This is a genomic window from Actinoplanes sp. NPDC023714, from assembly GCF_040639855.1.
Taxonomy (GTDB): domain Bacteria; phylum Actinomycetota; class Actinomycetes; order Mycobacteriales; family Micromonosporaceae; genus Actinoplanes.
Genome location: NZ_JBFAAR010000010.1, coordinates 109,285 through 163,800, shown reverse-complemented (window position 1 = coordinate 163,800; position 54,516 = coordinate 109,285). Strand labels below are relative to the sequence as shown.

The following is a 54,516-nucleotide window of genomic DNA, read 5'->3' as shown; positions in this document are numbered from 1 at the left end:
GGGTGGGGACCGCATCCGCGACCACATCGGCGCGAGCCTCACCCGGCGACGCGGTCCTGGATCAGGTCGCGGACCGTGCGGGGCTCCCGGCCGAGCAGCTTCGCCAGCGCCGGATCCGACTCGGCGAAATCGCCGCGCCGGGCCGCCTGGAAGAAGCCGAGGAGCACCCGGGCGACGCCCTCCGGGGTGCCCCGCTCGATCTGCGCGGCGACCCACTCCTCGTCGCCGATCACGATTCGGCGGACCTCCCGGCCGGTGACGTCGGAGGCGATCCACGCGATGTCGTCGAACGTCACGGCGGCGCTCGCGGTCAGCGTGAGCGGTCCCTCGAAGGCCTCGTCGCCGGCCTGATCGCCCGTGTCGTCGCCAGCCTCGTTGCCGGTCTCACCGCCGGCCTTGTCGCTGGTCTGGTCGCCGGCCTTGTCGCTGGTCTGGTCGCTGGTCTGGTCGCTGGTTTTGGTGCCAGTCTTGTTGCGGGTCTCGTCGCAGGTCTCGTTGGCGGCGAGGATCACGGCGGCCGCCTCCGCGGCGTCGGCGCGGTCGGTCCAGGAGACCGGGCCGTCGGCGGGTGCGGCGATCACGCCGGTCTCCTGCCACGGGCCGAGCAGCCAGTCGAGGCTGTGCGCGTAGAAGCCGTTGCGCAGCGAGGTCCACGCCACCCCGCTGTCGGTGAGCGCGGCCTCGGCGGCGGCGTGGTGCGGCGCGGCCGCGAACGGGCTGGACGGGTCGGCGTTCTGGTGGCTGGTGTAGAGGATCCGGCGGGCACCGGCCCGCACCGCGATCGCGATCGCGGTGCGGTGCAGGGTGTCCTGGTCGGCGGCGAAGTCGTTCGAGGACACCAGCAACACCTGGTCGGCGCCCTCGAACGAGTCGAGCAGGGCGGCCGGGTCCTCGTAAGACCCGCGCCGCACCCGGACGCCCCGATCGGCGAAGTGCTGCGCCTTGGCGGGGTCGCGGACGCTCACGCCGATGCGGTGAGGGGAGACGCGGCCGAGCAGGTGCTCGACGGTGGCGCCGTTGAGCGCGCCGGTCGCGCCGGTGACGACGATCATGGTTGCCTCCTGTTATCGGCGGTACGCGAAACACGTTAGCACGGGAATCCGTACCGATAACAAGGTTTTGGTATCGTCGTTAACGTGGATGGCACAGAGAGCACGCGGACCCGCGACGGCGTGCGGGCGCGCCTGGTCGAGATCGCGGCGGGCCTGCTCGCCGAGGGTGGCCCGGCCGCGGTGACGACGCGCTCGGTGGCGCAGGCGGCGGGCGTGCAGGCGCCGACGATCTACCGGCACTTCGGCGACAAGCTGGGCTTGCTCGACGCGGTGGTCGTGCATGGGTACGAGACCTACACCGGCCGCAAACACGTCGACCCGGACGGCGACCCCGTCACCGGCCTGCGGGACGGTTGGGACCTGCACGTCGGGTTCGGGCTGGCGAACCCGGCCCTGTTCCGCCTCATGCACGCGGCCCTGCCGTCCGACGGGGGCAACGCCGCGGCCGAGGCGGGCGGGCGGGTGCTGTGGCAGCGCGTCCACCGGGTCGCCGCGGCGGGCCGGCTGCGGGTGAGCGAGCGGCGGGCCGTCGACCTGATCCGGTCGGCCGGTTCCGGCGTGGTGCTCACCCTCATCGACACGCCCGAGCCCGACCGCGACCCCGGCCTCGCCGACGCCGCCTGGGACGCCCTGGCCGCCGCGATCCTCACCGATCCGGTCACGTCACCGGCCGGCCCGGTCGCCGCGGCGGTCACCCTGCGGGCCGCGTTGCCCGAGCTCACGGCGTTCAGCGCGGCCGAACGCGAGCTGCTCGGCGAGTGGCTGGACCGCCTCGCGCGCTGAATTTTGTCGTACCCCCGTGGTGGACTCTCGGGCATGGGGATGGAGTTGATCGGTCATCGGCTGTCCGGCGCGGATCTGCAGGCGCTGCTGGACGACCCGTCCACCGTGGAGAAGATCCTCTACGGCGAGCTGGACGACGACGACGCGGAGATGCCCGAGCCCGAGCTCGATCTCGACAAGTCGTGGCACGCCGTCCACTTCCTGCTGACCGGCACGGCCTGGGGCATCGGCGACGACCCGGCCGGCGCGGCGGTCCTGGGCGGCATGGAGATCGGCGAGGACGGTGGCTACGGCCCACCGCGCTACCTCGTCCCCGACGACGTCCGGGCGGTGTCCGCCGCCCTGGACCGGCTCGGCGACGACACGCTGCGCGCCCGCTTCGACCCGGCAGCCCTGGACGCCGCCGACATCTACCCGGCCGGCTGGTCCGGCACCGACGTCGAGGGCCTGCTGGTCCATCTGGCCGAGCTGCGCGCTTTCTACCGGGCAGCCGCCGGGAACGGGGAGGGGGTGCTGCTGGCCCTTTGCTGACGTGCGGACCTGCGAGCCGCGGCCGACTCACCCGAGCCTGCCGGGCGCCTCGGGTGGGTCAGGTGAGGAGCTGGGCCAGGCGGGCTGCTCCGATGTTGCCGCCGGAGAGGATGACGCCTATCCGGGGTGGTGTCGCGTCGGGACGGGTGGGCGGAGTGAGCCGGCCCGAGAGGAGAGCGGCCAGACCTGAGGCGCCGCTGGGTTCGAGGACCAGCTTGAGGCGGTCCACGGCGAACTTCAGGGCGTCGCGGAGGTGGTCGTCGGTCACCAGGATCACGTCGTCGACGAGGTGTTTGTTGATGGAGAAGGTCAGTTCGCCGGGGATGGGGGCCGCCTGTCCGTCGGCGATCGTGCGGGGTACGGGTATGCGGATGCGCTCGCCCGCCTCCAGGGAGCGTTTCGTGTCGTCGCCTGCCTCCGGTTCGACGCCGATCACGCGGATGCCGGGCTGGACGCCCTTGGCCGCGGTGGCGCTGCCGGCGATCAGGCCGCCGCCGCCCACCGGTACGACCAGGGCGTCGAGCTCACCTGCCTCGTCGAGCAGTTCGAGGGTGGCCGTTCCCTGGCCGGCTATGACGTGCGGGTGGTCGTAGGGCGGGATCAGCGCCAGCCCGCGCTCGGCCGCGAGGGCGAGGCCGATCTCCTCGCGGTTCCCGGTGTACCGGTCGTAGGTGATGACCTCGGCGCCGTAACCGCGGACCGCGTCCATCTTGGAGACCGGCGTGTCCTCGGGCATCACGATGACGGCGCTGCTGCCGAGTTCGCGGGCGGCCAGGGCGACCGCCTGCGCGTGATTGCCGGACGAGTAGGTCACGATGCCGCGTGCGAGCTGCGCGGGGGAGAGGAGGGAGATCGCGTTGTAGGCGCCGCGGAACTTGAACGCCCCGATCCGCTGCAGGTTCTCCGCCTTCAGGACGACCCGGGCGCCGGTCAGGGCGTCGAGGGTGCGGGAGCGGATCACCGGCGTACGGTGGGCGATCCCCTCGATGCGCGCGGCCGCGTCCATGACGTCCCGTAACGACACCGTCACCATGCTTTGATCGTACGAAAGGCTCGGCGCTCCGGCAGGGTGAGCTGCACCCACCGTGGGGGCGTTCAGCTGGAGCCGCGGACGCGCAGAGTCGTGGGTAGGCGGCCCAGTAGCGGGGATGAAGGGTCCAGCAGGTGGTGGACTGCCGCGGCGGCCTCTTCCTCGACCGGCATGTAGACGGACGAGAGGTCGGCTGCTTCGGCCAGGGTGCTGCCGTCGAAGCCTACGACCGCTACGTCGTCGGGGACTCGGCGGCCGGATTCGCGCAGGGCCTGGAGGACGCCCATGGCGGTGACGTCGCAGGCGGCGAAGACGGCGTCGAGGCGGGGCTCGCGGGCCAGCAACTCCCAGGCGGCCGCGTAGGCGCGGGTACGAGTGAAGTCGCCGTTCACCGAGGCCACGGGTGCGGTCACGCCGTACAGGAAGCCTGCCCTGCGCTCCTCGGCGCACGGGGTCGGCGGGCCGAACACGGCGCCGATCCGGGTACGGCCGCCGGCGATCAGGTGGCGGGCCGCCTGGAGTCCGCCGTCGTAGTTGTCCGGGGCTACGTAGGAGACGCCCGGCGCCGACCGGCCCAGCGAGACCGTCCGGGACCGGCCGCCGGCCGGGGCGTCCGGCATGTTGATCAGCAGGCGGCCGAACGGCGGGTCGGTGTCGTGGCGGGGTGGTGCGGGGACGCGGCGTACCGAGAGGGCGATGCCGGATTCGCCGAGAGCTCGCAGCGCGCCGGTCAGGACCCGGCCGTAGAACGGCTTGGCGCTGAGCGCGTCCGGATCCGGGTCGACGATCAGGATCTCGATCCGGTCCTGCCCGCTCCGGCAGCTCCGGTCAGGGCGGTTCCATTCGCTCCGGTCCCGCCCGGAGTGGTTGTGGTCGCTACGGTCCTGCTCGCGCCGGTCCTGCGAGGGACGGTCCTGCTCGCGCCGGGCCTGCGAGGGGCGGTCCTGCGAGGGACGGTCCTGCTCTGCGCCGTCCCGGTCGCTGCTGTCCTGCACGGGGGCCCTGCCCGTGGCGAGGGCACGGGCCACCGCATGGGGTTCGAAACCCAGGCGGGCCGCCACCCGTCTCACGTGGTCGCGGGTTTCCGCCGAACTGCCGTAGACGCCGTTGATGGCCCGCGAAGCCGTGGCCCGCGACACCCCGGCCACGCGCGCCACGTCCGCGAGAGTCGGCCGTCGCTTCTCCATGGACGCGACGGTAATCGATGACGGTCACATCGCCGGCAGGGTGGGCGGGTGTCAGTGCGGACTGGTGCGGACCTCCGGGGCCGGGAGGCCGTCGAACCAGGAGGCCTCCCGGACGGCGTCGAGGATGCGGCGGCGGCCTGCGGGGTCCTGGCGGTCGATGAAGAGGATGCCGTCGAGGTGGTCGGTCTCGTGCTGCATGCACCGGGAGAGGATGCCGTCGCCGACCACCTGCACCGGGTCGCCGTGTTTCGTGTAGCCCTTGGCGAGGACGTTCATGCGCCGGCGGGTGTCGAGGTAGATGCCGGGGATCGAGAGGCATCCCTCGTACCCGTCCTGGATCTCCTCGTCCGGGAACTCCAGGACCGGGTTGACCAGGTGATCGAGTTTCCTGTCGTTGCCGGGCAGCTCGGGCGCGATCGCGAAGACGCGCAGGCTCACGCCGATCTGCGGTGCGGCGAGGCCGGCGCCCCGGCTCTCCGCGAGTGTCTCGTTGAGATCCTTCACCAGGCGGTGCAGCTCGGCGTCGAAATCGGTCACCGCGGCCGCGGCCTGGCGCAGCACCGGGTCGCCGACCTTTCGGATGTCCAGCACAGTCATGGATCAAGTCTCCCTCGCTCCGGCCCTGTCGCGCGACCGGGCAGGCCATGCGCGGTGGGCTTCCGGCGTACCCGGGAAAAAGCGCAAGCGGCGCGGGAAGCGCGCCCCCTAGGGTCGGCGCATGGAGGTCAGATCGGCGCGGGTGGATGACGCGGAGGCGCTCGCCGAGGTGCAGACGCGCAGCTCGCGGGAGGCCTATCGGGGGATCATGCCGGCGGAGCACCTCGATCGGATGGATGTGGCGCGGCGCCGGCGGGTGTGGCGGGACCTGATCGAGAACGACGAGGCGCCGGCCGGGACGCTCGTGCTGGAGGATGCGGGCGAGGGTGTGGTCGGGTTCGTCAACGTGGCGGCCGGTGACGGGCTCGGGGAGATCCGGGCCGTGTACGTGGTGCCGGAGCTCTGGGGCCGGGGCGGTGGACGGCTGCTGATGGCGGCCGGGCTGGAACGGCTGGCGGAGGCCGGGTATCGGGACGTGGTCCTGTGGGTGCTGGAAAAGAACGCGCGGGCCCGGCGCTTCTATGAGTCGGCCGGTTGGCGGGCCGACGGGACGTCCCGGACGGACGAGTCGCGAGGTGTCGCTCTGGTCACGATCCGCTATCGGCTGCGAATCTGAGTTTACGCTGCTCGGCATGTCACATCGATCGACGGGTTTCGCTGTCGTCGCGGTGATCTACGCGGTGGCCGGGCTGGTGGGGTGGACGATCGGCTTTTCGTACCCATTAATCACGTTTTATGCGGATATAGGTGCCACGATCGTCGTCTTCGTGGCGAGCATGATCGTGGGGAATGCCAGCGTCTACGACCCCTATTGGAGCGTCGCGCCCGCCGTGATCACCATGGCGTGGCTGGGCGATGCCGGGGCGCGACAGATCGCCGTGCTGGTGCTCATGCTGGCCTGGGCGATCCGGCTCACCGCGAACTGGGCCATGTCGTGGCGGGGCCTCGGCCACGAGGACTGGCGGTACACCCGGCTGCGCGGGCAACGGGTGCCGTTCTGGCTGGTCAACCTCGTGGGGATCCAGCTCGTGCCGACGCTCGTCGTCTTCGCTGCGCTGCTCCCGGTCTGGCCCGCCATGACGGTGACCGGCCGGCCGTGGAACTGGCTCGACGTCGTCGCCGTCGTGGTCACGGCCGGGGCCGTCGTCCTCGAGGCGACCGCGGACCGGCAGATGCACCGCTTCACGCGGGAGCCGGCGAACCGGGGGCGGATCATCGATCGGGGGCTGTGGCGGCACTCGCGGCACCCCAACTACCTCGGCGAGATCATGTTCTGGTGGGGGATGTGGCTGTTCGGGCTGGCCGCCGCACCCGGCTGGTGGTGGACGGTGGCTGGGCCGATCGCGGTGGTGCTGCTTTTCCGGTACGTCAGTATTCCGATGATGGATCGGCGGTCGCTGGAGCGGCGTCCCGGATATGCCGAGCACATGCGCCGGGTTCCGGCGCTGCTGCCGGTTCCGTTCTCGTCGTGAGTTTTTCGGTCTAGGTTCCTAGGATGCCTGCCTGCCTCTGCCGCGGGGTCGCCTTCTCGTGCGGGTTCCTTCTCGTGCGGGTTCCTTCTCGTGCGGGTTCCTTCTCCTGCGGGTTCCTTCTCCTGCGGGCTTCCTTCTCCTGCGGGTGACAAGGTGGGCCGGGAAGCGGGCTGCTGTGGCAACGTGGCTCGATGCTTCTGGGTGGGCGTTATGAGCTGCGAGGGCTGATCGGCCGCGGCGGCAGTGCCGAGGTGTGGCGGGGGTTCGATCGTCGGCTGGGGAGGGTCGTCGCCGTCAAGGTGCTGCGCCAGGGCGAGCCGGAACGGTTCGAGCGCGAGGCCCGTACCGTGGCGAAGCTGGCACATCCGGCCATCGTGGCCGTTCACGACGCCGGGGCCGATCAGGGGTTGCTCTACCTCGTCATGGAACTCGTCGACGGGGCCAGCCTCGCCGAGCGTCTCGAGTACGGGGCACTGGAGATCGCCGAAGCCGCCCGGATCGCGATCCAGGTGTGCGCCGCCCTGGAGGTGGCCGCGGCGGCCGGCGTGGTGCACCGGGACGTGAAGCCCGGCAACATCCTGCTGACCGGGGACGGCGGGGTGAAGGTCTGCGACTTCGGGCTGGCCCGGGCGGCGGGCACGGCCGGGAGCCGGGGGATGAGCGGGACCAGCGGATACATGGCGCCGGAACAGGTGGCCGGGGGCGCCGTCGATGTGCGGACCGATTTGTACGGGCTGGGCTGCGTCCTCTACGCGATGGTGGCCGGGTGTCCGCCGTTCAGCGGAGACAGTCCGTGGCAGCACCTCGAGGAGACGCCGGTGCCGGTTGGCGAGCTCCGGGTCGGTGTGCCTGTAGCTCTCGATCTGCTGATCCGGGGGCTGCTCGCGCGGTATCCGGCGGATCGGCCGTCGACGCCGGGAGAGGTTCGGGCCGTCTTGCAGGCGGCGGAGGTGTCGGGAATTTCGGAAATATCCGGCGAGGGAAGGGAGGCGGCGGCGGGAACGGCGGCGGCGGGAGTGGTGACGTGGCGGAGGCTGTCGCGGCTGCGGCCTGTTCTCGTGGCCCTGAGTTCGGCGGGTGTGGTGGCGGCAGGCTGCGCTTTCGTCATGGCGGAAGGGCCGGGGGATACCGGATCGGGGAGGAACGGGACTCGGGGAGCCGGGCCTCAGGCCGCGCCCGCGGTGAGCAGCCCGGTCCTGCCGTCCGCGTCGCCCGCCGTCTCGCCCGTCGTCTCGCCCGTCGTCTCACCTGTCTTCTCGCCGAGCAGCCGGACGACGCCGGTCGCTGAGCGGGTTCCGCCGGCCGCTGGCAGGACGCCGGAGGTTGAGGAGACGACGCCTTCCGGCTGCCGCCCGGGACGCGACCAGCACGCCGGCGACGATGCCAAGCCCGGCCGGAAAGGGTGTGCCGGCTCCGCCGCCTCGGCGCGGGAGGGGCGGCGCGGTGGGGAATGAACCCACACAGGACCGCGCGACGGCGTAGGGGTCAGGCCGGTTGCTTCCGGCGTACCGAAGAAGGGGTTTTCTGGCCCAGAAGGATGCCGCCGAAAACCAGGAGCAGGCCGAGGATCTGGCGCGGGGACAGGATCTCGCCGGCGATGAGGACGCCGAGCAGGACGCCGGTGGCCGGGTTGAGGAGGCCGATCAGGCCGACCGTGCCGGCGTCGAGGTGGCGGAGGCCGGTGAACCAGGCGGCGAAGGCGAGGGCCGTGGCGATGATCGTGACATAGGCGAAAGCGGTCAGCTCGGTGCCGGTGAGCCTGGGAGGGGCGCCCTCGATCGTGACGGCGGCGGCCACCAGCATGAGGCCGCCGGCGATGAGCTGCCAGGAGGTCAGTGAGAAGACGTCGACGCCGGCGCTCCACTTCTTCGCCAGGATGTAGCCGAACGACGACATCACCATGGCGGCGACCGAGGCCAGGACGCCGTGGGCGTTCACGGACACCGGGCCGGTCAGCAGCATGAGGCAGACCCCCGCGATGCCGGTGGCGGCGCCGGCCAGGTGCAGCGCCTGCGGGCGTTCGGCGAGGGCCATCCAGGCGAAGAGCATGAGTACGACCGGAGAAGTCGCCATGATCGTCGAAGCGATGCTGGTGGGGAGGGTCTGCGCGGCCAGGTAGACGAGGGCGAAGAACGCGCCCATGTTGAGCGTGCCGAGGACCAGCGACCGCCACCACCAGACGCCGGTCGGCATCCGGCGCCGGACCAGGAGCAGCAGCAGGCCCGCCGGGAGCGCCCGGATGGCGGCGCCGTAGAGCGGGTAGCCGGCCGGAAGCCACCGCTGGGTGACGTAGTACGTGGTGCCCCACGCGATCGGCGCGACGGCGGTGATCAGTACCCAGCGCAATCTAGCTTCCATGGAAGCTAATATAGCTTCCTCGGAAGATATATGCTGACCTGGTGACCGAAGACCATGTCGCCCGGATCCAGCAGGAGTGGGCCCGCGAACGACCCGACGTCGACGTGACGCCGCAGGGCGTGATCGGGCGGCTGCACCGCCTCAGCGCGCACCTGACCGAGCAGCTCTGCGTGGTCTACCGGCGGTTCGGGCTCGGCGAGGGCGAGTTCGACGTGCTCGCGACGCTGCGGCGGGCCGGCGAGCCGTACGAGCGGGCGCCCGGGGAGCTCGCCGCGTTCACGATGGTGACCACCGGGGCGATGACCAAGCGGATCGACCGGCTCGAACGGGACGGGCTGGTGACCCGGCGGCCGAGCGCGCGCGACGGGCGCGGCCGGGTGGTGGCGCTCACGCCGGCCGGCCGGGAACTGATCGACCGGGCGTTCACCGAGCACATGCGCAACGAGCGGCGGCTGCTCGACGAGCTGTCCCCGGAGGACGCGGCCGCACTGGAGGCGTTGCTGACCAGGTGGCTGGCCCGCTTCGAGCGATGACCGGGTCAGCGGCGGCGGTCGAGTTCCCGGTTCAGCGTGACGGCGGCGTCGATGAGGGCCAGGTGGGTGAACGCCTGCGGGAAGTTGCCGAGCTGCTCCCCGGTCAGCCCGATCTCCTCGGAGTAGAGGCCCAGATGATTCGCGTACGTCAGCATCTTCTCGAACGTGAACCGGGCCTTGTCCAGCTCGCCGGCGGCGGCCAGGGCCGTCACGTACTGGAACGTGCAGAGCGAGAAGGTGCCCTCGTCGCCGCGCAGCCCGTCCGGTGAGGCGGCCGGGTCGTACCGGTAGACCAGGCTGTCGGTGACCAGCTCGGACTCCATCGCCCGCAGCGTCGACGCCCACATCGGATCGCCCGGCGTGATGAACCCGACCGTCGGCATGCGCAGCAGCGACGAGTCGAGGACGTCGGTCCGGTAGTGCTGGCGGAACGCCTGCCGCTCCGTGCTCCAGCCGCGCTGCATGATCTCGTCGTAGATGGCGTCGCGGGCCTGCCGCCAGGTGTCGACCGGCGCCGGCCGGCCGTACTCGGCGGCCATCCGCAGGCCGCGGTCGAGGGCCACCCAGCACATCAGCCGGCCGTACGTGAAGTCCTGCCGGCCGCCGCGGGTCTCCCAGATGCCCTCCTCCGGCTGCGACCAGTTCGCGGCGACCCAGTCGACCAGGTCGCGCATGGCGAGCCAGCCCCGATGGCCGGGCGCCAGGCCGTTGCGGTGCGCCACGTACAGGCTGTCCAGGGCCTCGCCGTAGATGTCGAGCTGCAGCTGGTCGGCGGCGCCGTTGCCGATCCGCACCGGCGCCGAGTTCCGGTAGCCGGACCAGTGCGGCAGGCTCTCCTCGATCAGGTCGCTGGAGCCGTCGATGCGGTACATGATGTCGAGCGGGCCGGTGTCGCTCTTGTCGGCCTGCTCCTCGACCCGGTCGCGCAGCCAGCGGGCCAGCGCCGCGGCCTCGTCGGTGAAGCCGAGCGACAGCAGCGAGTAGACCGAGAACGACGCGTCCCGGACCCAGGTGTAGCGGTAGTCCCAGTTGCGCTCGCCGCCGACCTGCTCGGGCAGGGCCGCTGTCGGCGCCGCGACCAGGGCGCCGGTCGGCGCGTACGTCATCAGCTTCAGGGTGATCGCCGAGCGGTTCACCATCTCCCGCCAGCGGCCGGCGTACGTGCACCGGTTGATCCAGTCCGACCAGAACCGCTCGGTCTCCTCGAAGAGCCGCAGCGCCTCGGACACCGGCATCGCGTCGAGGGTGCCGGGACCGGTCTCCAGGACGAGGCCGCGTGCCTGACCCGCGGCCAGGCGCAGCTCACCGCGCACGTCACCGTCCGGGTCCACGCTCGACCGGCCGAGATGCTCGTCGCCGGGATCGCGGATGAACCGTACCCTCAGGATGTTCTTCTCGCCCTCGCAGACCACGCCGTCGTCGCTCGCGTGCGTGCGGAACGACTCCCGGCCGTAGTCGAACCGCGGCGCCAGGTCGAACGCGAAGGTCATCTCACCGCGGACGCAGCGGACCAGGCGCACGAGGCGGTGCCGCTTGTTGCCGTCGTGGTCGGTGGCGATCGGCATGAAGTCGACGATCTCGCCGACCCCGCCGCCGGTGAGGAAGCGGGTCACCAGGATCGCGGTGTCCGGGAGGTAGAGCTGCTTCGAGGTGAACGTCCCGCCGGTGGGCCGGGTCTTCAGGTGCCCGCCGCGATCGGTGTCGAGCAGCGCGCCGAAGATGCTCGGCGAGTCGAACCGGGGCGCGCACCACCAGTCGACGGTGCCGTCGGTGGAGACCAGGGCGGCCGTCTGGAGGTCGCCGATCAGGCCGTGGTCGGCGATGAGCGGGAAGTCAGCCATGCCGTCACCATGGCTCCCGCGCCCCGGCCGGACATCATTCCGCGCGGATGATTCGAAGAAGGCCGAAGCGGATGATTCAGAGCAGGCAGAACTCCTGGCCCTCCGGGTCGGCGAGGACCGTCCAGCGGAAGTCGCTGTTCACGACCGTGGCACCCAGGGCGAGCAGAGGCTCGATGTCCCCGACGAGGTCGAGGTGGGAGCGGTGCCGGAGATCCCCGTCGTTGCGGGAGAACTCGAGATAGGGCCCGGTGTCCGCCCGCCGCATCCGTACGAAGTCGTCGGTCAGCGTCTCGGCGGTCCACCCGAGCGCCTCGGTCCAGAAGCGGCGCGGCTCGGCGCAGTCCACCACCACGGCCGCGATCGGCCCGGTGTCCCGGTAGACCTCCCGCGGCTCCAGGACGCAGAACAGGTTGCCCTCCGGGTCGGCCAGGACCGTCCACGGCACGTCGCCCTGGCCGATGTCCGCCGGGGTGGCGCCCAGCCCGATCAGGCGCGCGACGAGCTCCCGCTGATGCCGCTCGGAGGTGGTCGCCAGGTCGATGTGGACGCGGTGCCGCACCGTCTCCGGGTCCGGTACCCGGATGACGTCGAGGACCACGTCGTGCGAATCCGGCCAGCGGAAACCCTCGGGGGTGACGCTGGTGGCGCCGTCGTGGGCGCCCCCGGCGTTCCAGCCGAGGGCCTCCGCCCAGAACCGGCCCACCGCCTCGTCGTCGCGGGCCTTGAGGTTGACCTGAACGAGTCGCAGTGCCACGAGCGTGATCCTAGCTACACGGAACGAGCCGTCGTGATGCCTCCGTCGACGGCGATCTCGGCGCCGTGGATGTAGCCGGCGCGCTCGGAGAGCAACCAGGCCACCGCGTCGGCGATCTCCTCGGGGGTTCCGGGGCGCCCGGCGGGCGTGCCGGCGGTCATGTGGGCGATGACGTCGCCGTCGGCCGCGTTGATCGGGGTGCGGGTCGCTCCGGGGGAGACGGTGTTGACCCGCACGCCGCGGGGGCCGAACTCGGCGGCCCAGCTGCGGGCGAGCTGGATCTCGGCGGCCTTGGTCGCGGAGTACAGCCCGACGAAGGGGTGCCCGACGTGGGCCATCCACGAACCGATGACGACGATCGCGCCGTGGCCGCGTGCGGCCATCGCGGGGGCCAGCGCCGCGGTCAGCACGTGCGGGGCGCGGATGTTCACGGCGAGGGTCGCCTCCAGGTCGGTGTCGGTGAGGCTCACCGTGTCGACGGCCGGGCACAGGGCGGCGTTGTGGACCACCGCGTCCAGCCGCCCTCCGGTGGCCTCGATGGCGGCGCGGGCGAAGTCCCGCAGCGACTCGGGTGGGCCGGTCAGGTCGGAGGGGACGAAGACGGCTCGTCCGCCGCTGCCTTCGATGCCGGCGACGACGGCCGCGCCGCGAGCACGATCGCGGCCGGTGACGACGACGTGCCATCCCTGCGCGGCCAGGGTGCGGGCGGTGGCGGCACCGATGCCGCTGGTGGAACCGGTGATCAGAACGGTGGAAGTCATGATCACTAGCTCACCCGGGACGCGCGGCTCGCACCAGGGCGCGTCCTGCCTGGGCACCGCATGACCAGGTTCGTGCCGCCGCCGGCTCCTATGCTGGCTGGGTGCCTGCTGATCGTGCTGCTCTCGGGGCGTTCCTGCGGTCCCGGCGTGACCGCCTGACGCCTGCCCAGGCCGGCATCACCGCCTTTCCCGGCCCCCGGCGGGTTCCCGGTCTGCGCAAGGAGGAGCTCGCCCTGCTCGCCGGGCTGAGCCCGGACCACTACAGCCGCCTGGAGCAGGGACGCCAGCACACCGTCACCGACGAGGTGGTGCGGGCGCTGTCCCGGGCGCTGCAGCTCGACGAGATCGAGCGCGCGCACCTGCGTGACCTGGCCGCTCCGGCCTCGCATCGGCGGTGGGCGGGCCCGGAGGCCGCTCAACGGCCCGATCCGGGGATGCTGCGCCTGATGGAAGCGCTGAGCCACATCCCGGCGCTGCTGCTGGGCCGGCGTTCGCAGGTGCTGGCCCGCAACGAGATGTTGAGAGCGGTGCTGGGGCCGGGGCTGGAGCCGGGGTCGTCGTTCGCGCGCTGGCTGTTCCTGGACCCCGGCGCGCGGGTGCGCATCGCGAACTGGGCCGACTTCGCCCCCGCCGCGGTCGGGGCGCTGCGCTACGAGGTGGGCCGCCACCCCGACGATCGCCGCCTGGCCGGTCTGGTGGAGGAGCTGCGCCGGAGCGATCCCGACGTCGCACGGTGGTGGGACGACCAGCGGGTCACCTTCCGCACCTCGATGACCAAGCACCTGGCCCACCCGGCCGCCGGCCCGCTCACGTTCGGCGTCGAGTCCGTGATCGGGCCACACGATCCGGAACAGCGCCTGGTGGTCTACACCGTCGAACCCGATTCGCCCACGGCACGGGTGCTTCCCCTCCTGGCGAGTTGGGCGGCCGGGCCGCAGGAGTCCGTTCAGGTCGATGGCAGCTGACTTCACGGTCCATCCGGTGGGGCGCGTCGCGTCGCCCCTGCGGGACGCCGCGGCCGCGCCGAAGCAGGGCGACGAGGGTGCGCCCCCTGCATGGCTGATCTTCGATTCCGAGTACGCCGGAGCGCTCGCCGACGTCCGCCCCGGCGCCGAGATGCTGCTGCTCACCTGGCTGGACCGGGCCGATCGCGGCGTCCGCGAGGTGCGCCCGCGCGACGACCCCGGCCGGCCGCTCACCGGCGTCTTCAGCACCCGCTCCGCGGACCGCCCGAATCCGATCGGCCTGCACCGCGTCACGATCGCCGAGATCGACGGCGTCCGCCTCCGGGTGACCGCCCTGGAGGCCCTCGACGGCACCCCGATCCTCGATCTCAAGCCGGTCCTGGACCCCGCCACCGACCGCTGAGCCGGGAACCGCATCCACTCTTGCCGATGCCCTTGCGGGTCGCTATGTTAATGAAAAATCACACGGTGACGAACCGGAAACATCGTTGTATCACCAGTGTGGTTGCCCTTTTCGCCTCGCGGTTGGTAGGTAAGCGAATGCAGAATCTCAGCAGAAGGCGCGTTCTGACCCTCGGTGCCGCGCTGGGCCTGGCGGGCGCCGCGGCGCCGTCGGCGGCGTGGGGATGGTCGTCGGCGGGGTCGATCGCCGGCACCGACACGATCACCGATCCGTGGCTGGTGTGGGACGACGCCACCGACCCGCTGCTCGTCGACCTCCTCGAGAACGGGCAGATCCCGGCCGTCAACACGGCCTTCGACAAGTGGGTGAACAACGGCGACGCGCTGCCGGCCGGCCTGCCCGCGAACCTGACGGCCTGGCTGCGGGAGCACAACCGGCTGCCGTCCTGGGCCGACCAGACGAAGCTGGCCCGGGCCGCGCAGTTCAACAAGCGCATGAGCATGTACCTGTTCCTGCTCTACGGGCTGGGCAGCGGGATCATGAGCACGGTGGTGCCGCGCGAGGCACGCAACGTCTACTGGTCCGAGGGCGGCGCGGACATGAAGGCGCGTGCGGCCAAGACCTTCACCTACGGGTACGACCTGAGCGCGCTGGACGCCTTCCAGCCCAGCGGTGGATTCGTCGTCACCTCGAACAAGACCCGGCTCACCCACGCGGCCGTCCGGCACCTGCTGCCGCAGTCGGCGAAGTGGCGCGCCGTCACCGACGACCAGGACTTCATCCCGATCAGCAACGGCGACATCCTGGTCACCTTCCACACCCTCGGCACCTACGTGCACGGGAAGCTGAAGTCCTGGGGGATCCGGATGTCAGCGGCCGAGGAGGAGGCGTACCTGCATCAGTGGCAGGTGGCGCTGCACCTGCTCGGGGTGCGCGACGACTTCATCCCGGCGAGCTGGGCGGCCGCGAAGCAGCAGTCGGCGTACGTGCTGACGCCGCTGCTCGCGCCCACGCCCGAGGGCATCGACCTGGCCGACATCCTGCTCAACCTGGTGTCGCAGGTGGACCTCGGCGTCACCCGCGGATTCCAGCGGGAGTTCGCCCGGTACGTGCTCAGTGACAAGATCGGCGACTGGCTGAAGCTGCCCCGCGACTACGCCTCGCGCACGGTCATCGAGGTGGGCTGGCCGACGTACGTGGCGTTCCGCGAGGGGCTGTCCCCGGTCATCCCGACCACCTTCTCGGTGTTCGACCGGTTCGTGCGGGGCCTGGCGATGCTGTTCCTCAACAACGGGACGTCGCCGACGTACACGCCCATCACGATCCCGACCGGCAACCGGCCCGGCGCCTAGGGTCCTCTACAGGGTCAGTGCCCCGGTCACCAGCGCCGTGACGGTGTCGCGATTGCCGGGCGTGTCCTGCCAGCGCAGGGCGCGCCCGGCCTCGACCACGACGCCGAACCCGGCGTGCGCCAGCAGCCGGGCCTGCCGCGAGTCCAGGCCGGGGCGGGCCTGCCGGAGCTGCTGCTCCCAGACCGCGATGTGCTCGCGCTGCGCCAGGATCAGCGGCCGCTGCAGGTCGGCCGGCAGCCCGCGGATCTCCGCCTCGGCGACGCTGTTCAGCGCGTTGTGCTCGAAGCTGTAGGCCACGTACGCCGCGGTCAGCGCCACCACCGACGCCCGCGGATCCGCCGACCGGTGCAGGCTGCTCTCCACCGCCTGGGCCAGCAGCCCCGCGGCCTGCAGGCACGCGGCCACCAGGATGTCGACCTTGCCGGGGTAGTGCCGGTAGATGGCGGACGGCGCGAGGCCCACGGCCTGGGCGATCTGGCCGTTCGTCACGTTCGCGAAGCCGTCCCGGGCGAACAGCGGCACGGCCGCCGCGAGGATCTCCGCGCGCCGGGTCCGCGGCACCGGCCGGCCCGGCAGCGCCACCAGGCCGGCGCTGCCCGCGGCCGCCGCCGGATCGGTCGCCGCGACGCGCATGGCGGACGCCAGCAGCAGATCCTCGATGCGGCGCTGGGCGATCGACGTGTGGTGCATCGTGATCGAGCCGATCGCGCCGAGGGCGGCCACCGCGCGGAGGCGGGCGTCCGGAATCGGGAGCTCACGGCGTACCGAAGAAGTCACCTGATCGACCACGTGCTCGAACTTGGCCCGGAGCAGCCGTCGATCGTCATGGTCGAGGTAGCGGGCCTCCCAGCGGTAGAGACCCCCGGCCGACCGGTGCGCGACCGTCACGCGGATCAGCGCCGCGAGCGTCTCCTCCAGCCCGGCGCCGTCCGGAAGCGCCGCCACCAGGCGGTCCACCATGACGTCGGCGCACTCGGCGAAGAGGGCGTACTTGTTGGGGAAGTGCCGGTAGAGCGCGGCGGCGCTGATCCCCACCCGGGCGGCGATCTCCTCCATCGAGGCGGCGTGGTAGCCGCGCTCGCTGAACACCTGCCCGGCCGCCTCGACGATGAGCTGCTTGCGGTTGTGCGGTCGGGTGGCCGCCGTCGGCCCGGCGGTCACCGGATCACTCGGGCATTCGTCGGCGGGCGCAGGACCATGGGTGTCAGTCAATCACAGCGCCGGCGCCCTCCCTTCTCCGGTGAGAGCGCCGGCGCTGCCGGATCAGGGCTGCAGCGGCAGGATCGCGCAGGTCGAGGCGGCCGCCGAACCCGCCAGCCGGTTGCCGAGCCAGTCCACCGCCGGACCCTGGTCGGTGAGCAGCGGCCCGAAGTGGTTGATCAGCGGGCTGACCGTCCAGGCCAGCACGACCGGGTCGTAGACGACCCTGCCGCCCAGCTTGCACCAGTTCGCGGCCATGGTGCGGGCCTGCCCGTGCGGCACCAGGTTGTCGTGGACACCGGTGGCGACGCGCACCACGCCGGTCGGCTTGCGGGTGCCGATGCGCTGTTTCCCGATGTACTCCTGCAGCACCGGCTCGGCCTTGATGATGTCGGCGACCGACTGGCCGCCGGTCGTCCAGGCGGTGCTGCGCTTCCCGGCGTAGGCGAAGATCGCGTCGCCGACGCACATGGTGGAGAGGCTCTTCAGCACGGCCCGCCCGGCGTCGCTCAGGTATTCGTCGAGCAGGGTCCGCAGCCCCGGCTCGGACTGCGCGAATCCGTTGACCGACCAGCCCAGGGCCCCGAGCAGCTCACTGCCGTCGATGGCCGAGGTCACTGCCGCGAGATCGGCCGGCGGCGCGCCGGCATAGGTGGCCTTCAAGGGTACGTCGGGAGCATAGGTGGCGTGGAGCTCGGCCGCCGAGGCCACGGCTCCACCGCCCTGGCTGTAGCCGTACAGCCCGACGGCCGACGACGAGGTCAGCGACGTGCCGGGCAGGGAGCGGGCGGCCCGGGCCGCGTCCAGCACGGCGTGCCCGGAGTCGACCCGGTTCACGTACGTGTGCAGCCGGTCGGTGGTGCCGAGCCCGGCGTAGTCGGTCTGTACCACGGCGATGCCCTTGGCGAGCAGCCGGTAGATGGCGAGCACCTCGTACCCGATCGACACGGTGAACTGGTCCTCCTCGGTGCCGAGGATCAGGCCGCGCTCGAGGGCGAGCGAGGTGGAGCACTGGTCGCCCTGGCCCATCGTGCCGGGCGCGAGGACCACGAGCGGGCGCGGGCCGGCGCCCCTCCATCTCGCCGACGGCTCGATGTAGGCGCCGGTGACGGCGACCGGGCCGCCGGTGGAGTCGGTGGACTTGTACATGATCCGGGTGGCGGTGCCGGGCAGCGTGCCGGTGATGCCGGGCAGGGACAGGGCCAGGCGCAGCGGCTCGGTGCGGACCAGTGTGCCGTCGGCGGCCGGGAGGGTCGCGGGCGGCGTGTAGAAGGCGGGGATCGTGACGGCGGCTTCGGCGGGAGCGGGCGCGGCGATCAGGGCGGCGATCGTCGCGGCGACGACGGGAAGGGAAACTCGGGTACGCAGGGACATCTGCGGCCTCCGGGGCTCGGTGTTACCGGAAGGTAACTTTGTGAACCGAGACATTCCAGATGGTTGATTTCTCATTCCGGAGCGGTGTGTCGCACTCCTCGCGCGCGGATGGCCAGAACACCGGGTGGCGCGGCCCCTGCATGATCGAGCGCTATGGAGTCAGGGGCGAAGTACCGGAAGTGGCTGCGGGCCGTCGTGCTGGTGGCCGCGCTGGTCGCCGCGGTCGTCCTGGTACGCCGTCAGTTCCCCGACCCGGCGTCGCTCCTCGATCTGCTGCGCACGGCCGACCCCGCCTGGACCGTCGTGGCGGTGCTGGCCGGCCTGACGTCGCAGCTCAGCTTCGCGCTGCAGCAGCACGGTCTGCTCAGAGCATTCGGCGTACCCATCGATCGCTTTGACGCCGTTGCCCTGACCAGCGCCGGAAACGCGGTGAGCGCGGTGGTCCCGGCCGGGGCGGTGGTGTCCGCCGCCTACACCTTCCGGCAGTACGTGGCGCGCGGCGCGACCCCGGCCGCCGCCGCTGCCGTGACCGTGCTCTCCGGCGTGGTGTCGGCGCTGGCCCTCGTGCTGCTCGCGGCGGGCGGATTCCTGACGGCCGCGCCCGCGCTGCTCTGGATCCCGGCCGTGGCCGCGGTGGCGCTCGCCGTGCTGGTCAGGTTCCGGCCGGTGGGCCTCCGCAGGCGGATCAAGGGGTGGCTCGCGGGCCGGCCGCGCCTGCTCCGGCCGGCCGTCTCGGTGAACCGGATGCTGCGGATGGGCCGGGACGTGTCCGGGCGCGAGTGGGCCGTCGTGCTCGCCTTCGCGGCCGGCAAGTGGGTGTTCGACCTGGCCTGCCTCATGTCGATCGCCGCGGCCTTCGGCGCCGGCCTGCGCTGGGAGCATCTGGCCGGCGTCTACCTGACCGTGCAGGTGATCCGCCAGATCCCGCTGACGCCGGGCGGCCTCGGCGTGATCGAGGCGAGCCTGCTGGCCGGCCTGGTCGCGTCCGGTGCGCCGGCCACCGAGGCGGTCGGCATCGTCCTCGGCTACCGGGTGATCTCCTTCTGGCTGATGCTCCCGGTGGGGCTGGCCGGCTACCTCGTCCTCCCGGCCGCGAAGCCCGTCGCGGAGAAAGCCGCGAAGCCCGCCCCGACGCCGGCCGTGGCCCCGGAGGCGGTCACCGTCCGGCAGTAGCCCCGAACCCTAGAATGATCGGGATGAGCGCAGCACCCGGGCCGGGCCGGCCCCGCGACCCGGACGTGGATCGGCGGATCGCCCGGGCCGCGCTCGACGTCTTCGGCGACACCGGGTGGGCCGGCTTCGCCATGGAGGTCGTGGCGCGCCGGGCCGGGATCGGCAAGGCCACCCTCTACCTGCGCTGGAACAGCAAGGAAGCGCTGCTCACGCACGCCCTCAACACCGGCCTGGTCCGGGTCGCCGACGTCGACACCGGCACCCTGCACGGCGATCTCGTGGAGCTGGCGGCGCAGATCCTCGGCCTGTACGGCGGCCCGTCGAGCCGGGCGGCACTGCGCCTCACCCTGGAGGCGAGCGCCATCCCGGGCGTCGCCGAGAACTACGCGGCGATGCGCGAGGCGCAGCTGAGGGCCGCCCGCGCGATCGTCCGGCGCGGCATCGACCGGGGCGAGCTGCCCGCTACCGTCTCGATCACCATGCTGCTCGACACCCTCGCCGGCGGCGCGATGATGCACGCCCTGAGCACGCCGAAGGCCGACCAGGACGATCCGGACGAGCACGCCCGCAGGCTCGTCGACTTCCTGCTGCACAGCACCCTCGCCTGAGGTTTCACCCCGCGGAGCACAGCATCCGGATCGTCCGGCGCACCGCGGTCGCCAGGCCGTCGTCCCCGTCCGGAGCGGCGGCCGTGAACGCCAGCCGGTGCAGGATCAGCCCGTCGATGTAGTCGAAGATCGCCTCGCAGTCCTCGGCCGGGTCGGCCGTGCCGATCGCCTCGAGCCACCGCACCGCCCACCGCCGCAGCTCGCGGGCCGAGCCGGCCAGCGTCTCCTGCAGATCGGGGCGGAGCGTCGCCTCCAGGAACAGCCCGTAGCGCGCCACCGTGACGGCCCGGTCCGGCCCCAGCGCCCGCTGAACGTAAGCGGTCAGCGCGGCGGCGAGCTCGTCCGAGTTCGACGGCCGTACGAATGCCGCGACGGTCTCCCACCCGGCGCGGTCGCGTTCGGCGAAGCGCTCCACGACGGCGCTGATCAGCGCCTCCCGGGTCTTGTAGTAGTTCGCCGTCGACCCGAACGGCATCGCGGCGGCGGCGTCCACGGCGCGGTGGGTCAGCGCGCGCGACCCCTGGTTTCCGAGGACGCCGATGGCGGCGTCGAGCAGCTGTTCACGGCGGGATGGCACGGCGCCACCCTATCGTTCACAACATCTGTTGTCGAAATACAACAGGTGTTGTAGCGTTCCGGGCATGGACATCATCGGTGGAGGCATCGGCGGTCTGGCGGTCGCCGCCGCCCTGGCCCGCGACGGCCGGAAGGTCACGGTCCGCGAACGGGACGAGGCGCTGCCCGGGACGGGGACGGCCCTCGGCATGTGGCCGGCCGCGCTGCGCGCCCTCGACGAGATCGGCGCCGGCGACGCGGTGCGGCGGGCCGGGCGGCGGCAGGAGGCGGGTGCCTTCCTGCGCCCGGACGGCTCACGGATCGTGACCCTCGACATGGCCCGGCTGCACCGGCGCACCGGCGACCACGTCTACCTGATCTCCCGGCCACGGCTGCTGGCGATCCTGCACCGCGCGGCGCTCGACGCCGGGGCGGAGGTGCGGTTCGGCGATCCCGTCGACGAGGCGGCGGACCGGGTGATCGTCGCCGACGGCGTCTTCAGCCGCACCCGCGACCGGTTGCTCGGGCACGCCTTCCGGGCCCGCTACTCCGGCAGCACTGCCTGGCGCGGCGTCCTCCCGGGCCTGCCGACGAGCACGTTCTCCGAGGTGTGGGGCCGCGGCGTGAAGTTCGGCGTCACCCCGCACGAGGCCGGCAGCACCAACTGGTTCGCCACCTCGGCGGTGCCCGAGGGCATGTTCCATCCCGGTCAGGAAGTCGCCGCGCTGCACCGCATCTTCGGCGGCTGGGCCCCGCCGGTGCGCCCCGTCCTCGACGCGATCGAGGAGTCCGGCGTCCTCCGCCACGACATCTTCGTGACGCCGCCGCTTCCCTCGTACATTTGCGGCTCTTCCGTCCTGATCGGTGACGCCGCCCATGCGATGCCGCCTGACCTGGGCCGCGGCGCCTGCGAGGCAATCATCGACGCGGTCACCCTGGCGGCCTGCCTGCGGCAGGCGACGACCTGGGAGAAAGGCCTTCATGCGTACGATCGGAAGCGCCGTCCCGTGACCCAGCGCCTCGCCCGCATGGCGGGGCTGGCGGCGCGCATGACCAGAATGCGTCACGGCATCCCGGTCCGCGACGGCCTCCTGAAGGTGGGCATGCTGGCCGGGCCGCCGGCCGTTTGAGGGTTTCCCGCCTCCGGTGCAGCGCAGCGCGGCCGAAGTCTTCCCCGGGAGTTCAGCGTTACGATGCGAAGACATGATCCTGCCGAAGGTCCGGGACCCCCGCTTCATCACGATCCGCCGCGGCGGAACCCTCACCGACGACGACCACCGCCTCCTCGCGCTCTGGGCGGCCACCTGCGCCGAGCACGTCCTCACCCTCTTCGAGCAGGCCCGCCCCGGCGACCCGCGCCCCCGCGAGGCCATCGAGCACGCCCGGGCCTGGACCCGCGGCGAGGTGAGGATGATGGAGGCCCGCGCCGCCGGAGGACACGCCATGGGCGCCGCCCGTGACCTGCGCGGCGCGGCCCGGCACGCCGCCTACGCCGCGGGTCAGGCGGCGGTGGTAGCCCACGTCGCCGCGCACGAGCTGGGCGCGGCGGCCTACGCCATCAAGGCCGCCCGGGCGGCTGCCCTCGGAGATGCGGGCGATGCCGCGGCCCGGCGGGAGTGCCGCTGGCAGCGCGACCAGCTCCCCGAGGCGATCCGTGAGCTGGTCCTCGACGACCAGCGGCTGCGCAACGACATCTGCTGGTCGGTCTTCGACTGCTGAGCGTTTATTGCTGAACGGTTACCGTCGGGATAATATGCGAATACGAGAACGGTCGGCGTTCGGTATCCCTGCGGGGAGGTAGTCATGTCAGGCGTGATCGTCGTCGGCGTCGACGGGACCGACACCTCGATGCGGGCCGGCGCCTATGCGATCGGCCTCGCTCGCCGGCAGGGGGCGCGGCTGATCGGCGTCTATGTCCGGCCGTTCGCGAGCAGCATGGTGTCGCTGGCCGACGCGTACGGGTCGGCGGTCGCCTGCGAGGTCGAGGCGCAGAACGAGGTGGAGGCCCAGTTCCGGGCGACCCTCGTGCAGGAGCGGCTGCGGCTCGGCGTCGACTTCGAGATGGTGGTCCGGCACGGCGACCCGTACACCGAGCTCTGCCAGGTCGCGAAGGAGACGCAGGCCGACGCCGTGATCGTCGGCCGGTCGGAGAGCGCCCTGCACCGCTTCGCCGGCTCGGTGGCCCAGCGCCTGACCCGGTGCGGCCGCTGGCCGGTGACCGTGGTCCCCTGAGCCCGGCTGTACGCCAGCGTTCGGTTGGCGCCCGAATTGTCGCTCTCCGGTGCAGCCTGTGGGGCCTGGCTGTACGTCAGTGCGGGGTTGGCGCCCGAATTGTCGCTCTGTCGTACAGCCGTGTCAGGTGGCGGCCGGGAGGCGGGGGACGCTGGACAGCAGGCGCTGCGTGTAGGGGTGCGACGGCCGGCCGAGCACGTCCGCGGTCCGGCCCTGTTCGACGAGGCGGCCCTTCTCCAGCACCGCGGTCTCGTCGCAGAGCTCGGCCACCACGCCGAGGTCGTGCGAGACCAGCAGGATCGTCAGGTTGCGTTCGGCGCGGAGGGTGGCCAGCAGGTCGACGATGCGTACCCGGGTGGTCAGGTCGAGGGCACTCACCGGTTCGTCGGCGAGGAGCAGGCGCGGGTTGCCGACGATGGCGCGGGCGATGGCGATGCGCTGGCGCTGGCCGCCGGAGAACTCGTGCGGGTATCGGGTGGCGGTGTCGGCCGGCAGCCCCACCGCGTCGAGGGCGGCGGCCACCCGGGCCGGGTCGTTCGGCAGGCCCAGGCCGCGCAGGGGTTCGGCGACGATGCGGCCGATCCGCTGGCGGGGGTCGAGGGACGAGTACGGGTCCTGGAACACGGCCTGGGCCGCCCGCCGATAGGGGCGCAGGCCGCGGCGGGTCAGCGGGGCGCCGTCGAAGCGGAGGACGCCGGTGCTGGGCCGGGCCAGGCCGAGGAGGATGCGCAGCAGGGTGGTCTTGCCGGCGCCGGACTCGCCGACCAGCGCCACGTTGCGGCCGGGATGCACGGCCAGCGACACGTCGGTGAGGGCCGCCGCGCCGCCGCGGTAGGCGAAACCGACGTGCGACGCCTCGATGATCGGGTCGGTCACGACCGCTCCTCCTGCAGGGCGGCGTCGAAGCGGCGGGCGCTGTCGACGAGGGTGCGGGTGTAGGGGTGCCGCGGCGCCGCGATCAGCGAGGTGATCGGGCCGGACTCGACGACGCGCCCCTGCCGGAGCACGTGGGTGTCGCGGACGACGCGGGCCGCCACGGGCAGGTCGTGGGTGATGAAGAGCAGCGCCGTGCCGTTCGTCGTGACGATGCGGTCGAGCAGGTCCAGGATCTCCGCCTGGACGGTCACGTCGAGTGCCGTCGTCGGTTCGTCGGCGATGAGCAGTTTCGGACGGCAGGCCACGGCCATGGCGATCGCGACGCGCTGCCGCTGGCCGCCGGAGAGCTGGTGCGGGTACGACCTGGCGATCCGATCGGTGTCGGTCAGTCGTACCTCTGCAAGCGCCTCATGAACCGCCGCGCGCAACGCCGCCCCCCGCAAGCCGCGCAGGCGGCGCAGCGGGCCGGCGATCTGCCGGCCCGCCGTCATCAGGGGATCGAGAGCGGTCAGCGGCTCCTGGAAGACGACAGTGGCGGCGGTGCCGTGCCCGCGCGGGGAACGGATCATGTCGTGGCCGTCGAGCCGCACCGAACCGGTCGCGGTGAGGCCGGGCGGGAGCAGGCCGAGCACGGCGAGAGCGGTCAGCGACTTGCCGGAGCCGGACTCGCCGATCAGCCCGACCCGATCCCCGGGCGACAGATCGAACGACACGTCGTCGACGATGACGTTCCCGGCCCTGTCGGTGACCCGCAGGCCGGCGACGTCGAGCAGGCTCATCGCGATCCCTTCTCCGAGCGCAGGCCGTCGGCGGTCAGGTTCACGCCCACCACGAGCGCGACCAGGGCGATGCCGGGAGCGAGCGCCCCGGCCGGCGCGGTCAGCACGGTCGCCTGCGCCTCGTAGAGCATCCGGCCCCAGGACGCGTTCGGCGGCGGCGTGCCGAGACCCAGGTAGGAGAGGCTCGCCTCGGCCAGGACCGCGAGCCCGGCCTGCAGCGCCAGGTTGACCAGCACGGTCGGGGCGATGTTCGGCAGCACGTGGTCGAGCACGATCCTCGGCCAGGAGATGCCGGCGACCCGGGCCGCCGTGATGTAGTCGCGGGCCAGGACCTGCTTGACCAGCACCCGGGTGAGCCTGGCCACGACGGCCGCCATGGCCAGGCCGATCGCGACGACGGCGGTGCCGAGGGAGGCGCCGGTTCCCGCGACGATCAGCATCGCCAGCAGCAGCGTCGGGAACGCGATCAGGATGTCCAGCATCACGGCCGCGGCGTCGTCGAGCCAGCGGGTGGCGAACCCGGCGAGCAGGCCCGCGGTCACCCCGACGACACCGCCGACGGCCACCGCGCCGAGTGCCGTGCCGATCGCGATGCGACCGCCGATCAGCAGCTGGGTGAAGAGGTCACGGCCGAGTTTGTCGGTGCCGAGCAGGTGGTCGCCGCCGGGTGGCGCGAGCCTTCCCCCGGAGGTGTCGTCAGGGGCGAAGGGCAGCCATGCGTACGAGAGGAGCACCCCACCCGCGACGATCACGACGAGTGCGAGTCCCGCGGTCAGGTGCAGGGCGCGGCGGCGGCTCACGACGCCTCCCGGTGCAGCAGACGCGGGTCGACGAGGCGCTGGCAGAGGTCGCCGAGGAACCCGACGACGAGCACGGTGGCGGTGCTGACCAGCATGACGCCCTGGATGACCGGGTAGTCGTGCTGGCTGATCCCCTTCACCAGCATGCCGCCGAGGCCGGGCAGCGCGAACACGCTCTCCACCACGACGGCGCCGAGGAAGGTGGTGGCCAGTTCCATGGCGAGCACCGCGATCACCGGGACGGCGGCGTTGCGCAGGCCGTGCCGCCACATCGCCTGCGAGCGCGAGGCCCCGAGCGACCGGGCGGTGCGCAGGTAGTCGGCGTTCAGGACGTCGAGCGTGGAGCTCCGTACGTACCGGATCAAGGAGGCCGCCATGACCAGCGCGACCGTCACGACCGGCAGGACCAGCGCCTCGGCCGCGGCGGCGGGATCGTCCCAGCCGTCCGGCGGGAAACCGCCGGCGGGCAGCCAGCCCAGCCGCAGCGCGAACGTGGTGATCAGCAGGAGGCCCACCCAGAACGCCGGAACCGCGATGCCGAGCTGGGCGATCGCGTTGATGACCGGCCCGTACCAGCGGTCGGCGCGGATGGCCGCGAGCGCGCCCACCGGCACCGCGACGAGCACGGCGAGGATGAACGCGGCGAGGGTCAGCGGGATCGTGACCGGGAGCCGGGCGGCGATCTCCGGGCCGACCGGCAGGTGGCTGATCAGCGACGAGCCCAGATCGAGGGTGAAGACGTCGCCGAGCCAGGTGAGGAACTGGGCGGGCAGTGACGCGTCCGTGCCCAGCTCCCGCCGGGCGGCCTCGATCTGCTCCGGCGTCGCCCCGACCGGGAGCAGCGCGTTGGCAGGGTCGCCCGGCAGGAGCCGGAGCAGCACGAACAGCGCCACTGCCGCGAGGAACAGCGATCCGAGCAGGATCGCCGTCCGTCGCAGCAGGTAGCGGGTCATGGCTCGTCAGTTCTTGGTGATGCCGTACGCGAAGAACTGCGCGTTGAGGCCGTTGACCGGGTATCCGGACAGCTTCGACGAGGCCACCACGATCTGCGGGTAGAGGTAGAGCCAGTCGCTGGCCGCCTCGTCCGCGATGATGGCGTTGGCCTGCTTGAGCAGCGTGGTCTGCTCGTCGGCGGTCTTCGCCCGCTCGGCGGAGTTCACCAGGTCGGTGACCTTCGGGTTGTCGTAGCCCCAGTAGAAGTCGGGGTTGCCGTACCAGACGACGTCCCGGTCGTTGACGTGCTCCTGCAGCGTCGCCGTGAAGTCGCGCTTCTGGTAGACCTTCGTGTACCACTCGTCGGCCGTGATCGTGTTGATGTTCACGGTGATGCCGACCTTGGCGAGCTCGCTCTTGATGAACGTCGCGGCGGTGGGGTGCGGGTCGTAGCTCGGGGTGTCGAGCGTGAACGTGAAGCCGTTCGGGAAGCCGGCCCCGGCGAGCAGCGCCTTGGCGTTCTCGATGTTGTAGGCGTTCACCGCGGTGAGATCCTCGTACCAGGGGTCGCTCGGCGGGACCATCGAGCCGATCAGGGTGCCGTACTCGCCCCAGATCGAGGTGAGCAGCTTCTTGTCGTCGATCGCCTGGCTGACCGCCTGACGTACCGCGACCTTGTCGAACGGCGCGGCCTTGTCGTTGAACGCGAGCAGCAGCTTCGTCGTCGACTGCCCGTTGTTCACCTGGTAGGCGTCGTTGCCGGCGAACTGCGCGAGGGCGTCCGGGCTCTGCTCGCCGGTGACGACGTCGACGGCGTTGGTGAGCAGCGCGTTGTTCAGCGCCGTGGCGTCGGTGAAGTAGTGGAAGACGACGCCGGCGTTGGTGGCGGGCGTGCCCCAGTAGCCGTCGAACCTCGTCAGCGAAAGGGTCGAGCCGCGCTTCCACTCGCCGAGCCGGTAGGGGCCGGTGCCGTCGGCCGTGGTGGTCAGGTCGCCGGCCGCGGTGTTGACGACCCAGATGTAGCTGAGGTTGTAGACGAAGGAGATCGACCGGCTCTTCAGCGTGAAGACGACCGTGGAGTCGTCCGGCGTGGCGATCTCCTTGATCACCTCGAAGTAGCTCTTCCGGGCCGACTTCGAGTTCGCGGCGGTGACCCGCTCGATGCTCTCCTTCACGTCGGCCGAGGTCAGCGCCTTGCCGGAGTGGAACTTCACGTCCGGCTGCAGGGTGATCGTGTAGGTGAGGCCGTCGTCGCTGACCTTGTCGTCCTTGGCCAGCAGCGGCTCGACCTCGCCGGCGTCGGTCAGCTTGAACAGGCCCTCGTACACATTGCCGTTGAGCGCCTCGGTGACGCCCTGCCCCCCGCCGGCGGTGTTGTCGAGGTTCTGCGGCTCGTAGACCGAACCGATTTGGATCGTTTCAGCCGGGCCACCGCCGGTGGTGGAGTCGTCATCGCCGCCGCCGCAGGCCGCCAGCGTTCCGGCGAGGGCGAGCGCAGCGAGTGATGCTATGAGGCGTTTCACGCGGAAATCTCCCGAAATTTCGGATTCTTCTCGCCGGCGCGCACGGGCACGGCGATGCGGTTCTGGACGGGCGGCATCGGGCAGTTGTAGTGCTCGGAGAAGCCGCACGGCGGAACGAAGGCGTAGTTGAAGTCGATCTTTCCGGCCGCGGGGTCGACGAACAGGAACCGCCCGGCGCCGTAGGTCTCGGACCCGTTCGTCGGGTCGCCGAAGACCAGCAGCAGCCGGCCGTCGTCGTCGAAGGCGCTGAGCGTGTAGTCCCGCCCGGCGATGGTGACGTGCAGGTCACCGGGCACCGGCAGGTCCCGGGTGAACCCGGCGTCCTGGGCGTGCTGGAACGGGATCCGCCGCTCGTCCGACACGTCCGTGTAGCGGGCCTCGAGCACCCACGCCGGGTCGTACTGGTACGTGTCGATGCCCGCGAAGTCCTTGATCGCCTCCGAGGCGGCGTCCCAGAGCCGTACGCCGTGCTCCAGCTCACCGGTCCGCGGATCGCGGCGGCTCAGCCGGGTGGCGGTCACGCTGGCCGGCCGGCCTTCCAGCGCGGCCTCGGTGTCGTCGGTGCCCCAGCGCGTCTCGATCAGCGCCAGGTTGCCGGTGGGGGAGGTGACGGCCTCGTGGCGCGCCTGTCGCCAGGCGGCATGGTCCTGCGTCATGGGGGTGCCTCATTGTTGATCTTGGCGAGTTCTGTCCCAACCCTACTGCCTGAGTAGGTAATAGGTAGCGTCACAGTGATCACACTGTGGCCGCCACCACGGGCACTTCCTCACCGGCGGTACCGGCGCCATTCCCGGTAGCGGGGATGCTTGCGCAGGGCCGCCAGATCGGTGTCGGACTCCATCCACTCCCACTGCGAGAACGGCTCCCACCGATTCATCCACGCCCGTTCCAGATAGGCGATGGACATCCTGGCCAGATACTCCTGCGTTCCGCGCTGGTGTTCGTCGTCGTCCCATGCCTGCGGATCTCCTCCGCGAGGGTGGCCGTACTCGGTGGCACTTTGTCGCGTTCCATGCACGTCTCGACTGCAGCGTCGCGGATCTCCGTGGTTCTGGTCGCCAGCAGGGGGAGGACGGTGACGACGCTCACCGCGGTCCAGACCCGCAACGTCAGACGGGTGCAGCAGAGCGCGATCCCGGTCAGCAGAGCGCGATCCCGGTCAGGAAGGCGGCGAGGAGCGCCACGATGCCGAGAAGGCCCCATCCCGTGTCCCACATGGCAACCACCAGCTCCACCAGCCGTCACCCGCATGGTCCGGCCGGTGGCCCGGTCCCGCCAGGGCAGGGTCGGCAACCCGTCGCTCGTGCGGAGGCGCCCCGCCCGCGGAAAACACCGCGACACGGGCGGGACCGGCAGGTGAGAATCGCGTCCCGTGGAGAAGAACGTGACCGCACCTGATCGTCTCGGCACCATCGCGCTCCCCGGCGGCCGCCGGCTCGGCTGGGCCGAGTGGGGGCCGCCGGACGGCACGCCGGTGCTGTTCTGCCCCGGCGCCGCGACCAGCCGGTGGCTCGGGTTCGGCGCGCACCTGCTCGCCGGGGCGGGTGCCCGGCTGGTGTCGGTGGACCGTCCCGGCCTCGGCGCCTCCGACCCGGATCCCGGCCGTACCCTGACCGGCTTCGCCGCCGACGTGGCGCACCTGGTCGCCGCGCGGGAGCTCACCGGCGTACGCGGGGTGGGTTTCTCGCAGGGCGCGCCGTTCCTGCTGGCCTGCGCCGCGTCCGGGATCCTGGACGCCGCGGCCGTGGTGGCCGGCACCGACGAGCTGGCCCACCCGTCGTTCGCCGGGTCGCTGATCCCGGATGTCGCCGCGATGGTCGAGGCGGTGCGGGCCGACCCGGTGGCCGCCGGGCACGCGTTCGCCGCCTGGGGTGACGCCGAGGGCTTCTGGCAGCGCGTCCTCGCGATGGCCGGGGAGGCCGACCGGGCCGTCTACACCGAACCGGCGTTCGCGGAGGCGTACCGCAGGGCCCTGGCCGAGGCGTTCGCGCAGGGGCCCGGCGGGTACGCCCGGGACACCGTGCTGGCGTCGGCGCGCTGGCCGTTCGACCTCGCCGACGTGCGGATCCCGGTCGACCTCTGGTATGGCGGCGCCGACACCAGCCCGGTCCACTCACCGGATCTCGGCGCCACCCTGGCCGCGCGCCTGCCGAGATCCCACCGGCACGTGGTGCCGGCAGCGGGCGGGGCGCTGCTGTGGACGCACGCCGAGCCGATCCTGGAGACCCTGCTGGCCCGCTGACCAGGTCAGAGGGAGGCGACGAAGCGGCCCAGCCGGGTCAGGCCCTCCTCCAGGTCGGGGATCGAGGCCGTGTACGAGAGCCGGACGTGGGTCGCGGCGCTGTGGTGGCCGAAGTCCCGGCCCGGGGTGAGGGCCACGTGCGCCTCCTGCAGGGCCCGCTCGCAGAACTCCTCGGAGCCGAGGCCGGTGCCGGACACGTCGATGTAGCAGTAGAAGGCGCCGTCCGGCGGGACCGGCACCGGCAGGCCGATCGCGGCCAGGCCGTCGAGGACCAGGGTGCGGCGGGCGGTGAACTCGGCCCGGCGCTGCTCGCAGACGTCGAGGGCCTCCGGGGTGAAGCAGGCCAGCGCGGCCACCTGGGCGGGTGTCGAGGCGCAGATGTAGAGGTTCTGGGCCAGCCGCTCCGCCGCGGGGATCAGCGGCTCGGGCAGCACGCACCAGCCGAGCCGCCAGCCGGTCAGTCCGAAATACTTCGAGAAGCTGCCGATCACCACGGCCTCCGGGTCGTGGCGCAGCGCCGTGGGCGCCGCGCCGTCGGAGAGGTCGAGGTAGATCTCGTCGACGATGCGCCAGCCGCCGCGCTCACGGGCCAGGTCGCAGATGGCCTTCAGCTCGCCGGCGGGGATCGAGGTGCCGGTCGGATTCGAGGGAGTCGCGATCATGACGCCCGCCGTCCTCGCGGTCCACTGGTCCCGTACCGAAGAGGAATCCAATTGGAATCGGGTCGCCGGCGTCGTCGGAAGGAGCCGGACCTCGCCCCCGAAGGTCTCGATGATCTGGCGGTTGCAGGGATAGGAGGGATCCCCGATGATCACCTCGTCGCCCGGATCGACCAGGGCGGCAGCGGTCAGCACCAGCGCCGCCGACGCGCCCGCGGTGACCACGATGCGCGCCGGATCCACCTGCACGTCGTGGCGCTCGCGATAGAAGCCGGAGATCGCCATGCGCAGTTCCGGAAGACCCAGGGCAGCCGTGTACGGGAGGGGACGGCCGTCCATCGCGTCCCGCATCGCCTGCCGTACCACCGGCGGCGCGCCGAAGTCGGGCTCGCCGATGTTCAGCTTGATCACGTGATGGCCGTCCGCCTCCAGCATGGCGGCGTGCTTGGCCACCTCCATCGCGTAGAACGGTGCGACGGCCTGGGCGCGGTTCGAAATTCTCACGAGCACACCTTAGGGGCTTGATGCCGGTCACCCGATGGCGTAGGCGCTGGTCCACGATCGGGCGGATGCCCTACAGAGGGTGACCCCCGGAGGCCACACTCGACGGGTGACCATCGAGCGGACCGAGATGTGCTCCCAGGAGCCCGGCGAGGTGTACCAGCTGATCGCCCGCCGCTACGTCGACCACCGGTCGCGCATCCTCGGCCGGCCGGACGACTTCACGTTCCGGTCGGCGTCGGCGTACGCCGGGGGGATGACCGTCGACCACATCGGCTGGGAAGCCACCATGGCGATCAACGCGGACCCGTTCGACTCCGTCCTGATCGTCAGCGTGCTCGACGGCCGCTTCGACGTGACCTCGGGCCGGGACAACCGGCGCGCCGAGCAGGGCGAGGCGCTGATGTACCTGCCCGGCGTCCCGCCCGACGTGGTCATGGACCGGATGACGTACCGGGTCGCGCAGTTCCCGCTGTCCCTGGCCGAGCGTGTCGCGGACCGGCTCGGCGTCAAGGCCGGCGACTTCCGGTTCGAGCGGATGACCCCGGTCTCGCCCGCCATGAACCGGCGCTGGATGGCGACGATGACGTACCTGACCAGGCTCTTCTCCGGACCCGAACCGGCGGTCACGCATCCGCTCGTGCTCACCGCGGCGCTCGAGACGGCCGCCGCGGCGGCGGTCGCGGTCTTCCCGAACACGACGATGACGCTCGACTACATCGCCGGCCCCGGCCACGCCGGGACGGCCTCGCTGCGCCGGGCGATCGCCTACATCGACGCCCACGCGGCCGAGCCGATCCGCCCCGAGCAGATCGCGGCGGCCGCCGGCCTGTCGGTGCGGGGCCTGCAGGAGGCGTTCCGCCGGCACCACGACACGACGCCGGGGGCCTACCTGCGCCGGGTGCGGATGGAACGCGCCCATCAGGAACTGCTGGCCGCCGGCCCGGCGGACGGCGAGACGGTCGCCGCCATCGCCCGCCGGTGGGGCTTCGCCGCCACCCGGGGGTTCGCCGCGGAGTACCGGCGGACGTTCGGGCGGCCGCCGCGATGACCGCAACCGGTTAGCACCGCCGAGGGACCCCGGGGCGCTCCCGCCGTCCCGGAATCTTCCTGTCATGCCCGGCCGCCATGGGCCGGACAGAACAGGGGAGATCTACAGTGCGCCGCGCCAAGCTGCCGAAGTCCTTGACAGCCTTGACCGCCGTCCTCGCCGGTACGACCGCTGTGCTGGCCCCGTCCGCGGCTTCGGCCGCCGACGCCGACCTGGCCATCGCGGCCGCCGACGACAGCTACATCTCCAGCTCCCGGCCCTCCGCCGCGTTCGGCGCGGAGGACAAGCTCGCGGCCGGCAAGCTCGGCAACGACCGCAAGACCGTTTTCCTGAAGTTCACCGTCCCGGCCGGCACCGAGGTGAAGAAGGCGCGACTGTTCCTGCGCCCGCTCTCCACGCCGGCCGGCCGGCTCACCGTCGCGCGCGTCCTGGACAACTCGTGGACCGAGGGGAAGCTGACCGCCGGCGCCGCGCCGAAGATCGGCCTGCCGGTGGCCGGGGTGAACCCGCTCGCGGCCGACACCCGGATCGGCTTCGACCTGAGCGCCGAGGTGTACGGGCCGGGCACCTACTCGTTCGCGGTGACCTCGTCGCTGACCAGTGACGTCATCCGGTTCCAGTCGGCGGAGAACAAGGCCGGCGGCGGCCCGCAGCTGATCGTCACGACCGCGGCGGCCACGCCGCCCGCCGTCACCCCGCCCGCCGTCACCCCGCCTCCGGTGGCGACCGGTGACTACTCGAAGTGCGTCACCGGCGCGAAGCTGGTGCCGAGCTGCGGCGTGCTGTGGGGTGGCGCGGCCGGCGGCTTCACCAGCAACCCCCGCGACGCCGAGCACAAGACCTGGGAGAAGCTGAGCGGCCGCACCGCGACGATCTTCCACACCTACCACAAGGGCGACGAGGCCTTCCCGACCAAGGCCGAGATCGCGATGACCGGCGACGCGGCGAACCCGCGGGTCCTGCTGCTGAACTGGAAGATCGCCTACGGCTCGACCTGGGCCGGAGTCGCCGCCGGTGAGCAGGACAAGAGGATCGACGCGTTCGCCACGCGAGCGAAGGCGTACGGAAAGAAGTTCTTCCTGGTCCTGCACCACGAGCCGGAGAACGACGTGGTCGCCAAGGCCGGTTCCGGCTGGGAGGCGAAGGACTACGCGGCGATGTACCGGCACACCATCGAGCGGCTGCGGGCCAAGGGCGTGACCAACGTCGTCAACGTGCTGGCCTACATGGGCAACGAGAAGTGGCTGGCGCAGTCGTGGTGGAAGGACCTGTACCCGGGCGACGACGTGGTCGACTGGATCGGCCTCGACTCGTACGTGTCGGTGGAGAAGGGCTACTACCACTACGGCGACTTCGGTGACCTGCTCGACCGCAAGCCGACCGGCGGCGGCACCGGGTTCTACGACTGGGCCGTCACGAAGCACGCCGGCAAGCCGATCATGGTGGCCGAGTGGGGCGCCTACCACCGCATCGGCAAGAACACCGACAAGTCCGCCGTCTACAACGACGTGCTGCCGGAGCTGCTGAAGCGGCCCGCCATCAAGGCGATCGTGCACTTCGACACGAAGGCCGACGACGAGGGCGACCGGGACATCAGCATCGGCAGCACCCCGGCCGGCCTGGCCTCGTTCAAGAAGCTGGCCGCCAGCCCGATCTTCAACGTTCGTCTTTCCTGACCTGGTTTCGGACAGTGGCGCCCGGCATGAGCCGGGCGCCACCTCTCGTTGTCAGCCGTTCTTGTTGACCAGCGTCGGATTGGTCAGCAGGAACTCGGCGACCTGGTCCTTCTTGACCGCCTCGAAGAAGCCGTCGGCGAGGGCCGGGTCGGTGAACTGCTCGCCGAGGTACTTGTTCGTCCCCGGCTCGAACTTGCCGCCACCCGGGATCTTGATGGTCGCCATGTCGTCGACGTTGAGGCCCTTGAGCGCCACGGCCCACTCGATCGGGCTGTTGCCGCCACCGGCGAACGTCAGCGACTCGCCCGCCGCGTCCAGGATCTTCGTCATCTTCGGCACGTTGGTGATGACGTCGGCGCTCATCGCCTCCTTCGCCATGGCCTTGATGAACTGCTGCTGGTGCCGCTGCCGGTCGTAGTCGGTCATCTTCGGACCGCCCTTGAACTCGTAACGCTGGCGTACGTAGTCGAGCGCCTGCCACGGCTCGAGGCGGACCGGCTTGCTGCTCTTCTTGTAGTAGGCCTGCGGACCGGTGTACGGATGCGGGCAGTCGCTGCGGACCGGGCAGCGCGCCAGCCGGGGGCGCTGCTTGCCCTCCGGCGTCAGGTGCTCCGACTTCACGTCCATGTCGATCACCATGGAGACGCCGCCGAGCGCCTCGACGATGTTCTTGAAGCCGCCGAAGTTGATGATCGCGGCGGCGTCGAACTCCTTGATCCCGGTGTAGTTGGTGATCGTCTTCGAGAGCACCTTGAACCCGTTCACCACGTCGATCTTGCCGTTCACCTGGCTGCCCAGCGCCATCGCGGCATTGATCTTGTTGTGGTGCGCCCTGACGCCGGACTTCTCGTCGGCCGCGATCTCGACGTACGAGTCCCGGGGGATCGAGAACAGGTACGCCGTGCTCATGTCCTTCGGGATGTGCGCGATCAGGATCGAGTCGGACAGCGGCGGGGTCGTCGGCTTCCGCGGGTCGATGCCGACCAGCAGGATCGTCAGCGGACCCTTGATGTCCTTCTTGCCGGCGTTCGCCGCGCCGGTCTCGAGCAGCGCGTCGTTGGTGATGCCTCCGGTGTACTTGGAGATCAACGCCTGCCCGCCGACGAGCGTGCCACCGCTGATGACCATCAGCCCCGCGCCGAACCCGGCACAGAGCTTCGCCCACAGCGGCGCACCGACTTTTGCGGACTTACCGAACAAGCTGAACTCCAACCCCGTGCTCCGGCATCGACCACGCATGATCCCACGTCCGGGCAAACGCGCAAGAGCCGGTTCGGTGTCGGTACGCGCAGCGATTACGCCATCGGCGGGCCGTGATCAAGAGTCGCCGGATCGGCCGATTGCGGCAGGCCCGCTATCGCCAGGAGGTCGCCGGCGGGCATGCCGAGCGCCCGCGCCAGATCGAGCACGCGGTCCGGGGGCGGGACCGCGCGGCCCGCCCTCAGCTTCGCGACGGTGGACTGGGCCAGGCCGCAGCGGCGGGCCATCTCCGCGCGCGAGATCCCGCGCCGGTCCATCAGCGCGCTGAAGATCGAACCGAAACGGATGCGGATCGTCGTGCCGGATCGGCGGCCCGATCAGCGCGTCGCCGGCCCGCACCTCGAACCGGTCGATCCGCGGCCCGGCGTCCCGCGAGCCCGCCACCCGGGCGAAGACGGACAGCGGCAGCGTCTCCGCCGGACCCCGGGCGATCACCCCGTCGATCGTCACGGTGTGCAGCCACTCCTCGATGCGCCGGGGCCGGACCCCGTCGATCCCGGTGATCCGCCAGGAGCCGTCCCACCACGGCCATCGCCCGATCCGCTCGTGCAGCAGATCCACGAGGTCGCCGCGATCGCCGGAGCCCAGCAGCGCGTCGAACCGGGCCGGAGTCAGCTCGTCGTCCATTCGCGACAGCCTATTAGGGTGCGGGCATGGGTGTCCGTGCCGTGGTCTTCGACGTCGGCGGTGTGCTGGCTCTGGTGGAGCCGATGGATTTCGACGCCCGGTGGGAGCGGGACCTCGGGCTCGAGGCCGGCACGATCGGCGCGCTGCTGGCGGACGTGTGGGAGGCCGGGGCCGTCGGCGCGGTGACCGAGGACGAGGTGCACGCGGCCGTGGGGGAGCGGCTCGGGCTGGCGCCGGCGCGGGTGGACGCGGTCATGGCCGACATGTGGCGGCAGTACCTGGGGCGGGCCAACACCGAGCTGATCGCGTTCGTGCGGGGGCTGCGGCCGGCGTACCGGACCGGGATCCTGAGCAACAGCTTCGTCGGTGCCCGGGAGCGGGAACAGGAGCGCTACGGCTTCGGGGACCTCGTCGACGAGGTGATCTACTCGCACGAGGCCGGGATGAACAAGCCCGATCCCCGGTTGTGGGAGCTGGCCTGCCGGCGGATGGCGGTGGCGCCCGCGGAGATGGTGTTCGTCGACAACGCGCCGCACCTGGTGGCGAGCGCCCGGGCGTTCGGGATGCACGCCGTGCTGTTCGAGGACAGCGCGCAGGTCATCCGGGAGGTCGGGGCTCTGCTGGGGTGACCCGGCGGCACCATCGAGGCGCGCGGCACGAGCTGGGATGTGGGGACGTGGATCCGTCGACGGCCACGCCGGCCTGGCACGGCCGGCTCCTGATGCAGCCGCCGATGATGCGCGGCGAGGACGTGCGGCACTGGCAGCAGCAGATGGCGAACCGCGGCCGGCGGCTCACCGCGGACGGCGTCTACGGCCCGGAGTCGGAGGCCGCCTGCCGCGCCTTCCAGCAGGACAACGGCCTGCGGGTGGACGGCATCGTCGGCGGCGCCACCTGGAAGGGCGCGTGGGCCGCGCCGGTGCTGACCTACCCCGGGCAGCGAGGCTAGCGGGCTGTCAGGGCTTCGAGCAGCTCCAGCAGCTGGGTGCGTTGCTCGGGTCGCAGCTTTTCCAGAGCGGGGGCGAGGGTACGCCGGACGTCGTCGTACACCCGCTGCGCGAACTCCCGGCCGGCCGGGGTCATGAAGACGTCGACGACCCGGCCGTCCTCCGGGCTGCGCTCGCGGGCCAGCAGCCCCCGGCGCTCGGCGCGGTCGATCAGCCCGGACATCGTGGACTTCTCCAGGCCGAGGTACGCGGCCAGCTCGGTCACCCGCAGCCGCCGGTCGCGCAGGATGCCGAGCACCCGCAGCTGGGTGAGCGACAGGTCGTTCTCGGCGCCGATGCGGGTGAGCGCGCCGGTCACCTCGAACGTGCAGCGGACCAGGGCGTCGACAAGCGGGTTGGCGGCGGTCATGTCGCGATCGTACTTGACATGGTTGGGATTACGAACCATCCTCAAAGTAGTTGGTATTACGAACTACCTGCCGAGGAGATCCCATGCGTGCCGCCGTCCTCTCCGCGTTCGACGCCCCGCCCGTCTACCGCGACCACCCCGAACCGGTCGCGTCCGGCGACGACGAGATGGTGGTGCGGGTTCTCGCCGCCGGCCTGCACCACCTGACCCGGTCGAAGGCGAACGGCGCGCACTACAGCAGCGGTAGCGCCCTGCCGCTGGTGCCCGGCGTTGATGCGGTGGTGCGCGACGAGGCCGGCCAGCTCCGCTACGCCGCCCTCGACGACACCCGGCTCGGCACCTTCGCCGAGCGCACCGTCATCGACGTGCGCCGCAGCGTGCTGCTCCCGGACGGCGCCGACCCGGTCCGTATCGCCGCCGCCATGAACCCGGCCATGTCCTCCTGGGTGGCCCTGCGCCGCCGCATCGCCTTCCACCCCGGCCGGCGGGTGCTGGTGATCGGCGCGACCGGCAACGCCGGCCGGATGGCCGTGCAGATCGCCAGACTCCTCGGCGCCGCCCAGGTCATCGCCGCCGGCCGCGACGAGTCCCGCCTGGCCGCCCTGCCCGCTCTCGGCGCCGATCTCACCTGCACGCTCGACGACATCGCCTGCGCCGCCGACGTCGACGTCGTCCTCGACTACGTGTGGGGCGACTTCAGCGCCGCCGCGATGCTCCCCATGCTCACCGCCCGCGCCGACCGCACAGCCCCGCTGACCTGGGTCCAGATCGGCTCGATGGCCGGCCCCACCGCCCCCGTCCCGTCCGCGGCCCTCCGTTCCGCCCGCCTCCAGATCGTCGGCAGCGGCATCGGCTCGGTCCCGGCCCGCGACTTCCTCGCCGAACTGCCCTCCCTGGCCGAAACGATCGAATCGGGCGCCATCGACGTGCGGCCGCGGCCGATCCCGCTCGCCGAGGTGGCCGAGGCCTGGACCGCCACCACCACCGACCGCATCGTCCTGCTGCCGTAGTCAGGCACTCCCCGAAGCGCCGCCCTGGTCGAACAGCGCATCGGACAGTGCTGTTGACCCAGCGGTCTGGCTCAAGCCCGCGCCGACGGGCGTCAGCAGACCCGCTGTCACGGGTCGCCCACATGGGGGCAGGCACCCTTCGAATCGGCGACTTCGTATCCGAGGGCGGTCGCCTCGCCGATGTCCGCACCGGCGCTATGAAAGGCGCCGTAGCGCTTGTTCGAGAAGGGCGGCACCCTCGTCCCAGCCGGCGGTGTCGCACTTCCCATGGTTCCTGGGCCGGGGCAGGGCGCGCGGCCCGTCCGGGGGTCGCATCCTCCACGTTGATTGCGGCTCCGCGGGCCATCAACGCGTCGCAGAGGCATCGGAGTAGCTGTCCATGTGCGCACGGTAACTCCGACCTTCGACAAGACGTCCGGCTGCGACGGTCCTGCGACGGTGCTTCCGGCGTACCCGGAAAAGGCGGCCACCGGCAGAAAGCCGGCGGCCGCACGCGGGTTCGACTGATCAGTTGATGCGGCGGCGGTCGCCGAGACCGTCGTCGAGCGGGATGTCCGCGGCCGCCTTCAGGGTGGACGGCGCCGTCGTGACGCCCGCCCAGCGGCGCAGCATGGCGGTGGCCGCCGCCGCGTCGTCCGGGTTGAGGCGGGCGATGTTGGCGCCGTGGTTCGCGCCCGGGGCGACGTAGAGGGCGGAGTCGCGCTTGCTCGGCTTGAAGCGCTCGGCGCCCCACGGGTCGTTCTCGCCGTAGATGAAGAGCATCCGCTGCGAGGCCGTCTTCACCCAGAGATCAACATCGATCATGGGTACGGGGTTGTGCCGGCGCCGCAGTTCCTCCGGCAGCGACGAGTTGGCGGTGTAGAGACCCGGGTACTTGCGCAGGCCCTTGAGGTGCTCGAAGCGCAGGCTCGGCCAGCCCAGCTGCGAGGCGGCCTGGTAGTAGTACGGCCAGTAGTACTCGAGCGCCTGATCGGTGTAGAAGCTCCAGCCGGCGACCGTGTCGATCCAGGTCCAGATCTCGTCGTCGGTCGCGGTCGCGGCCTGCGGGACGGTCGCGCAGTCGGCGGCGAGGCTGTACTGCCAGAACGCCCACACCGAGTCGAGCACGGTCATCTCGAACGAGCGGTCCGCGGTGCCGATCGTCTCGCTGAACGTCCAGCCGTTCTCGGCGGCGGTCTGCTCCAGTCGGGGCACCAGCGTGTCCCGCCGGCGCAGCGCCTCGGCCTGCACGTTGTCGAGGGTGGTGCGGCATTCGGCGGTGCCGACCGTGTCGAAGAACCTGTCGTAGGCCCGGTCCTCCGGGTTGATCACGTCGTTCGGCGCGACGTAGGCGACGACGCCGTCGACGTCGTTCGGGTAGAAGCGGCGGTGGTAGACCGAGGTCATGCCGCCCTTGCTGCCGCCGGTCTGGATCCAGTTCGTGTCGTAGATCGACTTGAACGCGGTCACGATCCGGTGCTCGTCGGTCGCCTCCTGCCAGATGTTCAGGTCCGACCAGTCGGCGTCGGCCGGCCGCGACGGCGTGAAGAACCGGTGCTCGACCGAGATCTGGTTGGCCGTGAGCAGGGCCGTCGGCTCGGTCTGGGTCGGCCGGGGCGCGGCGGCCAGGCCGTACCCGTTGGTGAAGAGCACGACCGGGGACGTCTCCGACCGGTGCAGCAGGGTGAGGCGCTGCTCGTAGGTGCCCGCCTTGGGGTGGCGGTGGTCGGCCGGCTGGCGGTACGTCATCACGAAGAACCGGTAGCCGGTGCCCTGGGTCTCCGAGGTGATGGTGAGCCCGGGGATGGCCGTCAGCTGATCCAGCAGAGGGTCATCGGCGGCGTGGGCGGCGGTGGCGGGGGTGAGGGCCACCAGGATGGTCATGAGGGTAGCCACGATGCGTTGTCTCACGCCGGACACCATATCGATGGATCGATGGTTTTCTCATCCCCCGCGGACGGTCCGCGACGAGCTGCCGGGACGCCAGCATGGGTGGATGGATCACGCCTATCCGGTCGTCGTTCAGGATCGTGGACGCGTCCTCTTCGCCCAGACGATGGGCTACGTCGCGGCGACGACGGCGCTGTTCGCCCTCGGCGCCTACATCGGCCGCGACCTGCCTCCCGGCGTCGCCTTCCTGGCCTACCTCGCGTCGTTCGCCGCCCTGATCGCGATGCAGTTCACCGTCCGCAGGTCGACGCAGACGACGGTGGCGCTGCTGCTCCTCTTCGGCCTGCTCATCGGCGTCGCGACCGCGCCGACGCTGGTGTACTACGCCAGCACCGATCCGCAGGCCCTCTGGCAGGCGGGGGCTGCCACGGCGCTCTTCGTCGCCGGTTTCGGAGCAGCGGGGTACGCCACCCGACGCGATCTCTCGGCGCTGGCCCGCATCTGCTTCTGGGCATTGCTGGCCCTCATCGTGTTCGGCATCGTACTGATCTTCGTGAACATCCCGGGCGGCGCGCTGATCTATTCGGTGCTGGGCCTGGTCATCTTCGCCGGCTTCATCATGGTCGACTTCCAGCGCCTGCGCCGGAACACCGACATCGAGGTGGCGCCGTTGCTGGCCGCCTCCATCTTCCTCGACGTCCTCAACGTCTTCCTCTTCTTCCTGCGCATCTTCCGGGGCGGCAACCGGTAGCGGCCGGCGCCGCTGTCGTCGGCGGCGGCGGTCGTGCAGGATGGATCCATGGACGGTCCTGGATTCCATGTCGACATCGAGTCGCTGGAGCAGGCCGGCGACGGCATTGCGCGCAGCGTCGATGATCAGGAGAAACACCGGCTCAAGGAGGTCTGCGCCGGGCCGGAGGCCTACGGGGACGTCAGCATCCATCGGGCGATGCAGCACTTCTGCGACCGGTGGAACGACGGGCTCGATCTTCTGGTGGAGGACGCGAAGAAGGTCAGCGACGTCCTCGGGCGAGCAGCGGCGGCCTACCGAGCCGTCGACAACGCCAACGCGGCAAGCCTCCGCGGTGATCCGGGAACGCAGGTCACCGATGGCTGAACTCGGCGAGACACGAAGTGCGGCAGAGCTCGTTCCGGGCAACCCCGCCACGATCCGTGCAAACGTCCTTGCACTTCGAGCCCGCGCGGCCGCCGCCGAGTCGGCGGGCGACGGCTTGATCGACATCGACACCGGCGCCTGGGTCGGCAAGTCCGGGGACACTTTCCGCGAGAAGTTCAGCTATGAACCCGGCAGGTGGTTCGACGCGGCCGGTTCGCTGCAGACGGCGGCTGACGCGTTGTCGACGTACGCGGACGTGCTGGAGTGGGCGCAGAACCAGGCCGGAGAGGCGATCCGTCTCTGGGACGAAGCCGAGGGCCGCACCGCTGCGCGGGAGGTCCTCGACTACGCGCGGGAGCAGGTCAGCGATGCTGCCGGCCGAGCGGCGAGCTTCCTGAACGACGAGGCGGCCGCGGCACCCGAGAAGTCATCCTGGCTCGACGAGACGGGAGACTTCCTCGAGGACGTCGGCGCCGACGTGGTAAACACCCTGGCCTCGATGGGCAACGCGGTGATCCACCACCCGGGCGAGGTCGCAACGGCGGCAGCCGGCATCGGGCTGATGCTCCTGAGCTCCGGAGGAGAGGGCCTCGGCGTGGCACTCACCGGAACCGGCGCGGGCGCGGTCGCCGGAGTGCCGCTCAGCGTGGGTTGAAGGAGCACCTCACCGAGAAGGATCTCGACGGCGCACGGCGTGAGCTCGGCGGCGAAGTGGTGGCCCGTAAACCGACCGGCGAGCCGTGGGATCATGTGGACGAGGTTCGTAACGCGCAGCGAGGCCTGATCAACCGGATCAAGCAGTTGAAGCGTGAGGTCGGCGACGCCCGGTTGTCCGAGGAGCAGCGCTCGGCCGCGCAGGAGGAGCTGGGCGAAGCGAGCCGGTTGCTGGATCACTCCGAGCAGTTCGTACCGCGAGTCACCAGCTGAGAGGGAGATGCCATGACCGACGTCCGGGAGCAGTCCCTCGAAGAGGTCGAAGGCGACGCCTGGGGGGATCCGCCGGCCGACGCCACCACGCTCGTCGCCACGGTCTACCAACTGCGCCGCAAGCCGATCGGCTCGCTCGAGGTCGAAGACCTCCGGGTCCTGCTCGGCCAGCGGGAAGGCGTCCCGGTCCTGGTGCCGCGGGCGCTCGACATCCTCGAGCGCGACCCGCTGGCCGAGGGCGACTACTACCCGGGCGACTTGCTGAACGCCGTCCTCAACCGCGTCCCGGGGGAATACTGGGCCGCCCATCCCGGCGAGTCGGCGCGCCTGCGCGGCCTGGTCGACACCATTGAGCTGGACGACGTCGACGATGACGAGCTCCGGGCCGGCATCGCCGCTCTCCGTGAACCCGGTGCGCTCTGAGACCGCCCGGGTTTAGGGAATCGCTGAGTGGTGAACAGATGCGGCATGAGTCGGGGTCTACGTGCGGCCGCGGCGGCCGCCGGTGCAGCGGTCGCGGCGGTGGCGGTCCGGGATCTTCTGCAGCGCGATCACGCGCTGCTGCGGAACTTCCCGGTGCTCGGGCACGGGCGCTACCTGATCGAGGCGATCGGGCCGGAGCTGCGGCAGTACGTCGTGGCCGGCAACAACGAGGAGCGGCCGTTCACCCGGGATCAGCGGCGGTGGGTGTACGCGTCGGCGAAGAAGGAGAACAACTACTTCGGATTCGGCACGGACAACGACATCGAGTACACCGCCGGCTACCCGATCATCAAGCACAGGACGTTCGGCCGGGCGGTGCCGCGATCTCACCCGCACGCCGGGTATGAGGCGTATCTGCCGTGTGCGAAAACGCTCGGTGCTGCCCGCGTACGGAAAAGGGCTTTTCGTCCTGAATCGGTTGTCAACATCTCCGGGATGAGCTTCGGCTCGCTGTCCGGCGCGGCGATCGAGGCGCTGAATCGGGGCGCGAAGATCGCCGGGTGCCTGCAGAACACCGGCGAGGGCGCGCTCTCGCCCTACCATCGCAACGGCGGCGACCTGATCTTCCAGATCGGCACCTCATACTTCGGCTGCCGGGACGAAAGCGGACGATTCAACCTAGACCGGCTTAAGGACAATATCGCGAAAAATCCGGTTAAGGCGATCGAGATCAAACTCAGTCAGGGCGCCAAACCGAGCCTCGGCGGCCTGCTCCCCGGCGCGAAGGTGTCGAAGGAGATCGCCGAGACGCGGGGCATCCCCGAGGGCGTGGACTGTGTGAGCCCCTCGCGGCACGCCGAGTTCGACGACACCGACAGCCTGCTCGACTGGGTGGAGATGCTCGCCGACGAGACCGGGCTGCCGGTCGGGATCAAGTCGGCGGTCGGCGACCTCGGCTTCTGGGACGAGCTGACCACCCTGATGGCGACGACCGGGCGGGGCGTCGACTTCGTGACGATCGACGGCGGTGAGGGCGGCACCGGGGCGGCGCCGCTGATCTTCACGGACACCGTCTCGCTGCCGTTCCAGGTCGGCTTCGCGCGGGTCTACAGGATGTTCGCGGAGCGCGGCCTGCACGAGAAGGTGGTCTTCATCGGCGCCGGCAAGCTGGGCCTGCCGGACAACGCGATCGTGGCGTTCGCACTCGGTTGTGACATGGTCAATGTCGGTCGTGAGGCGATGCTCGCGATCGGCTGCATCCAGGCGCAGAAGTGCCACACCGACACCTGCCCGACCGGCGTCGCCACCCAGAACAGGTGGCTGACGAGGGGCCTCGACCCGGCGTTGAAGTCGGTGCGTGCCGCCAACTACATCAAGACCCTGCGGCGTGACCTGCTCAAGGTGGCCGAGGCGTGCGGCGTCGAGCACCCGGGTCTCATCGACACCGGTTCCGTCGAGATCCTCGATGGGCGCACCGCTTCGAGAAGCCTGGAGCATGTGTACGAATATCAGCCGGGCTGGGGGCTGCCGTCCCGCGAGGATCAGGCCGCCATCATCGAGATCATGACGGCGGCCGAACCGCAGGGTGGCAGCGCGCCGCCGTCCGAGGACTCGTTCGCTAGTGAGCCGGCTGCTGCGCCCCGATGACCGACAGGAGTTGCAGCTTCTCGTAGCTCTCGGAGCCCGGAACCGCCGTGTAGACGAGCAGCGAGTGGCCCTCGTCCGGGTCGAGCAGCGCCTGGCAGGTGAGCTCCAGGTCGCCGACCTGCGGGTGGACGTAGCGTTTGACGTGGCGGTACCGCACGCCGATCTCCTGCTCGTCCCAGACCGCGCGGAACTCGGCGCTGCCGTCGAGCAGCAGGCGTTGCAGGTGGGCGGCCCACGACTTCGGGCCGCGCAGGGTGACGACGCTGCGCAGCCCGGAGGCGAAGACGCGGGAGTGCAGCGCGTGGTCGTCCGGGTGGTAGATCCGGCGGACGTCCGGGTCGGTGAACCAGCGGTACCCGATGCTGCGGGCCGGCCCGGTGTACCGGGTCAGGTCCCCGGTGAGCGCCACTCCGAGCGGCGTCTGCCGCAGCGTCTCGCCGAGCTCCGTGGTGATCTCGGCGGGGGTGTCGGCGAGCCGGTCGAAGATCCGCAGCAGGCCGGGGCTGATGTGCTCGCCGACCGCGCCGCGGACCGGCGGGTGGTGGCCGGCCAGCCGGAACAGGTGGTCGCGCTCGTCGTGCGACAGGTGCAGGCCCTGCGCGATCGAGGCGATCATCTGCTCGGACGGGTGCGGCCCGCGCTCGCGTTCGAGGCGGCTGTAGTAGTCGGCCGAGATGTGGCAGAGGGTGGCGACCTCTTCGCGGCGCAGCCCGGAGGTGCGCCGGCGCTGCCCGCGGGGGAGGCCGACGTCCTCGGGTTGCAGGGACTCGCGGCGGCGGCGCAGGAACGCGGCGAGCCCGGCTCGATCGATCATCACGGGTTCGGTTCTATCACCGCCGGCCGCTCGTAGCCTGGGATCGTCAGGCCGTGGATGCGCTCCGCTCTTTGATCGAGTCTGGTCGGCATGGACATCACTCTTCCCGACCTGTCGGGCAAGCTCGCCGTCGTGACCGGTGCCAGCGACGGCGTCGGGCTGGTCATCGCGAGCCGGCTGGCCGAGGCCGGCGCCGAGGTCGTCATGCCGGTCCGCAACCGGGCCAAGGGCGCCGCCGCGATCGCCCGGATGCCGTCGGCGGCGGCCACGCTGGCCGACCTCGACCTGTCGTCGCTCGCGTCGGTGGCGGCGTTCGCGGCCACCCTGGACCGGCCGATCGACTACCTGATCCTCAACGCCGGGGTGATGACGCCGCCCGAGCGGCAGACCACCGAGGACGGGTTCGAGCTGCAGTTCGGCACCAACCACCTGGGCCACTTCGCGCTGGTCATGCACCTGATGCCGCTGCTGCGGGCCGGTCGCGCCCGGGTGGTCTCGCAGATCAGCATCGCCGCGAACTCGAACGCGATCAACTGGGACGACCTGAACTGGGAGAAGTCGTACAACGGGCAGCGCGCCTACAGCCAGTCGAAGATCGCCTTCGGGCTGTTCGGGTTGGAGCTCTCCCGGCGCAGTCGTGCTTCGCAGTGGGGGATCACGAGCAACCTCGCGCACCCCGGCATCGCCCCGACCAGTCTCCTCGCCGCACGTCCTGAGTTGGGCCGAGCCAGTGACACTCTCGGCGTACGCATGATCCGCGCTCTTTCGAAGAGGGGCATCCTCGCCGGCACGCCGTCGTCGGCTGCGCTGCCGGCCCTGCTCGCGGCGACGGCGCCGGCGGATGGCCTCTTCTATGGGCCGAGTGGTCTGGGGCATTTGTCGGGTCCGCCGGCGGAGCAGAAGTTGTACTCGCGGTTGCGCAGCCTGGCCGACGCCGAGCGGATCTGGGAGGTCTCCAGTTCCATTCTTTCAAGATCAAATTCTTGAGAATCAGTGTACGGGGGACCGCAGCCTCGGACTGGGGTCCGTCGTTCTCGGACCTCGGTCCTAGAACCTGGGTCTGAGGTGGTTTCGGGAAGTCCCGCCCATGGTCCGATGTGCCGGCGCCCGGATCGCGGGACCGTTGCGGGCATGCCGGTTCTTCGCGGATTCGTCACACCCGACCATCGTGATCGCACCATCGACGCCCTGCGCGCCGTGGCGATCGTCGGGGTGGTGCTCGGGCACTGGCTCGTGTCGGCGGTGGTCACCGACCCGTCCTGGCATGGCGAGAGCCCGCTCTCCCACGAGCCGGCGCTGATCCCGGCGACCTGGCTCCTCCAGACGCTGGCCCCGTTCTTCTTCGCCGGCGGCTATGCGGCGGCGCGCGGCCTGCGCCGCCGGAGACCGGCGACCTGGCTCACCGCGCGCCTGTCCCGCCTGGCCCGTCCCCTCCTGGCGTTCGCCGCGGTGTGGTCGCTGATCATGCTCGTGCTGTGGGCGGTGGGCGTGCCGGCGACCACCCGCCACGTGGTGTGGTCCCTGGTGACCCACCCGCTGTGGTTCCTGGGCGTCTACCTCCTCCTGACCGCGCTCACGCCACCGCTGCGCGCCGCCGTCCTCCGCTGGGGCGCCTGGCCGGCGCTGCCGCTCGTGGCGGTCGTCGCCCTCAGCGACGCCTCGTCCTCATCCTCGGCGGCCCTGCCGTCTTGGCTGGCCCTGCCTTCTTGGCCGGCCGGGCCGGAGCTGCTGGCCGCGGTGGCCGTGCCGGCGGGGTGGGCCGTGCCCTACCTGCTGGGTGTCGCCCTAGCCGACGGCCTGCTCCCACGCCGCGCCGGTGCCGTCCTGCTGCCCCTCGGCGTGGTGGCGTGCGCCGGGTTGGTCCTGCTCGCCGACTACCCTGCCTCGGCCGTCGGCGTGCCGGGGGACGGCCGGTCCAACCTCGCCCCGCCGTCGCTGTTCGCGGTCGGGCTCGGGCTTGCGCAGATCGGCGCGTTCCTGCTGGCCAGGCCGTGGCTGGGCCGGGTGCTGCGCAGGCCGGCGCTGTGGATACCGGTGGTGCTGCTCAATCTCGGGGCGATGACCGTGTACTGCTGGCACCAGACCGCACTGCTCGCCGTCACCTCCGCCGGGCGGGCGTTCGGCACGCTGCCCGGCCTGCACGACGCGCCGGTCGGCGACTGGGCCCTGAGCCGGCTCATGTGGCTCCCGGCATTCGCGCTGGTCCTGGCCATCCTCGGTGTGATCTTCTACCGCTGCGAGAGGACGGGGGCGGGACGAGAGCGGGAGACGGCGGATGCGATTCGAGCAGCTGGAATACCTGATGGCGGTGATCGAGCACGGGTCGCTGCGCCGGGCGGGGGAGCAGCTGCACGTGTCGCAGTCGGCGCTCAGCGAGGCGATCAGCTCACTGGAGCGGGAGCTGGGCGTACCCCTGCTCGAACGGCACCGGGCCGGCGCGCGGGTGAGCCGTGAGGGCCGCGACCTGGTGCCGATCGTCGCCGAGATCCTCGGGGGAGTGGCCCATCTCAAGGCGGCGAGCGACCGGGCCCGGGCCAGCCGGACGATCCGCGTCGGCACCGTCAACGCCGGCACGTCGGCACTGCTCATCCCGGCCGTGCGCGAGTTCGGCGCCGGCCACCCGAGCACCACCGTCGACGTGGCGACGATGCTCCAGGCGGAGATCGAGGAGAGCCTGCTCGAAGGCCGCCTCGACGTCGGGCTGATCAACGCCTTCCCCGGCGACGACATCCCGGCCGGCCTGGAACGGACGGTCCTGCTCCACGGCCGGCCCGCGGTCTGCTGCCGAGCCGACGACCCGCTGGCGGCCCAGACCGCGATCAGCGTCGACGACCTGCGGACGCGGCCGTTCGTGGCGATGCGGCCCGGCTACCTGATGCACCGCCTGGCGCAGCGGCTGTTCGGCGACGCGCCGCCGCCCGAGACGTTCTCCACCGACGGCGCCGAGATGGGCAAGTCGCTGGTGGCGAGCGGCGTGGGTCCGACGATCCTGCCCGACTACAGCATCCTGGGCGATCCGCTGCACACCGCCGGCGTCATCACCGCCCGCCCCCTCGCCGGCGACGTACCACCCGTCATCATGCTGATGCTCCGCCGCCGCCACGATCGGGTGCCCGCCGCAATCCTCGACTTCGAGCGCACGATCACCGAACTCGCCCGCGCCGACCGATCGAACACCTAGGCTCGCCTTATCATGGTCTTTCCGTCTGGCGAGTGCTGGCGTCTCCCCTCTTTCTTGTATTTCTCTTCGAGCGCCTGCGCACCTCAGCAAAATGGTGCTGCGTATGGACTTAGCGTACTGAGTTAAGCAGTGGATATGGTGGCTAACGGAATTAGCGAAGAGTGTTCGACGGTCGCTGGGCGCATGAATAGAAGGCCGCAGGCATGGGCTTAGCCTGGAGGGCGGCGGCGACGTGTGCCAGTGTTGATCTCTATGGAGTGAGCATGCGCCTAATGTTAAGGCCTGCAGTCAGTGAATGCTGACAGATCAACGACAATCTATATATGATTCAGCCCGGCCTCTGGGCATATGTCTCATTGGGATGGCACCCTATGTGGGGATGCGATTCCTGCTGAGTTTTGCCGCCACTATCGAGCTGTCCGAAGCAAGCTTGATGGCCACCGCGCGAATGGTTTGGAGGTAGATGATGCTAAATCGGGAGAATCTCGATTCGTTCAAAGCTGCATTGTCGGCTGCATTGCGAACGACGAATCAGGCTGACGATGCTTTGAGCAACAGGTTCGTTGAGCTTCGCCCGGGTACGGTCGCTACGTTGCAGTCGGCAGTCAATCATCTTGTCACCGGACGCCGTGGTGTCGGCAAATCAACGACGTTAGCTGTCTTGCAGCGGCGCGCGGAAGAGCAGGGTGCCCGTGTAATCTTCGTGGATGTAGAAACGCACAAATCTCGGTCTTACCCTGACGTGCTGATTGAGATAATTATGGACATCCTTTCGGAGATTCGACCGAGAGGCTGGTGGCGTCCTCCTGAATGGAAATTGCGCCGAGCTGTCAAAGAGCTGCACTCCGTTCTTTCTGCGCTTAGGGACGCAGGAAGTGAGGTAGTCGAGAATGTCGAGAATAGCCAATCGAGATCGAATGACGTAAGGGTGCGACTGGGAGGCGGAGTTGCGAAGCGTTTCGCCAAGCTCAGTGCCACGACGGCGAGTTCATGGTCCGCCCGGACCAAAACCTCACAGACATCGTCGCAGACCCGCAAGAAGGAAGATTTCTTGCGAGACCTTGCGCCGGCCATATCCCACGTTTTAGAGGTCGCTGCAAGCCTCAACGGACGCAAGTCACTGCTCGTGGTACTCGACGACTTCTATTTTATTGCAAAAGAAAAACAGCCCCTTGTTCTAGATCATCTTCACGGTATCACCAAGCGAAGTGATGTTTGGCTCAAGATCGGCAGTGTTCACTCCAGAACCCAGTCTTTCGCCGATGGGGATCCTCCGCTGGGCATGCAGCCGCCCCATGATCTGCAGCACCTGTCGCTTGATGTCGGATTAGCGGACTTTGCGACTGCCCAAACGTTCCTGGAAGAAGTTGCGAACGGAGTTCTAACGCCTGCAGGTTTCAAGGTCAGGGAAGTGCTGACGCAAACTGCCCGGGAAAGGGCTGTTTTGATTGCAGGTGGTGCTGTTACGCGCGACTACTTTGATCTCCTTATTGCGGCGGCTGATGCGGGTTGGGAAGAGGCGCAGAGGAGTGACGATCCAAGTGCATCATTCTCGATCGGAGCAGAGAATGTGCAGGCCGCAGCGGGACTGCGCTTGCAGCGTAAGCAAACTGATCTCCGAAATGATGCGGGTCGGGATTCGCCAAAGCTGGAAGCAAGATTCGACGATCTTGTTCGATTCGTGCGAGACCGTGATACTTTCTTCTTTCTCGTGCGTCGAGAGCAGCTTGACACCGACTGGGGACGAGAAATAACTGAGCTCGAGGACTTACGGTTCGTGCACCGCATCATGACTACCCGGCCGAATACTGCCACCTGGCGTGGGATTGACACCGTGGTCTTCATGGTCGACTTCGCAGCTCTGGTTGTGAAACGGATGCGGAAGGCTCCGGTTGAGTTTTGGAAGCCTGGAAAATCCGACGAGTTGAGGCGCGCTGAATGGGTTTACCAACCTAATTGGGTGCCGGTGGTGGGGCGATCGAGAAAGCTGGACAAGGGCTCGTGATTCAAGTCGCCGGCAGTTCGGACCTGCGCTTTCGCGCATTGGCGAAAGCGTGACTCAGCGGCGGACGGCGGACAGCTAGAGTGGTACCCCCAGCCGGTCCAGGAGCTGCCTGCGCAGGCCTCCGAAGCCCGGGTCGTCCTGGTGGCGCGGCCTCGGTGACGTCACCGGGATCTCCTCGGCGATGCGGCCGCCGTCCAGGACCAGCGCCCGGTCGGCGAGGAGGAGGGCCTCGTCGACGTCGTGGGTGACGAGGAGGGCGGCGAAACCGTGGCGCCGGCGCAGCCGTTCGAGGAGTTGCTGCATGCGGAGCCGGGTGAGGGCGTCGAGGGCGCCGAACGGCTCGTCGAGGAGCAGCAGGGACGGCTCGCGGACCAGGGCGCGCGCCACCGCGACGCGCTGGGCCTGGCCGCCGGAGAGTTCGGCCGGCCAGGCGTCGCCGCGGTCACCGAGGCCCACCTCGGCCAGGGCGGCGAGGGCGCGGCCGCGGACGTCCGGGCCGGTCAGGCCGAGCGCGACGTTGTCGGCGACCCGCTTCCAGGGCAGCAGCCGGTGCTCCTGGAAGACCACGCCGAAGTGCGGGGGCACCTCGATCACCCCGGTGGCGTCCGGGTCGAGGCCGGCGACGGCGCGGAGCAACGTACTCTTGCCGGAGCCCGAGCCACCCAGAAGCGCAACCACTTCGCCCGGCCCGACCGTCAGGTCGGCGCCGTCGAGGACGACGGTGTCGCCGAATGCGCGAGAGAGCCCGGTGACCCTCAGGTCGCTTGCAGACCGCGTCGCCACGCCAGTGTCCTCCGTTCCGCGATACGAATCAGGGTGTCCGAGAGCAATCCGAGGACGGCATAGACGAGCAGCCCGAAAACGACCACATCGGTCTGGGCGAACTCGCGCGCCTCCATCATCAGGAAGCCGATGCCGGTCTGCGCGTTGACCTGCTCGCCGACGACGAGGCTCAGCCAGCCGGCGCCGATCGCGAGGCGCAGGCCGAGGAAGAGCGACGGCAGCGCGCCGGGCAGCACCACGTGCCGAAGCCGCTGCCACTGGTTGAGTCCGCACGTCCTGGCGGCCTCGACGAGCCGCTGATCGATGTCCCGGATACCGGCATAAGTGTTGAAATAGAGGGGGAAGAAGCTCCCGAGCGCCACCAGGCTGATCTTCAGTTCCTCACCGATGCCGACCCAGATGATCAAAAGCGGTACCAGGCCCAGGTGAGGCAACATCCGAGCCATCTGTACGGGTGGATCGATCGCGTTGTCGCCGACCCGCAGGAGAGCGGCCGCACTCGCCAGCACGATCGCGAGCGTCCCGCCGATGGCCAGGCCGATCAGGGCGCGGGTCAGCGAGTCGAGCAGGTGCGTGGTGAGCTCGCCGTCGGCCGCGAGCCGCCAGCCGGTCCGCGCGACCAGGCTCGGCGCGGGCACCTTGTCCTCCGGCAGCAGGCCGGTGCGCGACCCGGCCTCCCAGACGATCAGCAGGAGGAGCGGGCTGACCAGGCGATGCCAGCGTGGTGCCCTTCTCGGTTGCCGCGCCGGTTTGCGGAGAAGGGGCGGCGTAGCGAGCGTCGCCGTCACAGGAACGCCTCGTTGAACGTCTCGTCGACGCGGCTCCTGATGTCGACCCGGCCCGGGATGAGCTCGAGCTTCGTGAACCCGTCGGAGATCGTCTGCAGCTCGTCGCCGATCGCCGGCGTGATCGGCGCGAGCGGCTTGGCGCTGCGGGCCAGCGCCCGCGTCGCGGTCACCTCGTCGATCTTCAGCTCGGGCGCGAGGATCTTCGCGCGCTCGTCCGGGTGGGCGATGCCCCAGTCGGTGGTGGCGCGGTACCTGCCGAGGAAGTCGCTGATCAACTGGGCTTTTCCGGTCACCGCGTCGGGGGTCGCGAGGATGTACTCACGGTTGTTCGCGAGGCCCGTCGCGTCGGCGAGGACCCGCACGCCGGGCTGTTCGGCGAGGGCGAAATACGGGTCCCAGATGATCCACGCGTCGACCTGATCCGCATCGAAGGCGGGCCTGCCCTCGGCCGGCTTCAGGTACTTCACGTTGATGTCGGTGATCCGCAGATTCGCCTGTTCCAGCAGCTTGACGAGCAGCCAGTTGACGTTGGAGCCCTTGTTCAGGGCGACGGTCTTCCCCTTGAGGTCGGCGAACGTGGTGAATCCCTTCGCCTCCTTCACGAGGACGGCCTCGCCCTGCGGGACCGGCTCACTCGTACCGATGATCTTGAAATTGATCTTGCCGGCGGCCGCGAAAATGGGCGGCGCCTCACCGGTCTGGCCGATATCGATCGCCCCGGCCTTGAGCGCCTCGGTCAACGCGGGTCCGCTTTCGAACAGTGACCACTCGGCATCCGGCGCGTCGCCGCGGACCTTGGCGAGGCTCAGGCCGCCGAAGCGCTGGTAGCCGATGCGCAGCTTGCCGGTCGCGCTCGTCTCGTCGCCTCCGCCGCCACAACCGGCCAGGAGGGCGGCACCGAGCGTTCCGAAGATGAGCTTGCGGCGATTTGTCTGCATTTAAAGACCTTTTTTCTTGTACGGGGACAAGCTGCCGAAACCGGACCGATGGAACACCAGTGGTCCACCGGCCTCGTCGCCGGCGTGGTCGACCGCGTGGAGGCGCAGCAGCACGATGGTGTGGTCGCCGGCCTCGACCTCGCGGTAGATCGTGCAGTCGAACCGGGCCAGGCCGTCGTCGACGGTGATCGCGCCGGCGTCGGTGACCTGCGTCTTGACGCCGTCGAAGCGGTGCTCGACCGGGCCGGCCAGCCGGCGGCAGACGGCGCCGTGGTGCGCGGCCAGGACCGTGACGCCGAGATGGTCGGCGCGGCGCAGGTCGGGCCAGGTCTTCGAGGTGTTCGCGATGGACACCGACACCAGCGGCGGGTCCAGGCTGACCGAGGTGAACGAGCTGGCGGCGAGTCCCGTCTTCCGGCCGTCGACGGTGGCCGCGACCGCGACGACGCCGCTCGGGAAGACGCCGAACGCCTGCCGCAGCCGGACCGGGTCGAGATCCTGGTTGGTGATCACTTCGTTGCCGCGCTCGTGGTGTCGGTTCTTCCTGCTGTCGCGAACGGCACTCGCGCGTTGCCGGTGCGGCGGCGGGGGCGCTCGTCCTTCCAGAGGCCGCGCTCGGCGAGGATCGGCAGGACGCCCTCGCCGAACCAGTACGCGCCCTCGAGGTGCGGGTAGGCCGAGAGCACGAACTCCTCGATCCCGAGCGCCGCGTATTCGGCGATCCGGTCGGCGACCTGCTCGTGGCTGCCGACGAGCGCGGTGCCGGCGCCGCCGCGCACCAGCCCCACCCCGGCCCAGACGTTCGGGTAGATCTCCAGCCCGTCGGTCGACCCGTTGTGCAGGGCGAGCATCCGCTTCTGCCCCTCGGACTCGCTGAGCCGCAGCCCGCTCTGCACCGTGTCGATCGTCTCCGGGGAGATCCCGGCGAGCAGCCGGTCCGCCTCGGCCCACGCCTCCTCGGCCGTGTCCCGGGTGATCGTGTGCATCCGGATCCCGAACCGGATGCTGTCGGCGCGACCGTGCTCGGCGGCCAGCTCCCGGATCCAGGCGATCTTCTTGGCCACGGCGTCCGGCGGCTCGCCCCAGGTCAGGTAGACGTCGGCGTGCTTCGCGGCGACCAGCCCGGCGGCCGGCGACGACCCGCCGAAGTAGATGTCCGGGATGGGGTCCGGGATCTGCCCGAGCGACGCCGCGTCGACCGACAGGTGCTCGCCGTGGAAGTCGACGGTCTCGCCGGCCCAGAGTCGCCGGACGATCTCCAGGAACTCGTCGCACCGCCGGTACCGGGCGTCCTTGTCCAGGTAGTCGCCGTACATCCGCTGCTCGTGACCCTCCCCGCCGGTCACGACGTTGAGCAGCAGCCGGCCGTCCGACATGTTCTGGAACGTCCCGGCCATCTGGGCCGCGAGGAACGGCGACACGACCCCCGGCCGGAACGCGACCAGGAACTTCAGCCGATCCGTGGTCTGACTCAGCATCGCGGTGCTCAGCCAGGCGTCCTCACACCACGCCCCGGTCGGCGTGAGCGCGGCCGCGAACCCGTTGTCCTCGGCCGCCCGGGCCACCTGCGTCAGGTAGGCGACGTCGGCCGGTCGCCCCGAACTCCCCGGAGCCAGCCCATGCCCACCCCCGACGACATGCCGCCCGTCACCGCCGTTGGTGGGCAGAAACCAGTGGAACCGCAGCGACATGACGACCCTCTCCCCGAGCATTAACCGCAATGCCTATAGGTTCGCTAGATTTTAGGGCGACCGCAACCCTCACGGCGAACGGCCATGCCGAACCCCCATTCGGCCCACCCGATCACCAACGGCCAGAAGGCTTCCCCCGATCGCAGCGGCCCAGCGCGGCGGCTCAGCACGGCGGCTCAGCACGGCGGCCCAGCGGGATGGCCATGCCCCTACTCGGCCTCGCAGACGGACCGAACGAGGTGGCGATCGCCCGATGGGAAGGCACCAGTGACTCAGCGG

58 protein-coding genes and 1 pseudogene are annotated in these 54,516 nt (G+C 70.7%); 30 read left to right on the top strand and 29 right to left on the bottom strand.

Annotation, left to right across the window (positions count from 1 at the left end):
• Positions 1–38 precede the first annotated feature (38 nt).
• Positions 39–1,052, bottom strand: coding sequence for an NAD(P)H-binding protein (locus AB0G10_RS34445; protein WP_360931497.1), 1,014 nt, complete (start codon positions 1,050–1,052; stop codon positions 39–41).
• A gap of 84 nt (positions 1,053–1,136) precedes the next feature.
• On the opposite strand from AB0G10_RS34445, the gene AB0G10_RS34440 reads away from it, so the two are divergent.
• Entirely contained in the window at positions 1,137–1,835 is a 699-nt protein-coding gene (locus AB0G10_RS34440) for a TetR/AcrR family transcriptional regulator (protein ID WP_360931494.1), read from the top strand.
• 33 nt (positions 1,836–1,868) lie between these two features.
• The gene (locus AB0G10_RS34435; RefSeq protein ID WP_360931491.1) at positions 1,869–2,366 is read left to right on the top strand and encodes a YfbM family protein; all 498 of its coding nucleotides are present in this window, start codon (positions 1,869–1,871) and stop codon (positions 2,364–2,366) included.
• Between the two features lie 58 nt (positions 2,367–2,424).
• Here AB0G10_RS34435 and AB0G10_RS34430 read toward each other — a convergent pair whose 3' ends face one another.
• The 3 genes from AB0G10_RS34430 to def all read right to left on the bottom strand — a co-directional run bounded on the left by AB0G10_RS34430 (position 2,425) and on the right by def (position 5,180).
• The gene (locus AB0G10_RS34430; RefSeq protein WP_360931488.1) at positions 2,425–3,399 is read right to left on the bottom strand and encodes a pyridoxal-phosphate dependent enzyme; all 975 of its coding nucleotides are present in this window, start codon (positions 3,397–3,399) and stop codon (positions 2,425–2,427) included.
• 62 nt (positions 3,400–3,461) lie between these two features.
• A complete protein-coding gene (locus AB0G10_RS34425; RefSeq protein ID WP_360931485.1) occupies positions 3,462–4,583 on the bottom strand; it encodes a substrate-binding domain-containing protein in 1,122 nt (373 codons plus the stop codon).
• 51 nt (positions 4,584–4,634) lie between these two features.
• Complete coding sequence (def, locus tag AB0G10_RS34420; RefSeq protein WP_360931482.1) at positions 4,635–5,180, bottom strand: peptide deformylase; 546 nt, start codon at positions 5,178–5,180, stop codon at positions 4,635–4,637.
• Positions 5,181–5,301: 121 nt separating this feature from the next.
• Between def and AB0G10_RS34415 the strand changes: the two genes are divergently transcribed.
• The 3 genes from AB0G10_RS34415 to AB0G10_RS34405 all read left to right on the top strand — a co-directional run bounded on the left by AB0G10_RS34415 (position 5,302) and on the right by AB0G10_RS34405 (position 8,106).
• Positions 5,302–5,796 (top strand): GNAT family N-acetyltransferase, encoded by a 495-nt coding sequence (locus AB0G10_RS34415; RefSeq protein ID WP_360931478.1) that lies wholly within the window; start codon positions 5,302–5,304, stop codon positions 5,794–5,796.
• 16 nt (positions 5,797–5,812) lie between these two features.
• Positions 5,813–6,652, top strand: a complete 840-nt coding sequence (locus tag AB0G10_RS34410; protein ID WP_360931475.1) for a DUF1295 domain-containing protein — start codon at positions 5,813–5,815, stop codon at positions 6,650–6,652.
• Between the two features lie 191 nt (positions 6,653–6,843).
• A complete protein-coding gene (locus AB0G10_RS34405; protein ID WP_360931472.1) occupies positions 6,844–8,106 on the top strand; it encodes a serine/threonine-protein kinase in 1,263 nt (420 codons plus the stop codon).
• A 31-nt stretch (positions 8,107–8,137) separates the two neighbouring features.
• Here the strand turns inward: AB0G10_RS34405 and AB0G10_RS34400 are convergent, their stop codons facing one another.
• Positions 8,138–9,010 carry a DMT family transporter gene (locus AB0G10_RS34400; RefSeq protein ID WP_360931469.1) on the bottom strand — a complete coding sequence of 291 codons (873 nt, stop codon included), beginning with the start codon at positions 9,008–9,010 and terminating at the stop codon, positions 8,138–8,140.
• Between the two features lie 41 nt (positions 9,011–9,051).
• Here AB0G10_RS34400 and AB0G10_RS34395 point away from each other — a divergent pair, with 41 nt between their 5' ends.
• On the top strand, positions 9,052–9,543 hold the full coding sequence (locus AB0G10_RS34395) for a MarR family transcriptional regulator (protein ID WP_360931466.1): 492 nt from the start codon (positions 9,052–9,054) through the stop codon (positions 9,541–9,543).
• Between the two features lie 5 nt (positions 9,544–9,548).
• On the opposite strand, the gene AB0G10_RS34390 is transcribed toward AB0G10_RS34395, so the two are convergent.
• The 3 genes from AB0G10_RS34390 to AB0G10_RS34380 form a co-directional block, all read right to left on the bottom strand.
• Positions 9,549–11,384 carry a glycoside hydrolase family 15 protein gene (locus AB0G10_RS34390; RefSeq protein ID WP_360931463.1) on the bottom strand — a complete coding sequence of 612 codons (1,836 nt, stop codon included), beginning with the start codon at positions 11,382–11,384 and terminating at the stop codon, positions 9,549–9,551.
• A 76-nt stretch (positions 11,385–11,460) separates the two neighbouring features.
• The gene (locus tag AB0G10_RS34385; protein WP_360931460.1) at positions 11,461–12,138 is read right to left on the bottom strand and encodes a VOC family protein; all 678 of its coding nucleotides are present in this window, start codon (positions 12,136–12,138) and stop codon (positions 11,461–11,463) included.
• 14 nt (positions 12,139–12,152) lie between these two features.
• A complete protein-coding gene (locus AB0G10_RS34380) occupies positions 12,153–12,899 on the bottom strand; it encodes an SDR family oxidoreductase (protein ID WP_360931457.1) in 747 nt (248 codons plus the stop codon).
• 101 nt (positions 12,900–13,000) lie between these two features.
• On the opposite strand from AB0G10_RS34380, the gene AB0G10_RS34375 reads away from it, so the two are divergent.
• The 3 genes from AB0G10_RS34375 (at position 13,001) to AB0G10_RS34365 (ending at position 15,619) form a co-directional block, all read left to right on the top strand.
• Positions 13,001–13,864 carry a helix-turn-helix transcriptional regulator gene (locus AB0G10_RS34375; RefSeq protein ID WP_360931454.1) on the top strand — a complete coding sequence of 288 codons (864 nt, stop codon included), beginning with the start codon at positions 13,001–13,003 and terminating at the stop codon, positions 13,862–13,864.
• Positions 13,854–14,267: a tRNA (N6-threonylcarbamoyladenosine(37)-N6)-methyltransferase TrmO gene (gene tsaA, locus AB0G10_RS34370; protein WP_360931451.1), complete on the top strand. Its 414-nt coding sequence runs from the start codon at positions 13,854–13,856 to the stop codon at positions 14,265–14,267. The genes AB0G10_RS34375 and tsaA overlap by 11 nt, the downstream gene beginning before the upstream one ends.
• Positions 14,268–14,404: 137 nt before the next feature.
• Positions 14,405–15,619: an oxygenase MpaB family protein gene (locus tag AB0G10_RS34365; RefSeq protein ID WP_360931448.1), complete on the top strand. Its 1,215-nt coding sequence runs from the start codon at positions 14,405–14,407 to the stop codon at positions 15,617–15,619.
• Positions 15,620–15,625: 6 nt separating this feature from the next.
• Here the strand turns inward: AB0G10_RS34365 and AB0G10_RS34360 are convergent, their stop codons facing one another.
• Both AB0G10_RS34360 and AB0G10_RS34355 read right to left on the bottom strand, forming a co-directional pair.
• Positions 15,626–16,780 carry a TetR/AcrR family transcriptional regulator gene (locus AB0G10_RS34360; protein ID WP_360931445.1) on the bottom strand — a complete coding sequence of 385 codons (1,155 nt, stop codon included), beginning with the start codon at positions 16,778–16,780 and terminating at the stop codon, positions 15,626–15,628.
• Positions 16,781–16,882: 102 nt separating this feature from the next.
• Positions 16,883–18,193 (bottom strand): lipase family protein, encoded by a 1,311-nt coding sequence (locus tag AB0G10_RS34355; RefSeq protein ID WP_360931442.1) that lies wholly within the window; start codon positions 18,191–18,193, stop codon positions 16,883–16,885.
• A 153-nt stretch (positions 18,194–18,346) separates the two neighbouring features.
• On the opposite strand from AB0G10_RS34355, the gene AB0G10_RS34350 reads away from it, so the two are divergent.
• Together AB0G10_RS34350 and AB0G10_RS34345 are read left to right on the top strand one after the other, a co-directional pair.
• Complete coding sequence (locus AB0G10_RS34350) at positions 18,347–19,366, top strand: lysylphosphatidylglycerol synthase transmembrane domain-containing protein (RefSeq protein WP_360931439.1); 1,020 nt, start codon at positions 18,347–18,349, stop codon at positions 19,364–19,366.
• Between the two features lie 23 nt (positions 19,367–19,389).
• Positions 19,390–19,974: a TetR/AcrR family transcriptional regulator gene (locus tag AB0G10_RS34345; RefSeq protein WP_360931436.1), complete on the top strand. Its 585-nt coding sequence runs from the start codon at positions 19,390–19,392 to the stop codon at positions 19,972–19,974.
• A gap of 4 nt (positions 19,975–19,978) precedes the next feature.
• Here AB0G10_RS34345 and AB0G10_RS34340 read toward each other — a convergent pair whose 3' ends face one another.
• Positions 19,979–20,551, bottom strand: a complete 573-nt coding sequence (locus AB0G10_RS34340) for a TetR/AcrR family transcriptional regulator (RefSeq protein ID WP_360931433.1) — start codon at positions 20,549–20,551, stop codon at positions 19,979–19,981.
• 64 nt (positions 20,552–20,615) lie between these two features.
• Here AB0G10_RS34340 and AB0G10_RS34335 point away from each other — a divergent pair, with 64 nt between their 5' ends.
• From AB0G10_RS34335 to AB0G10_RS34325, 3 genes are all read left to right on the top strand, one after another.
• Positions 20,616–21,659 carry an FAD-dependent monooxygenase gene (locus AB0G10_RS34335; RefSeq protein ID WP_360931430.1) on the top strand — a complete coding sequence of 348 codons (1,044 nt, stop codon included), beginning with the start codon at positions 20,616–20,618 and terminating at the stop codon, positions 21,657–21,659.
• A 73-nt stretch (positions 21,660–21,732) separates the two neighbouring features.
• Positions 21,733–22,248, top strand: a complete 516-nt coding sequence (locus AB0G10_RS34330; RefSeq protein WP_360931427.1) for a putative immunity protein — start codon at positions 21,733–21,735, stop codon at positions 22,246–22,248.
• An 84-nt stretch (positions 22,249–22,332) separates the two neighbouring features.
• Entirely contained in the window at positions 22,333–22,761 is a 429-nt protein-coding gene (locus tag AB0G10_RS34325) for a universal stress protein (RefSeq protein ID WP_360931424.1), read from the top strand.
• A 123-nt stretch (positions 22,762–22,884) separates the two neighbouring features.
• On the opposite strand, the gene AB0G10_RS34320 is transcribed toward AB0G10_RS34325, so the two are convergent.
• The 7 genes from AB0G10_RS34320 to AB0G10_RS34290 form a co-directional block, all read right to left on the bottom strand.
• The gene (locus AB0G10_RS34320; protein WP_360931421.1) at positions 22,885–23,637 is read right to left on the bottom strand and encodes an ABC transporter ATP-binding protein; all 753 of its coding nucleotides are present in this window, start codon (positions 23,635–23,637) and stop codon (positions 22,885–22,887) included.
• Complete coding sequence (locus AB0G10_RS34315) at positions 23,634–24,416, bottom strand: ABC transporter ATP-binding protein (protein ID WP_360931418.1); 783 nt, start codon at positions 24,414–24,416, stop codon at positions 23,634–23,636. Before AB0G10_RS34315 ends, AB0G10_RS34320 begins: the two co-directional genes overlap by 4 nt.
• Positions 24,413–25,216 carry an ABC transporter permease gene (locus AB0G10_RS34310; protein WP_360931415.1) on the bottom strand — a complete coding sequence of 268 codons (804 nt, stop codon included), beginning with the start codon at positions 25,214–25,216 and terminating at the stop codon, positions 24,413–24,415. The genes AB0G10_RS34315 and AB0G10_RS34310 overlap by 4 nt, the downstream gene beginning before the upstream one ends.
• Positions 25,213–26,169, bottom strand: coding sequence for an ABC transporter permease (locus AB0G10_RS34305; RefSeq protein WP_360931412.1), 957 nt, complete (start codon positions 26,167–26,169; stop codon positions 25,213–25,215). The genes AB0G10_RS34310 and AB0G10_RS34305 overlap by 4 nt, the downstream gene beginning before the upstream one ends.
• A gap of 6 nt (positions 26,170–26,175) precedes the next feature.
• Positions 26,176–27,672: an ABC transporter substrate-binding protein gene (locus tag AB0G10_RS34300; RefSeq protein WP_360931409.1), complete on the bottom strand. Its 1,497-nt coding sequence runs from the start codon at positions 27,670–27,672 to the stop codon at positions 26,176–26,178.
• Positions 27,669–28,328 carry a DUF1684 domain-containing protein gene (locus AB0G10_RS34295; RefSeq protein WP_360931406.1) on the bottom strand — a complete coding sequence of 220 codons (660 nt, stop codon included), beginning with the start codon at positions 28,326–28,328 and terminating at the stop codon, positions 27,669–27,671. Before AB0G10_RS34295 ends, AB0G10_RS34300 begins: the two co-directional genes overlap by 4 nt.
• 110 nt (positions 28,329–28,438) lie before the next feature.
• The gene (locus AB0G10_RS34290) at positions 28,439–28,579 is read right to left on the bottom strand and encodes a hypothetical protein (protein WP_360931403.1); all 141 of its coding nucleotides are present in this window, start codon (positions 28,577–28,579) and stop codon (positions 28,439–28,441) included.
• A 567-nt stretch (positions 28,580–29,146) separates the two neighbouring features.
• Between AB0G10_RS34290 and AB0G10_RS34285 the strand changes: the two genes are divergently transcribed.
• Complete coding sequence (locus AB0G10_RS34285; RefSeq protein ID WP_360931928.1) at positions 29,147–29,914, top strand: alpha/beta hydrolase; 768 nt, start codon at positions 29,147–29,149, stop codon at positions 29,912–29,914.
• A gap of 5 nt (positions 29,915–29,919) precedes the next feature.
• On the opposite strand, the gene AB0G10_RS34280 is transcribed toward AB0G10_RS34285, so the two are convergent.
• The gene (locus AB0G10_RS34280) at positions 29,920–31,077 is read right to left on the bottom strand and encodes a pyridoxal phosphate-dependent aminotransferase (RefSeq protein WP_360931400.1); all 1,158 of its coding nucleotides are present in this window, start codon (positions 31,075–31,077) and stop codon (positions 29,920–29,922) included.
• Positions 31,078–31,183: 106 nt separating this feature from the next.
• Here AB0G10_RS34280 and AB0G10_RS34275 point away from each other — a divergent pair, with 106 nt between their 5' ends.
• Positions 31,184–32,125, top strand: coding sequence for an AraC family transcriptional regulator (locus AB0G10_RS34275; RefSeq protein WP_360931397.1), 942 nt, complete (start codon positions 31,184–31,186; stop codon positions 32,123–32,125).
• Between the two features lie 134 nt (positions 32,126–32,259).
• Positions 32,260–33,801: a DNRLRE domain-containing protein gene (locus AB0G10_RS34270; RefSeq protein WP_360931394.1), complete on the top strand. Its 1,542-nt coding sequence runs from the start codon at positions 32,260–32,262 to the stop codon at positions 33,799–33,801.
• A gap of 51 nt (positions 33,802–33,852) precedes the next feature.
• Here the strand turns inward: AB0G10_RS34270 and AB0G10_RS34265 are convergent, their stop codons facing one another.
• Positions 33,853–34,929 (bottom strand): LCP family protein, encoded by a 1,077-nt coding sequence (locus tag AB0G10_RS34265; RefSeq protein ID WP_360931925.1) that lies wholly within the window; start codon positions 34,927–34,929, stop codon positions 33,853–33,855.
• 167 nt (positions 34,930–35,096) lie between these two features.
• Positions 35,097–35,288, bottom strand: a complete 192-nt coding sequence (locus AB0G10_RS34260) for a helix-turn-helix transcriptional regulator (RefSeq protein WP_360931923.1) — start codon at positions 35,286–35,288, stop codon at positions 35,097–35,099.
• A gap of 426 nt (positions 35,289–35,714) precedes the next feature.
• Between AB0G10_RS34260 and AB0G10_RS34255 the strand changes: the two genes are divergently transcribed.
• Together AB0G10_RS34255 and AB0G10_RS34250 are read left to right on the top strand one after the other, a co-directional pair.
• Positions 35,715–36,317 carry an HAD family phosphatase gene (locus AB0G10_RS34255; RefSeq protein WP_360931391.1) on the top strand — a complete coding sequence of 201 codons (603 nt, stop codon included), beginning with the start codon at positions 35,715–35,717 and terminating at the stop codon, positions 36,315–36,317.
• A gap of 47 nt (positions 36,318–36,364) precedes the next feature.
• Complete coding sequence (locus AB0G10_RS34250; RefSeq protein ID WP_360931388.1) at positions 36,365–36,637, top strand: peptidoglycan-binding domain-containing protein; 273 nt, start codon at positions 36,365–36,367, stop codon at positions 36,635–36,637.
• Here the strand turns inward: AB0G10_RS34250 and AB0G10_RS34245 are convergent.
• Entirely contained in the window at positions 36,634–37,044 is a 411-nt protein-coding gene (locus tag AB0G10_RS34245) for a MarR family transcriptional regulator (protein ID WP_360931385.1), read from the bottom strand. The genes AB0G10_RS34250 and AB0G10_RS34245 overlap by 4 nt on opposite strands.
• Before the next feature lie 83 nt (positions 37,045–37,127).
• Between AB0G10_RS34245 and AB0G10_RS34240 the strand changes: the two genes are divergently transcribed.
• Complete coding sequence (locus AB0G10_RS34240; protein ID WP_360931382.1) at positions 37,128–38,054, top strand: zinc-binding alcohol dehydrogenase family protein; 927 nt, start codon at positions 37,128–37,130, stop codon at positions 38,052–38,054.
• Positions 38,055–38,561: 507 nt separating this feature from the next.
• Here AB0G10_RS34240 and AB0G10_RS34235 read toward each other — a convergent pair.
• On the bottom strand, positions 38,562–39,944 hold the full coding sequence (locus tag AB0G10_RS34235; protein WP_360931379.1) for a S28 family serine protease: 1,383 nt from the start codon (positions 39,942–39,944) through the stop codon (positions 38,562–38,564).
• Between the two features lie 85 nt (positions 39,945–40,029).
• On the opposite strand from AB0G10_RS34235, the gene AB0G10_RS34230 reads away from it, so the two are divergent.
• From AB0G10_RS34230 to AB0G10_RS34205, 6 genes are read left to right on the top strand one after another with little or no spacing between them, the layout of a single operon-like run.
• Complete coding sequence (locus AB0G10_RS34230; RefSeq protein WP_360931376.1) at positions 40,030–40,674, top strand: Bax inhibitor-1 family protein; 645 nt, start codon at positions 40,030–40,032, stop codon at positions 40,672–40,674.
• A 48-nt stretch (positions 40,675–40,722) separates the two neighbouring features.
• Positions 40,723–41,040 carry a hypothetical protein gene (locus AB0G10_RS34225; protein ID WP_360931373.1) on the top strand — a complete coding sequence of 106 codons (318 nt, stop codon included), beginning with the start codon at positions 40,723–40,725 and terminating at the stop codon, positions 41,038–41,040.
• On the top strand, positions 41,033–41,695 hold the full coding sequence (locus AB0G10_RS34220; protein WP_360931369.1) for a putative T7SS-secreted protein: 663 nt from the start codon (positions 41,033–41,035) through the stop codon (positions 41,693–41,695). Before AB0G10_RS34225 ends, AB0G10_RS34220 begins: the two co-directional genes overlap by 8 nt.
• Positions 41,692–41,967 carry a polymorphic toxin type 28 domain-containing protein gene (locus tag AB0G10_RS34215; protein WP_360931366.1) on the top strand — a complete coding sequence of 92 codons (276 nt, stop codon included), beginning with the start codon at positions 41,692–41,694 and terminating at the stop codon, positions 41,965–41,967. Before AB0G10_RS34220 ends, AB0G10_RS34215 begins: the two co-directional genes overlap by 4 nt.
• A 12-nt stretch (positions 41,968–41,979) precedes the next feature.
• A complete protein-coding gene (locus tag AB0G10_RS34210) occupies positions 41,980–42,390 on the top strand; it encodes a contact-dependent growth inhibition system immunity protein (RefSeq protein WP_360931363.1) in 411 nt (136 codons plus the stop codon).
• Between the two features lie 45 nt (positions 42,391–42,435).
• Positions 42,436–44,037, top strand: a complete 1,602-nt coding sequence (locus tag AB0G10_RS34205) for an FMN-binding glutamate synthase family protein (RefSeq protein WP_360931360.1) — start codon at positions 42,436–42,438, stop codon at positions 44,035–44,037.
• Here AB0G10_RS34205 and AB0G10_RS34200 read toward each other — a convergent pair.
• Positions 44,009–44,848 (bottom strand): helix-turn-helix transcriptional regulator, encoded by an 840-nt coding sequence (locus AB0G10_RS34200; protein WP_360931920.1) that lies wholly within the window; start codon positions 44,846–44,848, stop codon positions 44,009–44,011. The genes AB0G10_RS34205 and AB0G10_RS34200 overlap by 29 nt on opposite strands.
• 93 nt (positions 44,849–44,941) lie before the next feature.
• On the opposite strand from AB0G10_RS34200, the gene AB0G10_RS34195 reads away from it, so the two are divergent.
• The 4 genes and pseudogenes from AB0G10_RS34195 to AB0G10_RS34180 all read left to right on the top strand — a co-directional run bounded on the left by AB0G10_RS34195 (position 44,942) and on the right by AB0G10_RS34180 (position 50,037).
• Entirely contained in the window at positions 44,942–45,838 is an 897-nt protein-coding gene (locus AB0G10_RS34195) for an SDR family oxidoreductase (protein ID WP_360931357.1), read from the top strand.
• A 108-nt stretch (positions 45,839–45,946) separates the two neighbouring features.
• Positions 45,947–47,056: pseudogene (locus AB0G10_RS34190) on the top strand (acyltransferase); the annotation flags it as partial.
• Between the two features lie 70 nt (positions 47,057–47,126).
• Positions 47,127–48,032: a LysR family transcriptional regulator gene (locus AB0G10_RS34185; protein ID WP_360931354.1), complete on the top strand. Its 906-nt coding sequence runs from the start codon at positions 47,127–47,129 to the stop codon at positions 48,030–48,032.
• A 463-nt stretch (positions 48,033–48,495) separates the two neighbouring features.
• The gene (locus AB0G10_RS34180) at positions 48,496–50,037 is read left to right on the top strand and encodes a hypothetical protein (protein WP_360931351.1); all 1,542 of its coding nucleotides are present in this window, start codon (positions 48,496–48,498) and stop codon (positions 50,035–50,037) included.
• Positions 50,038–50,112: 75 nt separating this feature from the next.
• On the opposite strand, the gene AB0G10_RS34175 is transcribed toward AB0G10_RS34180, so the two are convergent.
• The 5 genes from AB0G10_RS34175 to AB0G10_RS34155 are packed head-to-tail and all read right to left on the bottom strand — an operon-like array spanning position 50,113 to position 54,237.
• The gene (locus AB0G10_RS34175; RefSeq protein ID WP_360931348.1) at positions 50,113–50,820 is read right to left on the bottom strand and encodes an ABC transporter ATP-binding protein; all 708 of its coding nucleotides are present in this window, start codon (positions 50,818–50,820) and stop codon (positions 50,113–50,115) included.
• Positions 50,793–51,608 (bottom strand): ABC transporter permease, encoded by an 816-nt coding sequence (locus AB0G10_RS34170; protein ID WP_360931345.1) that lies wholly within the window; start codon positions 51,606–51,608, stop codon positions 50,793–50,795. Before AB0G10_RS34170 ends, AB0G10_RS34175 begins: the two co-directional genes overlap by 28 nt.
• Entirely contained in the window at positions 51,605–52,546 is a 942-nt protein-coding gene (locus tag AB0G10_RS34165; RefSeq protein ID WP_360931342.1) for an aliphatic sulfonate ABC transporter substrate-binding protein, read from the bottom strand. The genes AB0G10_RS34170 and AB0G10_RS34165 overlap by 4 nt, the downstream gene beginning before the upstream one ends.
• A complete protein-coding gene (locus tag AB0G10_RS34160; RefSeq protein ID WP_360931339.1) occupies positions 52,547–53,059 on the bottom strand; it encodes a flavin reductase family protein in 513 nt (170 codons plus the stop codon).
• The gene (locus tag AB0G10_RS34155) at positions 53,056–54,237 is read right to left on the bottom strand and encodes an LLM class flavin-dependent oxidoreductase (RefSeq protein ID WP_360931337.1); all 1,182 of its coding nucleotides are present in this window, start codon (positions 54,235–54,237) and stop codon (positions 53,056–53,058) included. The genes AB0G10_RS34160 and AB0G10_RS34155 overlap by 4 nt, the downstream gene beginning before the upstream one ends.
• Between the last annotated feature and the right edge of the window lie 279 nt (positions 54,238–54,516).

Coding starts and splice junctions, on each gene's coding strand:
- AB0G10_RS34265 (WP_360931925.1), bottom strand. CDS start 34,929: ATGGTCATCAGCGGTGGCACGCTCGTCGGCGGGCAGGCGTTGATCTCC.
- AB0G10_RS34335 (WP_360931430.1), top strand. CDS start 20,616: ATGGACATCATCGGTGGAGGCATCGGCGGTCTGGCGGTCGCCGCCGCC.
- AB0G10_RS34410 (WP_360931475.1), top strand. CDS start 5,813: ATGTCACATCGATCGACGGGTTTCGCTGTCGTCGCGGTGATCTACGCG.
- AB0G10_RS34430 (WP_360931488.1), bottom strand. CDS start 3,399: ATGGTGACGGTGTCGTTACGGGACGTCATGGACGCGGCCGCGCGCATC.
- AB0G10_RS34405 (WP_360931472.1), top strand. CDS start 6,844: ATGCTTCTGGGTGGGCGTTATGAGCTGCGAGGGCTGATCGGCCGCGGC.
- AB0G10_RS34180 (WP_360931351.1), top strand. CDS start 48,496: ATGATGCTAAATCGGGAGAATCTCGATTCGTTCAAAGCTGCATTGTCG.
- AB0G10_RS34325 (WP_360931424.1), top strand. CDS start 22,333: ATGTCAGGCGTGATCGTCGTCGGCGTCGACGGGACCGACACCTCGATG.
- AB0G10_RS34155 (WP_360931337.1), bottom strand. CDS start 54,237: ATGTCGCTGCGGTTCCACTGGTTTCTGCCCACCAACGGCGGTGACGGG.
- AB0G10_RS34295 (WP_360931406.1), bottom strand. CDS start 28,328: ATGACGCAGGACCATGCCGCCTGGCGACAGGCGCGCCACGAGGCCGTC.
- AB0G10_RS34400 (WP_360931469.1), bottom strand. CDS start 9,010: ATGGAAGCTAGATTGCGCTGGGTACTGATCACCGCCGTCGCGCCGATC.
- AB0G10_RS34415 (WP_360931478.1), top strand. CDS start 5,302: ATGGAGGTCAGATCGGCGCGGGTGGATGACGCGGAGGCGCTCGCCGAG.
- AB0G10_RS34255 (WP_360931391.1), top strand. CDS start 35,715: ATGGGTGTCCGTGCCGTGGTCTTCGACGTCGGCGGTGTGCTGGCTCTG.
- tsaA (WP_360931451.1), top strand. CDS start 13,854: ATGGCAGCTGACTTCACGGTCCATCCGGTGGGGCGCGTCGCGTCGCCC.
- def (WP_360931482.1), bottom strand. CDS start 5,180: ATGACTGTGCTGGACATCCGAAAGGTCGGCGACCCGGTGCTGCGCCAG.
- AB0G10_RS34305 (WP_360931412.1), bottom strand. CDS start 26,169: ATGACCCGCTACCTGCTGCGACGGACGGCGATCCTGCTCGGATCGCTG.
- AB0G10_RS34185 (WP_360931354.1), top strand. CDS start 47,127: ATGCGATTCGAGCAGCTGGAATACCTGATGGCGGTGATCGAGCACGGG.
- AB0G10_RS34390 (WP_360931463.1), bottom strand. CDS start 11,384: ATGGCTGACTTCCCGCTCATCGCCGACCACGGCCTGATCGGCGACCTC.
- AB0G10_RS34290 (WP_360931403.1), bottom strand. CDS start 28,579: ATGTCCATCGCCTATCTGGAACGGGCGTGGATGAATCGGTGGGAGCCG.
- AB0G10_RS34240 (WP_360931382.1), top strand. CDS start 37,128: ATGCGTGCCGCCGTCCTCTCCGCGTTCGACGCCCCGCCCGTCTACCGC.
- AB0G10_RS34315 (WP_360931418.1), bottom strand. CDS start 24,416: ATGAGCCTGCTCGACGTCGCCGGCCTGCGGGTCACCGACAGGGCCGGG.
- AB0G10_RS34345 (WP_360931436.1), top strand. CDS start 19,390: ATGAGCGCAGCACCCGGGCCGGGCCGGCCCCGCGACCCGGACGTGGAT.
- AB0G10_RS34330 (WP_360931427.1), top strand. CDS start 21,733: ATGATCCTGCCGAAGGTCCGGGACCCCCGCTTCATCACGATCCGCCGC.
- AB0G10_RS34225 (WP_360931373.1), top strand. CDS start 40,723: ATGGACGGTCCTGGATTCCATGTCGACATCGAGTCGCTGGAGCAGGCC.
- AB0G10_RS34230 (WP_360931376.1), top strand. CDS start 40,030: ATGGATCACGCCTATCCGGTCGTCGTTCAGGATCGTGGACGCGTCCTC.
- AB0G10_RS34205 (WP_360931360.1), top strand. CDS start 42,436: ATGAGTCGGGGTCTACGTGCGGCCGCGGCGGCCGCCGGTGCAGCGGTC.
- AB0G10_RS34245 (WP_360931385.1), bottom strand. CDS start 37,044: ATGACCGCCGCCAACCCGCTTGTCGACGCCCTGGTCCGCTGCACGTTC.
- AB0G10_RS34425 (WP_360931485.1), bottom strand. CDS start 4,583: ATGGAGAAGCGACGGCCGACTCTCGCGGACGTGGCGCGCGTGGCCGGG.
- AB0G10_RS34380 (WP_360931457.1), bottom strand. CDS start 12,899: ATGACTTCCACCGTTCTGATCACCGGTTCCACCAGCGGCATCGGTGCC.
- AB0G10_RS34195 (WP_360931357.1), top strand. CDS start 44,942: ATGGACATCACTCTTCCCGACCTGTCGGGCAAGCTCGCCGTCGTGACC.
- AB0G10_RS34220 (WP_360931369.1), top strand. CDS start 41,033: ATGGCTGAACTCGGCGAGACACGAAGTGCGGCAGAGCTCGTTCCGGGC.
- AB0G10_RS34210 (WP_360931363.1), top strand. CDS start 41,980: ATGACCGACGTCCGGGAGCAGTCCCTCGAAGAGGTCGAAGGCGACGCC.
- AB0G10_RS34365 (WP_360931448.1), top strand. CDS start 14,405: ATGCAGAATCTCAGCAGAAGGCGCGTTCTGACCCTCGGTGCCGCGCTG.
- AB0G10_RS34350 (WP_360931439.1), top strand. CDS start 18,347: ATGGAGTCAGGGGCGAAGTACCGGAAGTGGCTGCGGGCCGTCGTGCTG.
- AB0G10_RS34355 (WP_360931442.1), bottom strand. CDS start 18,193: ATGTCCCTGCGTACCCGAGTTTCCCTTCCCGTCGTCGCCGCGACGATC.
- AB0G10_RS34260 (WP_360931923.1), bottom strand. CDS start 35,288: ATGGCCCGCCGCTGCGGCCTGGCCCAGTCCACCGTCGCGAAGCTGAGG.
- AB0G10_RS34445 (WP_360931497.1), bottom strand. CDS start 1,052: ATGATCGTCGTCACCGGCGCGACCGGCGCGCTCAACGGCGCCACCGTC.
- AB0G10_RS34165 (WP_360931342.1), bottom strand. CDS start 52,546: ATGCAGACAAATCGCCGCAAGCTCATCTTCGGAACGCTCGGTGCCGCC.
- AB0G10_RS34435 (WP_360931491.1), top strand. CDS start 1,869: ATGGGGATGGAGTTGATCGGTCATCGGCTGTCCGGCGCGGATCTGCAG.